The sequence below is a fragment of the Burkholderia sp. BC1 genome, assembly GCF_052683555.1.
This window is the reverse complement of the sequence record NZ_JBQYLP010000046.1, coordinates 1-48,141: the sequence shown is the minus strand read 5'-3', so window position 1 is coordinate 48,141 and position 48,141 is coordinate 1. Positions and strand designations below refer to the sequence as shown.

Sequence of the window (48,141 nt, the reverse complement as noted above, 5' to 3'; positions counted from 1 at the left end):
CTTCCGTGTAATTACTCAACCCGCCTTGAACACGGAAATCCTGACACCCCCGCGCGCATCGGCACGCTCAATGGGGAACTCGGCCAACGGCGGCAATCGACCCGGAGCAGTCACGCCGCGTTCCCGATAACGGTCACTCAACGCTGTGTTCGCCGGCCGAGGCAGCGGGTATATCGTCGACGCGGTAATAGACAGGCAGCCGGAGTTTGCGGGCCACGTTCACGTCCGCGTCCGCTCCCTTGGACTCGCCGTCGATGCGCAGGATTGAATCGCATTGCTGAATCATCCGATGTGCAACCGGATAAAGGAATGCCTCGCTGATCGCGTCGCCTGTCTGTATCGATCCCGCCATCCGGGCTAGCGGTAGTGACACCCACTCTCCGATCATAGGCATATGGCCCCGCTGATAAACCGCCAATGCGGCCCGTTCCAGTCTAACCAGGTTGTCGGCAATGCGAGCCGGATCGCCGTTGGTTCCACTGCGATACGGGCCCGCAATCAGGATCAGTTGCGGCCTCATGCTTGGCGTCCCTCCATGATTTCGCTTAATGCCAGGTGCTGTAACAGCATGATCGTCTTGCCGTCGACGATCTCGCCGCTTCTAACCAACCGCAAAGCGGTCCGCAGCGGCATTTCGAGCACCTCGAGATCTTCTCCCTCGTCTTCGATACCGCCGCCATCATTTACGCGCATGGACGCGTCGTAGTCCCCCAGATAGAAATAGAGCTTCTCGGTCACTGATCCTGGACTCATGTAAGCCTCAAAGACCTTGCGGATATTGTTCACGCGGTACCCAGTCTCCTCTTCCGCCTCCTGGCGTATGCGCTCTTCCGGCGTGGCGTTGTCAAGCAAACCCGCGGCCGCCTCGATCAACATGCCGTCGTGTCCGTTGACGAACACGGGCATCCGAAACTGGCGCGTCAGCACGACATTTCCTGTGTGCCGGCAATACAACAGAATCGTGGCACCGTTGCCGCGATCGTAGGTTTCCCTGCTTTGACGCTGCCACGTGCCGTCTCGGCGCAGGAAATCGAACGTCACCTTCGTCAGCGTGTACCAATTGTCGGATAGTACGGTGGACTCGACGATACGAACCCGGTCTCTCGTTGCACGCATGGCGTCTCCCGTCCACAGTAAAGAGCGTTCATGGTATCGTGCAGCTTCGTGCAATATCAAGATATTTCGTGCAGATCCATGCTAACGACCCAACGTAAGAAACTCATCCTGGACAGGCTCGCTCGCGACGGCCAGGTGCATGCCGGTGAATTGAGCGTGGAGTTCGGCATATCGGAAGACACGGTTCGTCGGGACTTGCGTGAACTAGCTTCAGAGGGCTTATTGCAACGCGTTCACGGCGGTGCGTTGCCCGTTTCTCCCGCACTCGCACCGTTCGAACTGCGCCGGGACATTGAATCGGACGCCAAGCAGAGGATTGCACGGCAAGCGGCCTCAATGATCGCCCCGGGGCAGACAGCAATCATTGATGGCGGCACCACGTCCGCATGGCTTGCCAAGGCACTTCCCGCTGATCTGTGCGCGACGATCGTCACTCATAGTCCAACCGTCGCCACGGCACTCGCTGGGCATCCTTCTGTCGAAGTCATCCTGATAGGTGGACGGCTGTACAAGCATTCGATCGTCGCCGTCGGCGCCGCCGCGATGGAGGGCATCTCGCGCATCCACGCGGATTGGTATTTCATGGGCGTGACCGGTGTTCACCCCACAGCGGGTCTAAGTACAGGAGATTTCGAGGAAGCCGCGATCAAGCGCGCGCTCGCTGCGCGTGCGGCGGAGACGGTCGTGCTGGCGTCGTCGTCGAAACTCAATGCGGCGTCGCCGTTCGTCATCGGTGAAATCACACTCGCACAAACCATCGTCGTCGAGAAGTCCGCCGACCGAGAATTGTTGAAACAGATCGAAACAGCGGGAGTGACGGTCGTGCGTGCGTAGTGCTGCCAATCAAAGCCCGCAACCAAGGTTGCTGCAACCCGCACTGCATCAGTATGCCGGCACAGCCCTGTGCCCGAACGCCCGAATGCCTATTGAGCTACATGCCGGCAAGGCCGTCCGCCGAGTGATTGTCAACGATCTAGCAGGTCATAGCGACTGTCTCAAACTGGCCGGTAGCTGTCTCTCGCCATCGCCGGTGACAACTGGCCGGATGGCGAACTTCGGGCGGTCCCGTTCGGCCCATCGGCAAACTCGGGCGGCCGAAGCAACTTTCCCCTGGTCACATGAGCACGCATCCCCCGCAGCACCTACACCCGTCCATCCAGTGATGCAGCAGTACCTGCGCCTTGTCTGACAAGGCCTGGTTCACAAAGCTACGCTGAAAGACTGCGCCCGCACTTATGGGCGGGCCGCTACCGATCCGTTGCGGGCAGTGAGGATGTCCCCAAAGCGGTCGTTCGATGGCGCACAATCGTACCGCCCAAGGCAATTGACCGAGGCGAATCTCGCCGCCAACGTGCAAGTTTTATTAGACGGGATACGAAAACGTCGAGAGCTGAATAAACGGCTCGATCTGCAAGCGAAATCCGTAAGGCGGCGTATGTGTCTGGTCGAATCGCCCGCCGAACACCTTTGCGGCACAGAATTCGATATATGTCCGTTCATCGTCTCGTACGACACGCGCGCCGGGACAATCGAACAAGTTGAGCCGAACAAGCGGCTCTGCACCCCTTGCATTGCCAAGCAAAATCTCGACGTCGCACTTGAGCGGCCATATGGTTAGACTCAAGAAACCGGAGCCTCTCGAAACGTGGTAACGGTAGGAGGCCCCATACTCCTCCTCCACTGGAAGGACTTCAAGTGCTTCCAGAAAATCCAATGGTTCCCACGAGAACGTTGGCATAGAACTTCCTGTTGTGTTGCAGCCTGGCGCCTGCGGCAGACTCGGCGCTCGCGAATCTGGTCTTCATCGCTCCCGCTCGCCGTCGCCTACAACGGGCCGGATGGCGAACTCCACCCGATGCGGCCTCTAGATTCCCCTGAAAGCGGCCGTTGGGTGTAGCGCTAGACGAAACAGATTATAAAAGCGCACTCGTTTTCATTCTGTACGCCACGCGTCGATCAAATATCTGTCTCAAAACGTTCGCCACGCCTCATTCCCCGAGAATTCGTACCGCTGCTCCGTAGCGACTGCGTCCAAGACTACCGGGCATTCGATGCGCGGGTGGTATATGTAGCTGGGCAAGACGAAATACCGACTAAGCCTCACGTCGACAACTGCTGTCAATCGTTCGAATCGTCGCTCCGTCCAACTGAACGCCAGGAAGTTCGAGCAAGCCGACATCGAGAACATGCAGCCCCACGCAAAGCCTGGTAACCGTCGATCCCGCAGACTGAGCACATAGTACGAATCTCCATGCGGTGGCTCCCCTTCATACCACAGGACGATCTCATAACTACGATCCGGAGGGATCAAAACATAGTCTTCCATCCCGGCCCAGTGGCTCGGTTCGTCCTGCGTAAATTGAATTAAGTGCGCGGCCATACACGTTGCTCAACACTATCGACAGGTCGCTTTTAGAAATTGCCGAAGATTCTAATCTCAACCTCGAATGACCGGTTGTGGCCGAACTCCGTCCTCGAACGCAGCGCGACACCGCCCCGCACAGTCTGCCCGGATAGGCGCCCTGTCCGTTCATATTGCAGTAGTGCGGGCACGCTGGCGTTGGAGTGGTTGACGACGTATTGGAGGCGGTCGATTTCCTGAGGCAACGTGATCGAGCGGCCGTCATCGGAATCACGGCCGGCTGAGTCGGATGCTACCGCATCACACCTGCGATCGCCCCACCCCCGCCCCGCCCGGATACGACACGTCGAAACCCGGGCGTTCGAGAAAGAACGCGCTGCCCATCAACATCGACGGCGTCCGATAGCCCGCCGGCACCGGGTCGCTCAGGCAGCGGTTCGCAATCGCGAGCGAGGTATCCGCCGTCATCGCATAGACGTTCGGCGCCGACATCGTCATCGTGACGGTTTCGCCCCGGGCGTTGATCGCCTCGGCCCAGAACGCCGTTCGCTGTATATCGCGCGCGCCCGCGTCGGGACCGCCAGCAAAGAACCGCCGTGCAAGCCGGTCCAGCATCCGCGAAACGGCAGGAACGGCGAACAGCCCGCGCATGAAGTTGGTGAGCCGCATCGTCAGCCCGAGCGCGAGGGGCAACGCGCAATAGACGAGCCCGTCCGGTACGCCGGTCGATACGCCCGCGGTGAACACGTCGCCCCATGGAATCGACACGCCCCATCGCGCGCCGCCGGGAAACGGGATACGTCTGATGCGCCACGCATTCGGCACGGAAACGAGGCGATGATTGCGTCGGACCAGCCCGCCGCTTGCCGCGGACTCCAGGATTGTTTTCACCGTGCCGATGCTCGGTTTCGTTCCGAACGAAAACGCCAGATCGATCCGCGTTGCATCGGGCATCCGTTCCTTCAGCGCCGCGGCAAGGCTATCGGTTGGAACGATGTCGAACCCCGCGCCGGGGCAGAGCACGATGCCGGCGGCAGCGGCGCGTACGTGCTGCGCATGGCAGAACTGGAAGACCGGAATTTCACCCGTGATGTCCACGTAATGGACATGCGAATCGATGCAGGCTTCGACGAACGCTACGGCAGTCGTCGAGAACGGCCCGGCGCAATTCAGCACGACGGCGACGTCTTCGAGGTTCGCGTTCGCGTTCGCGACCTCGAACGCCCTCGCCTCCAGACCGAACGCATCCGCCAGCGGCTTGAGCTTCCTGCCGTCCCGCCCGGCAATGATCGGCCGCATCCCCCGACGCACTGCTTCACGTACGACGAGTTCACCCGTATAGCCGTATGCGCCGTAAATCATCAACGCTTTACTCACCGCTCGATCTCCTTGCACCGGCCGTGACCGCCATTCATTCCCGCACGCATCGTCATGCGAGAGGCGACGCCGGCACGCGCGGCACGCCGACCTCGGTCCGGACCGGCTCCCCAAGGCCGACGTGCCGGTCCAGAAAGCCGAGTTGCAGTTCGATACTCTGCATGCAAACCGCCTCGTCTTCCAGATGAAGCTCGAAATGGTTGCCATCCAGCAGATGAAATTCGCACTGCGGAATGCGCACCGCCGCGCGCCACGCCGCCGAAGCCGGCGTGACCGTATCGCGCCGACCGGCGACGATCAGCGTCGGCGCCGTGACGCGATGGGCCGAGCGGATCGGACTATAGAACGGCACTTCGAGGAAAACCCGCGCAAGCGTCTTGTTTTCCCAGTTCGCACCTGCGGGGAGCAGCCGCTCGTAGCCCTGCCGACATTCGGTGCTCGTCAGCGCTGCGACATCGCCCGGACGCCCGACGATCGGCCGGTAATAAGGACGGCCGAACAGCCTGCCGCCATGGTCGAGCAGCGCCGCCATGCTCAATCGCGCCAGCACATGCACGGGCACCTGCCGGACGCTGGCGATGCCGCTCACGTGCGGCACCTGGGCGATCACGGCGTGAATCCGCCGGTCGTTCGCGGCCGTCCGGATCACATGCCCGCCGGAAAACGAGGTGCCCCACAACACGATGCGCTCCCGGTCGATGCCGGGCAGCGTCCGGACATGCGCGACGGCCGCGGCCCAGTCGGCGAGGTGTCGGCGCGGGCTGACCCAGTGCCGCGGCATGCCGCCGCTGTCGCCGAAGTTGCGATAGTCGAACAGATACACCGCGTAGCCGTGCGCAACGAAGCGCCGCGCAAACGCATACAGGCCGGCCGCGCGAATCGCGCCGAAGCCGTGCGCCATGACGATGACGGGCGGTCTGCCGTTGCCGTCCGGCAGCATGAGCGTCCCGGCGCAATCCTCGCCCTCGCTCGGAAATCTGGAATCGAAGCTGAGCATGGTCGACTCCCGGTCACGCGGATGCGGGCTGCCCGCCGGCCAAACCGGCGACAGCGGACGCATCGGCACCGGACGCCGCACGGCGGAATACCAGTGCGGAATCGACGATGCCGTCCTTCAGCAGCATGTCGCGATCGGCCTCGAAGCTGTGCAGGACGCGCCACGGCAACGCGCGTCCCTGGCGCGGCAGCACGTCCTGGCCGCGCTGCACGTAGCCCGACTGCAGCGAACCGAGGATCGATTCGTCGAGCATCTCGCCGCCGGGCGCATGAGCGGTCACCGTCTGGAACCCTTCGGCATCCATATGCTTCAACAGACGACACACATAGTTTGCCGCCATGTCGATCTTGAGCGTCCACGGTGCGTTGGTATAGCCGAACAGGTAGGCGAAATTCGGCACGTCCTGCATCAGCACGCCCTTGTACGTCATCGTCTTGCCGACCTCGACCTGTCGCCCGTCGACATGCAGGCTCATGCCGCCAAGCGACTGAAGTTGCAGTCCGGTCGCGGTGACGATGATGTCCGCCTCGAGCGTCTTGCCCGATTTCAGCAGGATGCCGCTTTCGGTGAACGTCTCGATATGGTCGGTTACGACCGACGCTTTACCCTCGCGCAGCACCTTGAACAGGTCGCCGTCCGGAACGGCACACAGCCGCTCGTCCCACGGGTTGTACTTCGGCGTGAAGTGACGCATGTCGACGCCGCCGCCGACCCGTTTCTCGACGTGCGACAGCAGCCAGGAGCGGACCGGGCGCGGCCAGCGTTTGGCCGCCTTGTAGATCAGACGCTGCAGGCGGATATTGCGCCAGCGCGCCAGCCCGTATACCCACCGCGTCGGCAGCACGCGATCGAGCGCCGCGGAGATCTTGTCGTAGGCCGGAACCGAAAAGATGTAGCTCGGCGAGCGCTGCAACATCGTGACGTGGGCAGCGCGGCCGGCCATGGCGGGCACGAGCGTCACGGCCGTTGCCCCGCTGCCGATCACGACGACGCGCTTGCCGCGATAGTCGAGCTCCTCGGGCCAGTGCTGCGGGTGAATGCGCAGCCCCTTGAATCGCTCTTGTCCGGGGAAGTCCGGCAAGTAGCCCTGATCGTGGTTGTAATAGCCGGTACAGGGAATCAGGTACGCGCACGTGAAAGTCAGCGCTTCCCCCGTGTCTTCCTGACGCGCACTGACCGTCCAGCGACACCGCTCGGTCGACCACGATGCGCCGTCGATCCGGACACCGAACCGGATGAGCCGGTCGACACCATGCTCGCGCGCGGTATCGGCAACGTATTGCCGGATCGACGGGCCGTCGGCGAGAACCTTGTATTCATGCCACGGCCGGAATTGGTAGCCGAAACTGAACATGTCCGAATCGGACCGAATACCGGGATAACGGAACAAATCCCACGTCCCGCCGATCGCGCGACGGCGCTCGAGAATGCCAACGCGCTTGTCCGGACATTCCCTCGCCAGATGGCATGCCATCCCGATTCCGGAAATGCCGGCTCCAATGATCAGGACGTCGAAGTCGGTCTTCATCGGATGTCTCCTCGTTGTTGGTGATCGACACCCGCACTCTAGCAATCGCGCACGCGCGTTATTTGACGTCACGAGACTATTGTTTTACATTTTGAGACATGGATCCCTTGCTCAGAGCGAGCGGCCTTCGCGGCTACCCTGCCCTCATGCGCGACATGGGCTGCGATCCCGTGCCGTTGCTGCGCCGGTATCACATCACGGAAGCGGCACTGGAACGCGACGACACGCTGATATCGCTGCGCTCCGCCACGCATCTGCTGGAAGCCAGCGCCGAGGTGACCGGATGCGGCGATTTCGGCCTGCGCCTGTCGTCGTATCAAAGCATCGACGTGCTCGGTCCGTTGAGCGTCGTGCTGCGCAACGCGCCCACCATCCGCGATGCGCTGAACGATGTGATGCGCTACCTGTTCGTGCACAGCCCGGGCATCGTCGTATCGGTCAACGAGCGTAGTCGTCTGGTCGAGAACACCGTCGCGGTGTCCGTCGAACTTCACCTGTCCGGTCCGGTCGTCACCCGGCAAAACAGCGACCTGTGCCTCGCGGACGCACACAACTTCCTGCGGCTCTTTGCCGGAGACCGCTACGCGCTGCAAGCGGTATCGATACCGCACGAACCGGTCGTCGGCCGCGCGGTGTATGAGCGCTTCTTCGGCGCGAGACTGCTGGAGGAACCGGTCGGCGCCACGCTGTATCTGGCGCGCGATACGTTCGCGGCCAATGTGCAAGGCGCGAACGCATCGTTTCACCAGATCGCGGAAGACTACATCTTCCGGAATTTCGGGGCCGCCCAAGGGAGCACGTCGGATCGCGTCCGTCAGGTGTTGCGGCAAACGCTCGGCACGTCGAGCGCCGACAAGGCCGGCGTCGCCGCCGTGCTTGCGCTGCATCCGAGAACGCTGCAGCGTCGCCTCTGCGCGGAGGGGACGAGCTTCGAAATTCTCCGGGACGACGTCCGCAAGCAGCTCGCCGTGCACTATCTTCGCAACACCCGGCTGAGCATCGGCCAGATATCGTTGATGCTCGGCTTTCCTGCGCAATCGGCGTTATCGCGCGCTTGCCGACAGTGGTTCGATCTCACGCCCTCGGAAATCCGCGTCGGCAATCGGCCAACGTGAGTGCCGCCGCGCGGCAAAGTTGACCATCGCGTAGGATGCACGACACGCCGTGCGCCTACGCTGGACGGTCGATACACTTTGCCGGTACAAATAGCGCTATCCGAATCCGCAGCCCTGGGAGATCCTCCGTGACGCATCCGGGAAACGCATCCGACACCGCATCCGCAACCGGCAACGCCTCCGCCCAGCACGAAGCATCGCCGCTGCCGGCCATCACGCCCGCGCGCACCGCGCTGCTCGTCATGCATTACCAGACCGACATCCTCGGGCTCTTTCCGTCGGTCGCGCCCACCCTGCTCGCCAACACGCGCGCGCTATGCGACGCGGCCCGCGCCAGCGGCGTCGCGGTCTATTTCGCGAACCTGCGATTCAGCCCGGGCTACCCGGAAGTCAGCCCGCTGAACAAGAACGGACAAGGCATCAAGCAACTGGGCCTGTTCATCGACGACGCGCCGTCGCCCGAGCTCGCGCGGCGCGACGACGAGCCGCTGATCGTCGCGCATCGCGCCAGCGTCTTCTTCGGCACCGATCTGCAGGCGCGTCTGGCCGCACAACACATCGACACGCTGATCATGGTCGGCATCGCGTCGACCGGCGTCGTGCTGTCGTCGGTCGCCTATGCGAGCGACGCGGACTTCCGCCTGTACACGGTCAAGGACTGCTGCTACGACCCGGATCCGGTGGTTCACGAACACCTGTTCGCCACAGCGTTCGAAACGCGCACGACGGTGCTGTCGCTCGACGATGCGTTGCGCATGCTCGCATAGCGTCGCGATCGTCACGACATCGCCGACACCGCGCGGTAACGCGGCATCGGCCAGGCGGTCAAGGCCAGGCCTCCGCCGAACGGGCGCCGATTCGAACGGCGGCGCCCGACGGCCTGTTTTGCTTACGACGCGGCCAGCGCGGCGCGCACATCGGAACGCCGCCGCGCGTCCGCATCATTTCGCGATATACACGCCCGACGTCGGACACGTGCCTTGCGTATTGCCGTCCGTCACGAGCGACGCGGCGCTCGGGAACTGCGCGGTCGCATTCGTCTTCACCGCGATCCACGCTTCGGTGAAGTAGCTGACGCCGTTGACCTTCGTGCACTTCAGCGACACCGCGCTGCGCGTATTGCTGCCGAACGCGCCTTCGAACGCGGACAGCAACTGGTTGCGCGTCACCGTCTTGCCTGCGTTCGCCTGCAGGTACGTGTTGAACGACGTGTTGCCGAGCCGGCTGATCATGCCGGTCGCCTGATTCCAGTACGCATCCGGCGAGGCCGAATTCGAACAGGTGCCGTGCTTGAACCATTCGTGCTTGTCGAGGCACGATGCGACACCGGGCATATACGTCGACAGCGTGTTACGCGTCGTCGCGCTGATCGGGTACGCGTCCATGCTGCACCACTGGTGCGCGTTGTCGAGATCGACGTCGCTCTGCGGTACGCCGCAGTAGAACGGCTGGTTGCCGTCGTAGTTGTTCGGCCACAAGCCGTGCAGCGACAGGCTCGTCGCCGCATACGAGCCGGCGAGGTTCGCGCACTCGGGCGTGTCGTGCGATGCGCAGAAGCCGGGCTCCCACGATGCCGCGAGCAGCAGGTAGTCGTAGCTGGTCTGCGCGGCGGCGTGCAGCGAAGCGGAAGCAACGGCGAATGCGACAGCGGCGCGGGCGAGCGTCTTGAGCATGGCGTTTCCTCGGAAAAGGCTTGCGGTCGCGGGATGCGCCGCAAGGTTGTCGAATGTTCTGCTCGCGATTTTGGCCGGCGCTGCGTGGCACAAATATGAAGGCTACGAAATATGTTTGATCGCGACCGCGAAACATCGACACGCCTCGCATGATCGGCATGACATCGACGGGCGTGGTGTGGTGCAGTCGTCTCGCGTATGCCGGCGATGCGGACTTCCTGCCGTATAGGGTCAAGGACTGCTGCTACGCCCCCGCTCGCGTCGTCCACGAGCATCCCGAATCCCGCACCAACATGCCGTCGCTACCCGAAGCGTTGATACTGCTCGCACGGCGCGCGCTCTCACTTCACCGAAGCCGTCCCCGACCGGCCACCCGCGAGCGCCTCGTTGTCCTGCTCGCGCCACCCGCGGCGCAGCGCGATGATCGCCGTCACTGTCGAGCGCGCGACCTTCCACCACGCGAACGGCCGCGGGTCGGCCAGCACGCTCAGCGCACGTGCGTAGTCGAGCGTGAGGCCCGGCGTCCACGCCATCGTCACCGCGCGTTTGCGGATCTGCGCGGCGACCCACAGCTCGGGCGTCAGCAGCAAGCGGACGAACGCACCCCAGCCGGCGCGCGCGCCCTTCAGCCGCCACACCGCGCCGTCGAGCGCCGCTTCGAGCGCGTTCGACACGCTGCTCGAGCAGTTCCGGTGCGTCAGGTTGTACGTCGTGTTCTGCCGATACGTCGACCAGAACGCCGCAAGTTTTGCCGGATCGTAGTTGCGGATGCGCACGCGCACGGTCGACGGACACCACGCTTTCGACTCGGTCGCATAGTCGGGCTGGAACAGCCCCGGCACGTCGTTCTCGCGCGTGGCGCGCAGGAGGCGCGTGAACTCGTCCGGCGAGCGGTCGATTTCGACTGCGGGATACAGGCTGATGTAGATGCCCTCCGGCGATTCGAGCGCGGCGTGCCCGGTCGAGATCACGCCGTTGACGTCGACCGCCGCGATGTAGCGGTCGATCACCGGATACCGATGCGCCTCCGCCTTCGACGAACCGGTCGGCGTCCACACGTGTACGGTCAGCGCGCGCTCGTCGTCGGCAGGCGGGCCGTCCCATTCGGTCTGCGTGAACGACGGCACCGCACGCGTGTCGTCGAGATCGGGTGCGACCGACGGCGCGGGCGACGTCGCGAACGCCGGATTGCGCGTCAGGCGCCGTACGCGCGCGGCGAGGCTCAGCAGGTGCATGCCGCCGAACATCAGCAGCAGCCCGAGACAGTACGGAACGGTGCCGACGTAGTGCGTCGGGTACGGCTGATAGAAGAAGACAGCGAGCAGGATTTCGACGGCGCCCCACGCGAACGCAACATGCCAGCGCCGGTAGCGCACCATCCACGCGGCCGTGCATTGCAGCAGCCCGTCGACGAGAAACAGCGTGCCGAAGATCATCGACAACAGGAAGTGCCCGTGGCGATGCCCGGCGAACACGAGCGTCGCGGCCGTTACCGCGGCAATGCCCTTCACGTAGCGCAGGATGCGCTGGCCGCCGACGCCGCTGCCGGCGACGGCGAGCGTCGCGAGCCCTTCGATCAGGAACAGCCACGCGAAGAACTCGATCGGAAAGTGCAATGCGCCGTCGAGCGCGTCGACGAAGATGCCGACGCCGGCGACGACCCACAGCCAGCCCAGCGCCCTCAGTCCGCGCCAGCGCGTACGCAGATATTCGATGCTCAGCAGCAGCAAGACCAGTCGTACCATCGCGTCCTCGAATGTCCTTTTTTGAGAAACGCGGCCATCATGCGTTTCGTGTTGTATGTCTAGCACGCACTGCGCTGCACGTGCCGCAGCGCCGCAAGCGGTGGTGGCCTGTCGCGCGGCAGCGGCGCGTGTCGTTCTCGGCATGCATCGCACCGCGTCGAATAATAAGATATGACGCGGCGGGTTGAAAGCGTGTCGAAATGGTCGGCCCACGTGCGGCGCTTCGCACAAAGGTGCGGTCGTATTCGGCGGTTCAAATGCGATCTGCCCAGAATGGCGGCTCCGCGTGCATGTGACGTCCACCGGCCGCCGCACCGCGCGCACCGATAACGGCATCCGCCCTCGATCGCACGCCAATGCGCGACGCCCGCCCTGTCGCCCTCGGCGGCAGCGTGCTCGCGCCGTTTGTCCGAATCGCGATGAAATCGAAAAGCACGTCCCCTGATCTAACGCGACGCCAACGCGCACCGCGCCGCGTTAAACGCAACGACTGTACCGACGGAGCACCGACATGCCCGATTCACCGCTTCACACGCCGCCGCTCGGTCCGCAGCTGAAACGCTGGCGCCTGCTGCATCGCGTCAAGCAAAGCCATGCCGCCGAGCTGTTTGGCGTCGCGCAATCGACGATCTCGCGCTGGGAAGCCGGCGTCCAGCAGATGTCGCCCGACGAGCGCGCGACGGCGGAACGCCTGCTCGCCGCGCGCCTCGACTCCGCGGGCGACCATGCGCTCGCGCGGCTGGTCGCAGGGAGCGCGGGCCGCATGCATCTCGTCTGCGATCTGACGCACCGGCTGCTCGCATGCTCGCCGTCTCGCGCAGCCGAGTTCTCGCAGCCGCTGCCGATGTTGCTCGGCACGTCGCTGTGGCGCTATGCGACAGAAGAAATCGTCCGGATGGAAACCGCACTGGACACACTCGGCTGGCACGATTGCGCAGGACCGCCGAGCGTCGAATTCGACACCGGCACGAACGCGTCGCGCGTCGTGCCGATCCACCGCAGCCGATGCCGCTGGACGCGGATCATGCTGTCGGACGGGTCGGCGGCACGGCTCGTCGAAACGCTCTAGCACGCGCCTACGGTTTGCTCGTTACAGCGACAGCGGCGCCCGCCGGATCCGATGTCCACGCATATTTCATGCGTGGACATCCCGCGCGCACGCAACGTACGCTGGACGACCCTGCACACCAACCAGAACCATGAACCCCGACACGATCCGCGCACGGCTCGATTTCCTGCGCGAAGCCGAACGCCTGAAGGACGTGCTGCGCAGCGGTCGCACGTCGTCCGGCCGCCGCGAAAGCACCGCCGAGCACAGCTGGCGGCTGTGCCTGATGGCGCTCGTGTTCGCCGACGCACTGCCCGGCATCGACACGCTGAAGCTGCTCAAGCTGTGCGTCGTCCACGATCTCGGCGAGGCGCTGCACGGCGACATACCGGCGACCGAGCAAGCCGCGCATCCGGACAAGAACCTGCACGAACGCGACGACCTGCTCACGCTGACGGCCGCACTCGATCCCGTGCTACGTAACGAGCTCGTCGCACTGTGGGACGAATACGATGCGGCCGCGTCGCCCGAAGCGCGCGCCGCGAAGGCGCTCGACAAGCTCGAGACGATTCTGCAGCACACGCAGGGCGCCAACCCGCCCGACTTCGACTACGCGTTCAATCTCGCCTACGGCCGGCGCTATACCGATGCGGCACCGCTATTCAGCGCGATCCGCACGATCGTCGATGCGGACACCCAGCGCAGGATCGACGCGCAAGCACAAACGTAATCGCAAACGCACACGCACCGCGAACAACCCGCATCGAAGCCCGCCCACAACGCGGGCCACACGGCAGCACAGCCAACCGCTCGCGCGCTCACTCGCACACGGCCGCGCTGCGCCGCGCCGGCGCGAACGCGACGGCACTCGCGGTCGCCAGCACGGCCACGCCCACCGCACCGTACACCATCACCCAGCCGAACCCGTGCACGAGCGCCGCATGCAGCGCGGCGCCGGTCGGGTCGGCCTGCACGAGTGCCGGCGCGATCGCACGCAAATCTTCCGTGCGGCCCGCCGCGATTTCCTGCGCGAGCGCGCGCAGCGATGCATCGCCGATTGCCGCTGCAACGCCGCCCTTCAGGCTCGCGACGATTCCCGCCACGAGCACGAAGCCCATCATCGCGATGTTCAGCGCGAGCGAAATCATCCGCGCGCTCATGTCGATACCCGACGCCATCCCGGCCCGCGCGCTCGGCACCGCACCGGTCGTCGTGTTCGTGACCGGCGTGTTGGCGAGCCCGAGCCCGATGCCGGCGATCACGCAGCCGGGCAGCATCGTGAGCCAGCTTGCGTGTTCGGCCGCGCTGCCGATCCGCATCAGCGCAAACCCGGCCGCGATCGTGAAGAGGCCGCCCGGAATCACGACGCCCGGCCCGTAGCGCAACGCGAGCCGCTCGCCGAACGGCGGCGCGACGAGCGTCGGCAGCGTATAGGCGAGCAGCGCGAGGCCGGCCGTCACGCTGTCGTAGCCGAGCGCGACCTGAAACCAGATCGGCAGATAGATCATGAACGGCCAGAAGCTGAAGTTCATCCCCATCGAGCCGAAGATCGCGCCGGTGAACGCGCGAATGCGGAATACCGAGAAGTCGAACATCGGCCGCGCACTCCTGCGCTCCGCGACGACGAACGCGCCGACCGCGAGCACGGTCGCGCCGAGCACGCCGAGGCCGGCCGCGCTCGTGAGCCCGAGCGCCGCACTCTGCGTGATATAGAACGCGAGGCCGAGCACAGCGAGCGACAGCGTGACGATGCCCGCGACGTCGAGCGTGCCCGCATGCGGGTCGCGCGACTCCTGCACGGCGCCGCCGATCAGCGCGAGCGCGACGGCCGCGAGCGGCGCATGCACGAGAAACACCCACGGCCAGCTCGCGACCGCGACGATCGCGCCGCCGACGATCGGCCCGAAGCCGAGACCGATCCCGAACACGATCCCCCAGATGCCGAATGCGCGGCCGCGCTCGCGCCCTTCGCGAAACTGATGCGACAGCACGGCGATCTGGCAGATCAGCATCGCGCCGCCGCTCGCGCCCTGCAGCAGCCGGCCCGCAACGAGCACCGGCACGTTCGGCGCGAGTCCGCACAGCAGCGACGTCGCGCCGAACAGCGCAGTGCCGATCACGTACACGCGCTTGCGGCCGAAGCGGTCCGCGAGCGTACCGGCCGCCATCAGCACGGTCGTACACGCGATCGTGTACGCATTCATGATCCACTGCATGCCGTTGAAGTCGCCACGCAGCACGTGTTCGAGCGTCGGCAGGATCACCGGCACGCTCGAGATTTCGAGGCCGAACATCAGCGATGTGAGACAGACGGCCGCCAGCGCGACCGCATTCCTGCGGGATTCGGATAGCGTCATGCGTATTGCGCGCGGCCGTCGCCGAGTCGCGCGCCTCCAGGTCAAAAGGATTCGCCGCGTGCGCGCCGGCGTCGCACGCTGAACGGGAATCGGTACTATAGTGAGAATTTCGCTCCCCATTGACGCGTCCACTTCCCCGAACTGCGGAACACGAGGACGCAATCCGGCACACATCCCATGACGGACAAACTCGACGGCGTGACGACCTTCGTGCAGGTCGTGGAATCGGGCAGCTTCGCGCTGGCCGCGGAGCGGCTCGGCATGACGCGCTCGGCGGTCGGCAAGGCGATCGCGCGGCTCGAGAAGCGGCTCGGCGCGCGGCTACTGCAGCGCACGACGCGCAGCCAGAGCCTGACCGACGACGGCCAGGCGTACTACGACCGCTGCGTGCGCGCGCTGGCCGAACTGGAGGCGGCGGAAGCCGATCTCGACTGCGGCCGCAACGAGCCGCGCGGCAAACTGCGGCTCAGCGTGCCGCTCGCGTTCGGCCATCATTGCGTGACGCCGATCGTGCTGGATCTCGCGCGCACCTATCCGCACCTGCGGATCGACGTATCGATCACCGATCGGTTCGTCGACCTGATCGAGGAAGGGATCGATCTCGCGGTGCGGATCGGCCCGCTCGAGGACAGCACGAGCCTCGCGGTGCGGCGGCTCGGTACGCAATACGGCAGCCTCGGCGCGGCGCCGTCGTATCTCGCGCGCTACGGGATGCCGCAGTCGCTCGACGATCTGAAAAACCATCGGACGGTCGCGTATTCGCGCTCGGGCGTCGTTCAGCCCTGGTACCTGCGTGCGCCGGACGGCTCCACGGTACACATCGACATGCCGCACCAGCTCAGCTTCGACGACGTGCAGGCGATCGCCGCGGCCGGCGCATCGGGCTTCGGGATCGCATGGCTGCCGAGCTGGCTGCTCGATCAATACGTGAAGCGCGGCGAGATGGTGGTGGTGCTCGACCGCTGCTTCGTCTGCGAAGGCGACATTCACGCGATCTGGCCGAAAACGCGCTACCTGCCACGCAAGACGCGCTGCGTGATCGATGCGCTGGTGGAGGCCGTGCCGCCGATGATCGAGCGTGCGCCGGCGAACGCATGACGCAGACGACACCCGACGCACAACGCGGCACGTCGGGCGCGCGCGATCACGCGGCGCCGAGATCGGCGAGCGGATGCGCGAACAGCTTCCACGGCGACGTCAAGAAATGCCGCACGCGCTCCGCACGCAGTTCGACGAGCGTCGCGGGTGCCCAGCGCGGCTTGCGATCCTTGTCGATCAGATGCGCGCGCACGCCTTCGCAGAAGTCGCCTTCCTCGATCGCGCGCGCGACGATGCCGAGCTCCATCCGGAACGATTCCGCAAGCGTCATCTGCCGGCCGCGCAGCAGCGCTTCGCGCGTGACGGCCAGCATCGTCGGCGAATGGCCCGTCAGCGCGTCGAGCGTCGACTGCAGCCACTGACGCTGTTCGCGCGACAGCTCGTCGCGCAGGAGGTCCTGCTTCAGCGTCGCGACGATCCGCTCGACCGGCGAACGCTTGTCGAAGTGCCGGACGATCCACGGCAGTTGCGTGTCGAGCGCCGCGTGCGGGACGACATTGCACGGCGGCTCGAACACCTTGCGCAGCGCGGGCAGCGCATCGCCGTCCCAGTTGACGCGCTCGATGCGCGTCTCGAACGTGTCGAGCCACGACGACGGCACACAGAGGTCGGCGAGCTTCGCGCTCAGCGCATCGGCACCCGACAGCGTCGCACCGGTGAGGCCGACGTACAGCTCGAGTTCGACGGGCATCCGCCCGAGAAAATGCGTCGCGCCCACATCCGGCACGAGGCCGATGCGCGTTTCCGGCATCGCGATCTTGCTGCGCTCGGTCGCGACGCGCAGCGCGGCACCCTGCGCGAGGCCCATGCCGCCGCCCATCGTCACGCCGTCCATCAGCGCGACGACCGGCTTCGGAAACGTATGGATCGCATGGTCGAGCCGGTATTCGTCGACGAAGAACGGCAGCCACGTCTCACGCTGCGCGACCATCCGGTGCAGCTGCCGCACGTCGCCGCCCGCGCAGAAACCCTTGTCGCCGGCACCGCGCAGCACGACCGCGACGATGCGGTCGTCGTTGCGACAGCGTTCGAATAGCACGGCAAGCGCGCGCACCATCTCGTACGACAGCGCGTTCAGCGCGGACGGACGATTGAGCGTGATCAACGCGACGCGGTTCACCACGCGAAACAGCACGTCGTGCGCGGGATCGGTGAAGGCATCCTGGTTCGTGGCCGGCGTGCTCATCGTGACTGCTCTCCTTCAGGTTGCCATTGCGGTGCGCGCTTGCCGAGAAACGCGGCCACGCCTTCGCGCGGATCGTTCGTGTCGAACAGGTCGACGAAGCGCTCGCGTTCGACCGCGAGCGCCGCGCTGCGCGGCACGCCGCGGCGCGCGAGGCCGATCAGTTCCTTGCTCGATGCGACCGCATGCGGGCTCTGCCGCGCGACGTTGCGTGCGAGCGCGAGCGCCGCGTCGCGCGACGTGCCCGTATCGACCACGTCCTCGACGAGGCCGATGCGCAGCGCGGTCGGCGCATCGACGCGCGTGCCGGCCAGGATGATCTTCTTCGCCCAGCCTTCGCCGACGAGCCAGGGCAGCGTCTGCGTGCCGAGCCCGCACGGCAGCAGCCCGACCGACGGCTCCGGCAGCGCCATCTGCGCATGCGCCTCGGCGATCCGCAGGTCGCACGCGAGCGCGCATTCGAGCCCGCCGCCCATCGCATAGCCGTTGATCGCCGCGATCGTCACGAAGCGCGCATCGTGCAGCGCCTCGAACGCCGCGCCGAAGCGCGCGGCCATCTCGCGCGCGACCGCGCGATCGCCGTCGGCGAACGTGTTCAGATCGGCGCCGGCGCTGAAGAACTTCGGGCCGTCGCCGGTGATGACGAGCGCGCGCACGCGCGCATTCGCGTTCAGCTCGGCGACGTACGCCTGCAGTTGCCGCAGCCCGTCGGCGGTAAACGCGTTCGCGGGCGGACGCTTCAGCGTCGCGCACGCGATCGCGCCGTCGTCGACATAGTCGAGTTCGATCATCACGCGTCCTTCTTCATTGCCGGTTGATACAGGCGGATCACCGCCGAGAAATCGAGCTGGCCGTCGCCGCGGCTGCTCATCGTCTGGTACAGCTGCTGCGCGAGCGCGCCGAGATAGACGGGCTGACGCGCCTGCTTCGCGGCATCGTTCGCGAGACCGAGATCCTTCAGCATGAGGTCCGTGCCGAACCCGCCCGTATAGCCGCGCGACGACGGCGCGGTCTCGATCACGCCCGGATACGGGTTGTACGTGTCGGAGCTCCAGCAGCGGCCGGTCGACGTGTTCATGATGCCGGCGAGCACCTTCGGATCGATGCCGAGCGCGACGCCGAGCGCCATCGCCTCCGACACGGCCGCCATCGAAATGCCGAGCACGAGGTTGTTGCAGACTTTCGCGACCTGCCCCATGCCGGTCGCGCCGCAATGGACGATGTTCTTGCCCATGCCCGCGAGCACGGGTTTCACGCGCTCGAAATCGGCGTCGCTGCCGCCGACCATGAACGTCAGCGTGCCGGCCGCCGCGCCGCCCGTGCCGCCCGACACCGGCGCATCGACGAACGCGCCGCCGTGCTCGCGCACCAGCGCGCCGAACGCCTGCGCGCTCGCCGGATCGATCGTGCTCGAATCGATCACGGTCGCGCCGGACTCGAGGCCGGCCAGCACGCCGTGCTCGCCGGTCAACACCGAACGCACGTGCGGCGCGGCGGGCAGCATCGTGATCACGAATGCGGCGCCGCCGGCCGCGTCGCGCGGCGACGTCGCCACTTGCGCGCCGGCGTCCTGCAGCGCGCGCAGCGCATCGGCGCTCAGGTCGAACGCGCGCACGTCGTGGCCGGCCTTCAGCAGGTTCAGCGCCATCGGCGCGCCCATGTGGCCGAGGCCGATAAAACCGATCTTCATCGTTTGTCTCCCATCGTCGGGCGCCGCCGCTCGCGCAACGGCGCCCGCCTATCGTTTCGTCGCGTGTGCGCGCTCAATGCAGCCGGATCGTCGTGTTGACGGGGCCGGCCGTCGTGTCGTCGTCGAACCAGCGCGCGGTGACGGTCTTCGTCTGCGTGTAGAACTGCACGACCTGTTTGCCGTACGGGCCGAGATCGCCGAGCTTCGAGCCGCGCGAACCGGTGAAGCTGAAGAACGGCACCGGCACCGGAATCGGAATGTTGATGCCGACCTGCCCGATGTCGATCTCGCTCTGGAACTTGCGTGCGGCCGCACCGCTCTGCGTGAACAACCCGACGCCGTTGCCGAACGGGTTCGCGTTGACGAGCGCGATCGCGTCGTCGAGCGTGTCGGCCTCCATCACGACGAGCACGGGCCCGAAGATTTCGTGCGTATAGATCGACATGTCGGGCGTCACGCCCGAGAAGATCGTCGGCCCGATGAAGTTGCCGTTCTCGTAGCCGGGCACCTTCACGTCGCGGCCGTCGAGCACGAGCTTCGCGCCCTCCTTCACGCCCGCCTCGATCAGCGACAGGATGCGCGCCTTCGCGCCGCGCGAGACCACAGGGCCGACGTCGGTGCCGGGCTCATGGCCTGCGTTGACCTTCAGCGCCTTCGCCTTCTCGACGATGTCGGGCAGCCAGTCGCGCGCGGCGCCGACGAGCACCGCGACCGACGTCGCCATGCAGCGCTGCCCGGCCGCGCCGAATGCCGCGCCGACGAGCGCATTGACCGCCTGTTCGCGGTTCGCGTCGGGCAGCACGACCGCGTGGTTCTTCGCGCCCATCATCGATTGCACACGCTTGCCGTGCTGGCTGCCGAGCTGGTAGACGTGCGTGCCGACCGCGGTCGAGCCGACGAACGAGATCGCCTTCACGAGCGGATGCGAGCAGATCGCGTCGACGACCTCCTTGCCGCCATGCACGACGTTCAGCACGCCCTTCGGAATGCCGGCCTCGAGTGCGAGCTCGACGAGTTCCATCGTCGTCATCGGGTCCTGTTCCGACGGCTTCAGCACGAACGTATTGCCGCAGACGATCGCCATCGGGAACATCCAGAGCGGAATCATCGCGGGGAAGTTGAACGGCGTGATGCCCGCGCAGACGCCGAGCGGCTGGCGCAGCGTGTACGTATCGACGCCGCCGGCGACGTTCTCCGCGAATTCGCCGAGCTGCAGCGTGCCGATCGAGCACGCGTGCTCGACGACTTCGAGCCCGCGGAAGATGTCGCCTTCCGCATCGGGCAGCGTCTTGCCCTGCTCGGCGGTCAGCGTCTTCGCGATGCGCTGCTGGTTCGCGCGCACGAGGTCCTGGAACTTCAGCATGATCCGCATGCGCGCGGCGATCGGCGTGTTCTTCCACGTCGCATAGGCGGCATGCGCGGCCTGCACGGCCGCGTCGACTTCGGCGACGGTCGCGAACGGCACGCGCGCGAGCACCTGCTGCGTGGCCGGGTTGACGATGTCGCGCCACTCGTTCGTGGCGGACTCGACGAAAGCGCCGTCGATCAGCAGCTTGACCGTCGGCACGTCTTGCCCCGTACGGGGCGTCGGATTCGCGTTCATCGATCCTCTCTCCTTCAGCGCGCCGCCGCGCGACGTGCGCGGACGGCAGGTTCAGGCCGGCCGCGCTGCGCGCACGCGGCGCACAGCGCGCGGCACGGTCATTTCAGTTCGGCGGAAAAATCCTCTTCCCAGTATTCGCCGGGCATGCGCGCGGTCGCGTCGTCGCCGCGCTCGATCTCGCGGCGGCGCAGCTCGACGCGGCGAATCTTCCCGGAGATCGTCTTCGGCAGTTCGGCGAACTGCAGCCGGCGGATGCGCTTGTACGGCGCGAGCTTGTCGCGCGAGAACCGGAAAATCTCGAGCGCGAGCGCCGCGCTTTCCTCGTAGCCCTGCCGCAGCGTGATGTACGTCTTCGGCACCGAGAGCCGCACCGGGTCCGGGCTCGGCACGACGGCCGCTTCGGCGATCGCCGGATGCTCGATCAGCACGCTTTCGAGCTCGAACGGGCTCAGCCGGTAGTCGGACGACTTGAACACGTCGTCCGCGCGGCCGATATAGACGTAGTAGCCGTCGTCGCGGCGCATCGCGATGTCCGACGTGCGGTAGTGACCGTCGCGCATCGCGTGCGCGGTCGCGTCGCGATTGTTCGCATAGCTGGTCATCAGCCCGACCGGGCGCGCGCCGTCCGCGTCGAGCGGCAGCGCGACCTCGCCCTCGCTCACCGGTGCGCCGTCGGGATCGAGCAGCGCGATCCGATAGCCGGGCAGCGGCCGGCCCATCGAGCCGGCGACGACCGGCTGGCCCGGCGAGTTGCCGATCAGGCAGGTCGTCTCGGTCTGGCCGTAGCCGTCGCGGATCGTGATGCCCCACGCCTTCTTCACGCGCTCGATGATTTCCGGATTCAGCGGCTCGCCCGCGCCGACGATCTCGCGCAGCGCCACGTCGAACGACGCGAGCGGCTGCTGCACGAGCATCCGCCATACCGTCGGCGGCGCACACAGCGTCGTCACGCGGTACTTGACGAGCGCATCGAGCACGGCCTTCGCCTCGAAGCGCGCATAGTTGAACGCGAACACGCAGGCCTGCGCGTTCCACGGCGCGTAGAAGCAGCTCCACGCGTGCTTGGCCCAACCGGGCGAGCTGATGTTCCAGTGGATGTCGCCCGGCTGCAGCCCGATCCAGTACATCGTCGACAGATGACCGACCGGATAGGTACGGTGCGTATGCTCGACGAGCTTCGGCTTCGACGTCGTGCCCGACGTGAAATACAGCAGCATCGGATCGTTCGCATGCGTGACGGCGTCGGGCTCCAAGGCGGCGCTCGCCGCGTAGCCGTCGTTCATCGCGAGCCAGCCGTCGCGCGGCGCGCCCGCGACGATCCGCTGCGCGAGGCCGAGCCCCGGCTGCTCGAACTTCGCGGTTTCGTTCTCGTCGACGATCGCGTATTTCGCGCCGCCGATCTGCACGCGGTCGCGCACGTCGTCGGCCGACAGCTGCGTCGTCGCGGGCAGCACGATCGCGCCGAGCTTCATCGCGGCGAGCATCGCGTCCCAGAGCTCGACGCGGTTCGGCAGCATCAGCAGGATCCGGTCGCCGCGCCCGACGCCGATGCCGCGCAGCCAGTTCGCGATCCGCGACGAGCGCTCGGACATCTGCGCGAACGAATACGGCTCGCCGGTGCCGGTCGCGCCGTCGACGATCCAGAGCGCGGGCCGGTCGTTGCCGCGCGCCATCGGATCGAAGTAGTCGAGCGCCCAGTTGAACGTGTCGAGCACCGGCCATGCGAAATCGCGATAGGCGGTTTCGTAGTCGGTGCGGTGGCGCAGCAGAAAATCGCGTGCGTCCAGGAATGCCTGTACCGTCATCGTGTCGTCTCCTGTCCCATGCCGGGCATGTCTCCATGCATCGCGCGACCGTCCGGCGCACGGCCGCGCACCGGACGGTTGCTTGTCGGACGGCGCACGGTCACGTCGTTGCGTGCCGCGTTCACCGCGCTTCCCTCGTGCTCTTCAGGCCATCGTGACGGCGACCGGCGCGGCTCAAAGCTGCCGCGCGATCACCATCCGCTGCACTTCGCTGGTGCCTTCGTAAATCTGCGTGATGCGCGCGTCGCGATAGTGACGCTCGACTTCGTAATCGACGAGATAACCGTAGCCGCCGTGGATCTGGATCGCATCCGAGCACACGCGCTCGGCCATTTCCGACGCGTAGAGCTTCGCCTGCGACGCTTCGGACAGGCACGGCAGCCCAGCCGTGCGCAGCTTCGCCGCGTGGTGCACGAGCAGGCGCGCGGCGTTGATCTGCACGGCCATGTCGGCGAGCTTCTGCTGGATCGCCTGATGCTCGGCGAGCGGCTTGCCGAACTGCACGCGCTCGCCCGCATAGCGGCGCGCCTTGTCGAATGCCGCGCGCGCGATGCCGAGCGCCTGCGCGGCGATGCCGATCCGCCCGCCTTCGAGGTTCGACAGCGCGATCTTCAGCCCTTCGCCGCGGTTGCCGAGCAGGTTTTCTTCGGGAATCGCGCAGTTCTCGAGCGTGATCGGACACGTGTCCGACGCGCGGATCCCCATCTTCTTTTCCGGCTTGCCGACGATGAAGCCCGGCGTGTCGGTCGGCACCAGGAAGGCCGAAATGCCGCGCTTGCCGGCATCGGGATCGGTCATGGCAAAAACGATCGCGACGCCCGCGCGCTGGCCGTTCGTCACGAACTGCTTCGCGCCGTTCAGCACCCATTTGCCGTCGCGCAGCTCGGCGCGCGTGCGCAGGTTGTTCGCCTCGGAGCCGGCCTGCGGCTCGGTCAGGCAGAATGCGCCGATCACGCGCCCGGCGGCCATGTCGCCGAGCCAGCGCGCCTTCTGCTCGGGCGTACCGAAGCCGAGGATCGGCCCGCAGCCGACCGAGTTGTGCACGCTCATCATCGTCGCGCAGGCGGCGTCGCCGGCCGCGATCTCCTCCATCGCGAGCGCATAGGCGACGTAATCGGTGTACGAGCCGCCGAGCTCCTGCGGCACGATCATCCCGAGCAGCCCGAGTTCGCCGAGCTGCGCGACGACCGCGTCGGGCAATTGCGCGTCGCGATCCCACTGCGCGGCGTTCGGCGCCAGCACCTCGGTGGCAAAAGCGCGCGCGGCATCGCGAATCATCCGCTGGTCTTCGGTATAAAGCGCATCCATGGTGCGGCTGTCTCCTGCGGCCGCAGGGTGCGGCCGTCGTTCTGTTTCGATGCAATCAGTGTAGGCAAGCGTGCGCATCTGTTCGATGCTCGCGCCGCTCATTTACACTGAGCGTTTTTGCCATACCGGCACCGGGATGAAGCAGGAAGACAAGGGAACCGTCGCGATCGGTCTCGTCGCGTACAGCGTCGCGCTCGCCGTGCGCCGCGGCGTGGCGGCCGCGCCGCTGCTCGCGCAGGCCGGCATCGCGCCCGCGCTGCTCGAGCAGCCGCGCGCGCGCGTGTCCGCGCAGCAGTACGGCGCGCTGTGGAACGCGATCGCGCGTGCGCTCGACGACGAATTCTTCGGGCAGGACAGCCACCCGATGCGCAGCGGCAGCTTCGTCGCGATGAGCCAGGCCGCGCTGTCGGCGGCCGACGGGCTGCACGCGATGGCGCGCGCGGTGAACTTCATGCACTGCGTGCTCGACGATCTGCACGCGGAACTCGACGCGAACCCGCAGCGCGTGCGGCTGCGTTTCGTGCATCGCAACAACGGTGCGACGCCCGCGATGTTCACGTACGCGACCTATTTCATCATCGTGTACGGGCTGACCTGCTGGCTGATCGGCCGGCGCATCCCGCTGCTGCACGCGAGCTTCCGCTGCGATACGCCGCCCGCCGATCACGAATATCCGTCGATGTTCTGCGACGACATGCGCTTCAACCAGCCCGATTCGTATGTGGATTTCGATCCGGAATTCGCGACGCTGCCGGTCGTGCAGAACGCGAAAACGCTGAAGACGTTCCTGCGCAACGCGCCGGCCAGTTTCATCGTCAAGTACCGCAACCCGAATGCGCTCGCGCCGCGCGTGCGCGCCGTGCTGCGCGGGATGCCGCCCGCCGCGTGGCCCGGCGCGGCGGGAATGGCCGCGCGGCTGTACGTCGCCGAAGCGACGCTGCGGCGCAAGCTGCATCAGGAAGGTCACGCGTATCAGTCGATCAAGGACACGCTGCGGCGCGATCTCGCGTTCGAAGCGCTCGCCGATCCGACGCGCACGATCGCGGACGTCGCGGCGGCCGCGGGCTTCGCGGAGCCGAGCGCGTTCTATCGCGCGTTCCGCAAGTGGAGCGGGCGCAGTCCGGCCGAATACCGCGACGAAGTGCTCGCGCGGGCGGGCAACGCGCGGCCCTGAGTCGCGCGGCGACCGTCTTCCCGCTCTGCGCGGAAACCGCCTAATCTTTAAGCGTCGGGCCCAGCCCATTCCGCGAACCGGACGGCATGCGGCCGCGCGCCGCCCGGACGTCCCGATGCACGCTCCACGTCACGGACCGCCGCACGCCGCGCGCGGCGGCCGCCCTCGTCACCCGCTGTCCGCGCGGGTCGCGCGCGCCGCGCTGTTCGCGGTGCTGCTCGTCGTATGCGCGGCCGTCGCCGCGCCGCCGCCTGCGCCCACGCCCTCGCTTGCGCCTGCGGGCCCGGCGCCCGTGATCGTGATTCCGCTCAACGGCGCGATCGGGCCGGCCAGCGCCGACTTCGTCGTCCGTTCGCTCAAGCGCGCCGCGCGCGAGCATGCGCCGCTCGCGATCCTGCAGCTCGATACGCCCGGCGGCCTCGACACGTCGATGCGGCAGATCATCAAGGCGATCCTCGGCTCGCCGGTAGCGGTCGCGGCCTTCGTCGCGCCGGGCGGCGCGCGTGCCGCGAGCGCGGGCACCTACATCGTCTATGCGAGCCATATCGCGGCGATGGCGCCCGGTACCAATCTCGGCGCGGCGTCGCCGGTGCAGCTCGGCGTCGGCGGCGGTACGCCGGCCGCGCCGCCGCAGGCGCCGACGTCGCGCGGCGCGAGCCCGTCTTCGGCATCGGGCACGCCGACTGCGCTGCCGGCCGACACGCAATCGACCGAGATCCGCAAGGCGACGCAGGACGCGGCCGCCTATCTGCGCGGCCTCGCGCAACTGCGCGGACGCAATGCCGAGTGGGCGGAGCGCGCGGTGCGCGAGGCGGTCAGCCTGTCGGCGAACGAAGCGCGCGCGCAGCACGTCGCCGACCTGATCGCACAGGACCCGGCCGATCTCGCGCGGCAGCTCGACGGCCGCAGCGTCACGACGGCCGCCGGCACGCTGCGGCTTGCGACCGCGCACGCGCCGCTCGTCGTCGTCGAGCCCGACTGGCGCAGCCGCTTCCTGTCGATCGTCGCCGATCCGAACGTCGCGCTGATCCTGCTGACGATCGGCATCTACGGGCTGTTCTTCGAATTCGCGAACCCCGGCTTCGTGCTGCCGGGTGTCGCCGGGACGATCTGCCTGCTGGTCGGGCTGTTCGCGATGCAGCTGCTGCCCGTCAGCTATGCGGGCCTCGCGCTCGTGCTGCTCGGTCTCGGCTGCCTCGTCGCCGAAGCGTTTCTGCCGACCTTCGGCGTGCTCGGCTTCGGCGGCATCGTCGCGTTCGTGATCGGCGCGCTGATGCTGATCGACACCGACGTGCCCGGCTACGGCATTCCGTGGCCCGTCATCGCGAGCCTCGCGCTCGGCGGCGCGCTGCTCGTCGCCCTCGTGTCGAGCGTTGCGCTGCGCGCGCGGCGGCGGCCGGTCGTCACGGGCGGCGAGGCGATCGTCGGCAGCATCGGCGAAGTGCTCGACGACGGCCTGCACGCCGACCAGCCGCACGAGCCGAACGGCGCGGCGCCGCCGTCGGCGGCCGGCTGGGCGCGCGTACACGGCGAGCGCTGGCGCGTCGCATGCAGCGCGCCGCTCGCGGCCGGCTGCCGCGTGCGCGTGACCGGACGGCAGGGGCTGACGCTCACCGTCGCGCCGCTGTACGACGCGGCGCCGGCGCCGCGCGCGCCGCTTGCATCGCCACCACAGGGAGACGCTCGATGATCGGTTATACGTTCGGCTTCGGCAGCGTTTTGATCGTGTTCGTCGCGGTGCTGATCGCGTCGTCGATCCGCATCTTTCGCGAGTACGAGCGCGGCGTCGTGTTCATGCTCGGCCGGTTCTGGAAGGTCAAGGGACCGGGGCTCGTGCTGATCATTCCGATCGTCCAGCAGGTCGTGCGGATCGATCTGCGCACGGTCGTGTTCGACGTGCCGGCGCAGGACGTGATCACGCGCGACAACGTGTCGGTGAAGGTGAACGCGGTCGTGTATTTCCGCGTCGTCGATCCGGAAAAGGCCGTGATCCAGGTCGCGCGCTTTTTCGAGGCGACGAGCCAGCTCGCGCAGACGACGCTACGCGCGGTGCTCGGCAAGCACGAACTCGATGCGCTGCTGGCGGAGCGCGAACAGCTGAACGCCGACATCCAGAAGACGCTCGACGCGCAGACCGATGCGTGGGGCATTAAGGTATCGACGGTCGAGATCAAGCACGTCGACCTGAACGAGACGATGGTGCGCGCGATCGCGCGGCAGGCCGAGGCCGAGCGCGAACGGCGCGCGAAGGTGATTCATGCGGAAGGCGAACTGCAGGCGTCGGAGAAGCTGCTGCAGGCCGCGCAACGGCTCGCGCAGCAGCCGCAGGCGATGCAGCTGCGCTATCTGCAGACGCTGACGACGATCGCGGCAGACAAGAATTCGACGATCGTGTTTCCGTTGCCGGTCGATCTGCTGGGGGTGTTGCTCGAGCGGTGGGGAGGGAGGCGGGAGGAGTAACGCGGGTTCGGAGCGTGACCGTAAGTATTGGCCGACGCGGGCGGCCGTGCCGCATCGGCCGAACGGTATGAAAGGTGCCGCTGGCAGCGAGTTGGACGTATATATCGAGATCCATGCATGGCGGTACGGATCGACGATGGGCAAGAATCGAATCAGGAAGACAGCACCGGCGACGCCAACCAGAACGTACGGCAAAGTGGCGCTCAGCGCCGAGAAAACACTGCATCGCCTGTGGCAACGCGGCCTGCGCATCGACGATCGCCCCACGAATTTGCGCGTACTCCGGTCGATCGGCCATTTCCGGCTGCTGGTCTACATGCGTCGGTTTCAGAACCCCGCTACGAAGCAGTTCTGGCCCAGAACGCGCTTCTCCGACATCGCTGAGCTGTACGCATTCGATCGGCGCCTGCGCTCGATCACAATGGACGCGGTCGAACGCATCGAGGTTGCGCTGCGTGCCGCCCTCAGCAATCCTCTCGCGATCGACTACGGCAGCCACTGGTATATCGAGAGGGAGCGCTTCGTCGACCTGCGCCAGTATGCGCGCGTACTGGACCAGATTGCGAGCGAATGCGAAACCCGGAAAGCAGCGGCGCTCGCTCATTACTACCGGACCTACGCCAGACCCGACTTGCCGCCGATCTGGCTAGTCTGCGAGCGGCTCAGCCTGGGCGCGTTGTCGCGGCTCTTCAATGCGCTGTCGATACGTGACCGCAAGACCGCCGGGCGCCACATGTGGCCCGACATCCCGGACACGGTGCTCACCAGCTGGCTGCAATCGCTCACGGACCTGCGCAACGCATGTGCGCATCACGCCCGGCTCTGGGGAATGAAACTGACGGTATCGCCTCCGGCGAAGCCGGCCGCGCGCAATCTCGCCCGGTATGCAGCGGAAATGACACGGCCGGAGACGTTTTACGCGCGCGCGACGATGGTCAAGGCCTTGCTCGATCCGCTCGGCCACGGAGACGAATGGCGCGAAACGTTGCGAACTGTTTTGGCGGGTTGCGAGCACGTGGCCCCATCGACGCATCTCGGTTTCACGACCGATTGGCATTTGACGCCGGCATGGCAACAGGCGCCGGCCCGACCCGATGGGGAATGCAATACGATGCACTTTGACATCCCGACGAAAGTTCGTTAGCATCTTCGATGACAACGCTGGGGACGCCTCTCGACGATGCGCAACACCTCAGACGGCAAAAGGACGCGCAAGCGTCCTTTTTTTATTCCCGGCCGTTTTGTCCGCGTCCGTGTCCGTCTCGCAGCGCTACCTCCCTGACGCCACGATGGAGTCGATCAATTCGACTCCGCCTTCAATGTCCTCGTTACCCACGAATCGGGACACCTCCATGTGTCCGTCGTCGAACACGTCGATCTCGACACGTTGTCCGACGACCGCCACGGAAACGAGAATGGAATCGGGTCGACCGTTAGCAAGCGTCATCGGCTGAACGTGCGCTTCACCCGGTCGGCCAGCGTCCCGCCGCCCTCGCCTCTAGAGCCTTCCCTCCATTTCCCGCCTCCATTAGGACAAATCCTCACCCCGCGGGACTGGCGCGCCGCACGGAACCGCCTATGATGATTACATCAAACAATGGCACATTAAATGCTGACTGAATAACCGGCAGCGACGCACGCCACCAGTCCGTATTCCGGATCCGCATTCCCTGGAGACACCCATGTCCGCTCATCCGCTGCCGGAGGTCCATCTCGACGAGCTGCCGCAATTCCGCGCCGTCCAGCAGCTTGCGTATCGCTGCGTCGAAACGGTCGGCGGCATGCTCTATCCCGGCATCACCGAGAAGGAAGCGGCGCGCCTGCTGACCGAATGGCTGCAGGACCACGGCGTGCACGACTGGCTGCACAAGCCGTTCGCGTGGTTCGGCGACCGCACTGCGTTCGAAGGTTTCTCCGGTCTCAAACACATGGGCGGCTTCAATTTCGCGTTCTTCCCGAGCAACCGGCAGCTCGAAACCGACATGCCGGTGATCCTCGACGTCGCGCCCGTGCTCGACGGCATCGTCGCCGACGTCGGCTACGCGCACTGCCTCGGCAAGAACCCGATCCTCGAGCAGCTGCAGGACGACCTGATGGACCATCGCGACATGATCGTGCGGCTCGTGAAGGCGCGGCGTTCGATGGCCGAAGTCGCGCAGGAAGTCGACGCGCTGTGCCGCCGCCAGGGCGTCGAGCCGCGCCACAAGGCGTATCCGTTCAAAGTGCTCGCGCATCGCGTCGCGAAGATCCACAAGCTGTCGAAGCCGCGCTTTGTCGCGCGCTTCGGACTGAACGCGACGCGCAATCTGTTGATCGACCAGGGCCGCGCGGCGAAGCAGCAAGGCTGGTCGCCGCTGTGGTCGATCGATCGCCGCTCCGAGCATGCGCCCGTGCCGGGCCTGTGGGCCGTCGAGCCGCATCTCGGCTTCGCGGGCGTCGGCGCGAAATTCGAGGAACTGCTCGTGATCACCGAAGAGGACGCGTACTGGCTCGACGACGATCTGCCGCACGTGCGCCGCTGGCAGCGCCGGCTGGCCGAACGCGCGCAGGCCATCGCGACCGTGTCGGCCGCGGCCTGACACGCGCCGCGCCCCCGATCGATTTCCCGACGACGGACTCACGATGCAGCCTCTTGCCGACGAAGCGCCGCTGGCCCTGTTCGAATCGCTTCACAACGAAACCGCCGTCGCCTCCGGCGACCTGACGCTCGCGGTCAGGACCTGGGGTGATCCGGCGCGCTCGCCGGTCGTGCTCGTGCACGGCTACCCCGACGACAGCAGCGTCTGGCGGCAGGTCGCGCCGCTGCTTGCGCTCAAGCATTACGTGATCGCCTACGACGTGCGCGGCGCCGGCCTCTCGAGCGCGCCGAAGCGCACGGCCGACTACCGGCTCGCGAAGCTGACCGACGATTTCGTCGCGGTGATCGACGCGCTCTGCCCCGGCCGCGCCGTGCATCTTGTCGCGCACGACTGGGGCTCGACTCAGGGATGGGAATTCGTCACCGAGCCGCGGCTCGCCGGCCGCATCGCGTCGTACACGTCGTGCTCGGGGCCGTGCTTCGATCACGTCGGCTTCTGGCTGCGCGAGCGCCTGCTGCATCCGACGCCCGCATCGCTCGGCAAGCTCGGCGGCCAGCTCGTACGCTCGTGGTACATCTATCTGTTTCACCTGCCGCTCATTCCCGAACTCGGCTGGCGGCTCTGGCTCGGTCGCGCATGGCCGCGCCTGCTGCGCCGGATCGAGAAGACGCCCGTCGCGCCGCGCGCGACGCAGGCCGACGACGGCGCACGCGGCGTGCGCCTCTATCGCGCGAACTTCATCCGCTGCCTGTTCACGCCGCGCCAACGCTACGCGCATGCGCCGGTGCAGGCGGTCGTGCCGCTCGGCGACAAATACGTGAGCCCCGCGCTGTCCGAGCATCTGTCGCGCTGGGTGCCGCAGTACTACCGGCGCGAAGTCGCGGCCGGCCACTGGCTGCCGCTCGCCGATCCCGCGCGCTTTGCCGGTCTCGCCGAACAACTGATCGACGCGGTCGAATCGGGCGACGAGCCGCCCGCGCTCGCGAACGCGCGCCGCCGCGCGACGAGCGGCCGCTTCAGCGGCAAGGTCGCGGTCGTCACCGGCGCCGGCAGCGGCATTGGCCGCTGCGCAGCGCTCGCGTTCGCGCGCGAAGGCGCGACCGTCGTCGTCGTGGATATCGATCTCGCGAGTGCCGAACGCACCGCGCTGCTGATCGGACTGATCGGCGCGCAGGCGCATGCGAAGCGCGTCGACGTCGGCTCGGCCGACGAGATGGAAGCACTCGCGGCGTGGGTCGGCAGCGCACTCGGCGGCGCCGACGTCGTGATCAACAACGCGGGCATCGGCATGGCCGGCGGCATCCTCGATACGAGCACGCAGCACTGGCAGCGCATCCTGCACGTGAACCTGTGGGGCGTGATCCACGGCTCGCGGCTGTTCGCGCAGCAGATGGCCGCGCGCGGCACCGGCGGCCACATCGTCAACACCGCGTCGGCCGCCGCGTTCGGTCCGTCGCGCGACCTGCCCGCGTATGCGACGACGAAAGCCGCCGTACTGATGCTCAGCGAATGCATGCGTGCCGAACTCGCGGAGCAAGGCATCGGCGTGACGGCCGTGTGCCCGGGTTTTGCGGAGACCGGCATCATGGCGTCGACGCAATACGCGGGCGCCAACGCGCAAGACGAAGCACGCCTGCGCAAGCGCGCGACGAAGCTCTACCAGATGCGCGGCCTGAAGCCCGAAACCGTCGCGCAGGCGATGGTCGACGGCGTCCTGCGCAATCGCCCCGTCGTCGCGGTCGGCGGCGAAGCGCACGCGCTGCGCTTCGTCGGCCGCTTCATGCCGTGGCTCGGACGCATGATCGCCCGCGTCAGCATGGCATCGCATTGACGGCGCCGCACGCCGAACAGGGAGACACCGATGACCGATACCGCCGACTATCACAAGATCAAAGCCCGGCACGTGAAGTTCGACTTCAGCAACACGCCGATCACGTGGGTGCCGGGCGACCCCGGCAGTACGCACATCATCAACACGCTGAACCTGTTGTTCCCGGAAGGCGAACTCTGGTTCTGCCGCGTGTACAACAAGGCGTTGCCGCTGATCACCGATGCACGTCTGCGCGACGAAGCCGAAGGCTTCCTGCGCCAGGAAGCCGTGCATTCGCGCTCGCACGGCGGCGTGCTGAAGCACTACTACGAGCGGCACGGTATCGACACGAAGCCGTTCACGCAGAAGCTCAACCGGCTGTTCACGCGCGTGCTCGGCGAACAGCCGCTCGGACTGAAGATCGGCCATACGCGTTTCTGGCTGCGGCAGCAGCTTGCGGTGATCGCGTCGCTCGAGCATTTCTTCGGCTATCTCGGCAACTGGGTGCTCAATGCGCACGGCCTCGACGCAGGCAAGGCCGACCCGACGATGGTCGATCTGCTGCGCTGGCACGGCGCGGAGGAAGTCGAGCACCGCACCGTGGCGTTCGACATCTACCGGCACATGGGCGGCTCGTATCCGGAGCGCTGCATGCACATGGCGTTCGTGATCGTGCTGCTGCTCTACTACATCACGACGGGCGCGAAATTCATGTATCGACGCGACCCCGACGCGGGCCGCTATCCGGGCTTCGTGCTGTCGTGGTGGCAAGGTTCGCGGCGCGGCCACTTGCCGTCGTTCTGGAAAGTGATCGGCGCGGCGCTGCGCTATTTCCGGCCCGGCTATACGCCGCACGCCGAAGGCTCGACCGAACAGGCGCTCGAGTATCTGGCGCGCTCGCCTGCCGCGCAGGCAGCCGCGCATGGCGGCAACTGGCAAGCGCCCACGCGCGGCTGAGACGGCGCGCCGCGGCGGCCCCCGCCGAAATGCGTACAATCGCGGCTTCATTTCCCGGAGGTGCCGCGATGGCCATGAAGAAAACCGATCTCGAAAAGAACAAGGCGCTGAAGCTCACGCATGCGATGAAGCAGTCGAGCTCCGCGCGCTTCGGCAAGGGCGCCGAGGAAGCGGCCAAGCTCGATCGCCGCGCGCAGCGCAAGCTCGATCAGGAACTCGGCCTCGTGCCGTTCGCCTGCAAGCTGAACGCCGAACTCGTCGAACAGCTGAAGGCACGCGCCGCGACGCATCCGAACGGGATGACGGGCCTGCTCTCCGAACTGCTCGTCAACGCGCTCGCGCAACGCGACGCATAACGCACGACGCGCGTCACGTCATCTCAAAATAGTCGTTGACAACGCCGCGCGAGCGCGACACACTCGTTCGCATGCCTACGTTCAAGCTCATCGCCATCGCGATTAATTGCCCGGTGAACGCCCATCATATGGGTGCGTCACGGGAGGCGCTTGCGCGTTAGCATTCAGGCAGTAACCGCATGTCACGCAAGGCCTCGCCGGAAACGGATGAGGCCTTTTTGTTGTGGTGCACGTCATCCGTCCGGCTCAACGAATGGAGAAGACGATGGACCAGGCAAGCTCGCTGTTTGTTCGTCCCGATCGCCGTCGCCCGGACGCGATCGCATTACCGACGGTCGTGATTCGTTTCGCCGTGGCGCCGCGTACGACGCTGAGCTGGCGCGCGCCGCGCGATGCGGAGGTGCGCGCGCACGGCGCACCACTGTGGATCACGCGGCCACCGAGCGTCGACGATTACTGGGTGCAGCCCGGCGACGTGCTGCGCGTGGCGCGCGGCGAGCGCATCTGGCTCAGCGCCGACGACGATCGGCCGGCCGAAGCGTCGATCACGACCGCGTACGTGCCGGGCGGCGATCGGCTTCGGCGCGCGCTAGCGCTGACGCGGCGCCTGCTCGTCGGCCGATGGCGAACGCGTGAAGCGCGAGAATGAACGGGAATGCGGCAGGCGCGCGCTCACGCGCGCGAGACGCGGCCAGGCCGCGCAGGACAATGCGCGCACCTGCGGCGTGTCGCGTCGCAGGTGCGTGTCGAAGGACGCGGCACGCCGGTGCGTGCCGCGCGCGATTGCACGCGGGGTGCGGCCAGCACGAACATCAGGTGCTGGCGGCGAGACGCGGGCCCGTGCTTCGGGGAGTCGAATCGAGCTCGGGCTTTTGCATCGCCGACTGCGAGGTGACCCAGGGATCGATGCCCTGCTTTTGTACTTCCTCGAGAAAGGACACACGCGTGCGCCAGTAGTCCGCCTGCAGCTTCGCGTCGATCACGCGCTGTTCGGCTGCGAACAGTTCCATGCGCGCCGTCACGAGCATCGACGCAGCGGTTTTTTCCGGCGTGGGGGCGTGTCGCATAGCCCAACGGCTGATCCAGTTCAACATGCTGACCTCCGTGATAACGGACGAACCCGCATCGGGCAATCGCAATCGGCCGTGTCTGCCCGAACGCACAACGGCCGCCACCGCGCTTCACCGCCTTCGCCCATACGTACTGCAGCTCCCCCGCGCCGACAGCAACCGGCTCGGCGTATGTGCGCGGTGTATCTATCCTAGAAAGAGTTGCCGGTTTACGCGATGGCCTCTTGCATTCTTTTACATAGAAAACCACAGTCGCGTCTGCGCGTCAGATGACAGTTGCGAACGCGACGGCTTCGGCGCACGATAACGCGATGCCTGCCGAGGCCTGGACTGACGAATGGGCGCATGCACGCCGATGCGCGTGCATCGGGTGCGGCAGCGTGCGGGCGCGTGGCGTCGCACGCCCGCCTTCGTCGAGCATGCGGCGCGGGCGTTTCAGTCGCATGTCATGCGCGGAATCCGGCAGACGGCCGTTGCATGCGCATCGGCCGGCAAGGTTTCGCGGGCGCGCCGGCGCGCATCGGGTGGCTTCGCCGCTTTCTGGTGCATTTCGGCCGATCGGCGCGCTTCTCGCTCACTTCTCGCCCGCTTCTTTCGCGCTTCTCGCTTTCTTCCTTCACGCTTGTTCGCCGCTGCTCGCCTGTTTCGCGCTCCGTTCAGCCGCGATTCGTCGCCGTTCGCGTGCGCTTCGTCGCGGTTCCGGCGTCCGTTATCGCCGAACCGGTAAAATGCGCGCCTTCTTCGCGCGGCACCGCGGCTACCCGATTGCCGGGCCGCTGTCGCGAAGATGCCGATCGTGCCCCGCGACTATATCGTCGGAGCTATCCGCGCTATTACAATCCGCCGATAGCCGAACAATAGTGGCTGGTTACAGTTAGCCGCCGCACGCAGCCTTACAACAATTCGGCACGACAAGCAATACGACAACCCGACCGGAGAAACGCCTTCATGGAATCCATCAAGCGGTATTTCGGCTTCGCTGAAGCCGGCACCGACTTCCGCACCGAAATACTCGCGGGCGTCACCACGTTCCTGACGATGGCCTACATCATCTTCGTCAACCCGGCGATCCTCGGCGACGCCGGCATGCCGAAGGAATCCGTGTTCGTCGCGACCTGCCTCGTCGCGGCGCTGGCATCGCTGATCATGGGGCTGTACGCGAACTATCCGATCGCGTGCGCACCGGGCATGGGGCTGAACGCGTATTTCGCGTACACGGTCGTCAAGGGGATGGGCTTCACGTGGCAGGCCGCACTCGGCGCAGTGTTCATCTCGGGCTGCCTGTTCCTGCTCGTCACGCTGTTCCGCGTGCGCGAGGCGATCGTCAACGGCATTCCGAAATCGCTGCGCATCTCGATCACCGCGGGCATCGGCCTGTTCCTCGGCATCATCTCGCTGAAGACGTCCGGCGTGATCGTCGGCAACCCGGCTACGCTGGTGACGCTCGGCGATCTGCACAAGCACGACACGATCCTCGCGATCATCGGCTTCTTCACGATCGTCACGCTCGATCATCTGCGCGTGCGCGGCGCGATCCTGATCGGCATTCTCGGCGTGACCGTGCTGTCGTTCTTCTTCGGCGACAACCAGTTCCACGGCGTGTTTTCCGCGCCGCCGTCGATCGACGCGACGCTGTTCAAGCTCGACATCGGCGCCGCGCTGTCGACCGGCATCATCAACGTGATCCTCGTGTTCTTCCTCGTCGAACTGTTCGATGCGACCGGCACGCTGATGGGCGTCGCGAACCGCGCGGGGCTGCTCGTCGAAGGCAAGATGCACCGTCTGAACAAGGCGCTGCTCGCGGACAGCACCGCGATCGTCGCGGGCTCGGTGCTCGGCACGTCGTCGACCACCGCCTATATCGAAAGCGCATCGGGCGTGCAGGCCGGCGGCCGCACCGGCGTGACCGCGATCACGGTCGCAGTGCTGTTCCTCGCATGTCTGTTCATCGCGCCGCTCGCCGGCGTCGTGCCGGCCTATGCGACCGCACCCGCACTGCTGTACGTGTCGTGCCTGATGCTGCGCGAAATGGTCGACGTGCCGTGGGACGATGCGACCGAAGCCGTGCCGGCCGCGCTGACGGCGCTGCTGATGCCGTTCACGTATTCGATCGCGAACGGCGTGGCGTTCGGCTTCATCGCGTACGGCGGCCTCAAGCTGCTGACGGGCCAGGCGCGCACGGTCAAGCCGATCGTCTGGATCATCGCCGCCGTGTTCCTGTTCCGCTTCTTCTATCTCGGCAGCGAGTAACGGACGCCGACCGGCACGCGCCGGAGATGGAAAACGAAACGCCACCCCTCGGGTGGCGTTGTCGCTTTGGCGTGCGCAACGATGGCCGTGCCGCCTTGGGCACCGGCTACGGGCGCCGGCATACGGCGCCCGCTGCGCTCACTGCCCGGCCGGCCGATTCAGCGCGCCGTTCGCCTCGTAAAAACGCACGTAGCCGCTGCGCAGCGTCACGCATTGCGCGCGCGTTTCCGACAGCAGGCGTCGCGCCGCCGCCTCGATGCGCTCGCGATGCTGGTCGAACGCGCCGACCATATCCTCGAAGCGCGGCGACGCCGCCCCGAAGTGATCCTCCATCGCCTCGGCCGTGATCTGACATTGGACACGCTCGCCATTGACCAGCGCCGTAAACGCAAGCATCAGGTCGCGCCCCGAGTATTCGGGCGCCTCGTTCGTGAAATGGATCTGCATGGGAGCCGCCTCAGTCGTCCGGTAGAAAACGAATGACCGCGTCCGTCGTCCGCCACCGGTCGGACGAAATGGACACGGGCTCTCCGGCAGCGGCACTGCCCGCGGGGGTATGGCGCGGACAACGCATGCCGGTTGCATTCCACTTTAGACGGTTTCGCGCAGGAGGCAAAATTTACGGCGCGCGTCGCTTCGACGCGGATGTCGGGCGACCCGCGCGGGATCCGGCACTGTTTCGTTGCGCGCGTCAGTGGGGGTCGGTCGGCCACACGTTGAGCGCGATCGCGGCGGTCGTGACGCCGATCGTAATCGCGGCGGCGCCGTATCGTACGGCGTCCGCGACATCGAACAGCAGCCCGTGGATCGCGACGGCAATGCCGCCCAACATGATGAAAGTGGCGATGGCCGCCAGCACGACTCTCAGTTCCGTCCGAACCATGATGGCTCTCCCGAACGGATGCATGTCGCGTCGCATGCATGTTGCAATGCGGAACACGGCGCGTGCGTGTTCCATTTCCATCATTGCAGGTAGACGCTTAAAAGCAAGGGGAATTTGTACGCGGTCGCATGTCGCGCGGGGCGCTTGTATGATGGCGAATACCCGTGCGCGTGCGTCGATGTGTCAGGTGTGTGCCACGTGCGGGAAATCATGAAGCGCCGGTATGGGTGGAAGCGCTGGGTGGTGGCGCGCGGTGCGTGGGGCGTCGGTAAGTGGTGAAGTGCTAATCGGGGCCGACTCGCGGTGCGTGGGTCCCCAGCAAGCGCTAAAGCGCTAACCGGGGCCGACTCGCGGTGCGTGGGGCCCCTGTAAGCGCTAAAGCGCTAACTGGGGCCGACAGGAGACAAGCGATGCCTCAATCTTCCATGCTGCCCGCCACCGCGGGCCGCGTCGACCTGCTCGCGCAGGCGCACGCCCGATCGGCCGCGGTCGGCTTGCGCGCGCACGAGCGCCCCGATTTCTCGCCGCTGTCGCAGATCGCGCTGCGCGAACTGCTCGACACGAATCACGCGCTGTTCGCCCATGCACGGCCCGTGATGGAAAACCTCCACGCACAGATCGCCGATACGCAAAGCCTCGTGCTCCTCACCGACGCCGCCGGCGTCATCCTGCACAGCATCGGCGACGACGACTTCATCGAAAAAGCCAACCGCGTCGCGCTGTGCACCGGCGTTTCATGGGCCGAACGCGCGCGCGGCACCAATGCGATCGGCACCGCCCTCGCATCGGGACAGGCGATCGCCGTGCACGGCGCCGAACATTTCCTGCGCGCCAATCACATCCTGACGTGCTCGTGCGCGCCGATCGTCGACCCGTTCGGCCGCACGCTCGGCGCGCTCGACGTGAGCGGCGATCCGCGCGGCTTCAGCCCGCATACGCTCGCGCTCGTGCGCATGTCCGCGCAGCTGATCGAGAACCATCTGTTTGCGAACCAATGCGCGGAAGCGCTGCGCGTACGCTTTCATGCACACGAGGATTGCGTCGACTCGCTGTTCGCCGGACTCGTCGCGTTCGGTGCCGACGGCGGCCTGATTGCCGCGAACCGCAGCGCACAGTTTCAGCTCGGCGCACCGTTCGATGCGCTGCAGCATCAGGGGTGCGACGCGCTGTTCGGCATGCGATTCGGCGAACTCGCGCAGCAGGCCGCGCGCGCGCCCGGCGCGATGCTGCGGCTCACGCTGTCGAGCGGCGTGCGCGTGCTTGCGCGCTGCGAATTCGCCGACGCGCAAAAAACCGCCGTGGCCGTCACGCCGCCGGCGCCCGCCACACACGTGCGCGCGCCGGACCCGGAGGCGATCACGTTCGCGACGCTCGATACCGGCGATGCGCGAATGGCCGCCGTGCTCGAACGTGTCGCCAAAATTCGCGGCCGCGACCTGCCGCTGCTGATCCTCGGCCAGACCGGCACCGGCAAGGAGTGGCTCGCCCGCGCGCTGCACCACGCGTCGCCGCGCGCGGACGGCCCGTTCGTCGCGGTCAATTGCGCGGCGCTGCCCGATACGCTGATCGAGGCCGAATTGTTCGGCTACGAAGACGGCGCATTCACGGGCGCGCGCAAACGCGGCAGTCCCGGCAAGATCGTGCAGGCCGACGGCGGCACGCTGTTTCTCGACGAAATCGGCGACATGCCGCTCGCGCAGCAGGTGCGGCTCATGCGCGTGCTGCAGGAACGCGCGGTGATGCCGCTCGGCGGCGCGCGCGCAGTGCCGGTCGACGTGCGCATCGTCTGCGCGACGCACCGCGACCTGCGCGCGATGATCGCGGCCGGCACGTTCCGCGAGGATCTGTTCTACCGCATCAACGGCCTCGCCGTCACGCTGCCGCCGCTCGCCGCGCGCACCGACCTGCCGGTGCTCGTCGAGCGGATTCTCGCGCGGCTCGCACGCAGCGAACCCATGCCGCATCGCATCGCGCCCGACGTGCTCGATGCGTTCACGCGTCATCGCTGGCCCGGCAATCTGCGTCAGCTGACGAACGTGCTGCGCACGGCCGGCATGCTCGCCGAGGACGAAGACGAAATCGCACTCGCGCATCTGCCCGACGATTTCTGGCTCGACTGCGACGGCGCGCCGGCCGCCGCATCGGCTGCATCGATGGCAGCGGCTCCGTCGACGATACCGCCCGCCCCGCGCGGCACGACAACGCTGCAGGACCATCAGGCCGCCGTGATCGATGCGGCCGTTGCGCGGCACGGCGGCAACGTGTCGGCGGCCGCGCGCGAACTGGGGCTCGCCCGCAACACGGTGTACCGCTACCTGCGCCGCCACTGACCGCCGCGGCGGTGCAGGCGGCGCACGGCTTCGGGTATGCTTGGCGCGTTTCCGCCGAACCGATGCCCGCTTTACCGATGACCGATTCCGATCGCCCTCCGCTCGTGCGTGTCGAGCCGCTTGGCGCGAGCTTCGATGCACCCGATTCGCTGACGCTGCTCGAAGCCGCCGCGTTCGCGCACGTGTCGCTGCCGCGCTCGTGCCGCAACGGCACGTGCCGCAGCTGTCTTTGCCGAATCGTCAGCGGGAGCGTACGCTACACGATCGAATGGCCCGGACTGAGCCGCGAGGAAAAGGCCGACGGCTATACGCTGCCGTGTGTCGCCGTCGCGACGTCCGACCTCGTGCTCGACGTACCCGACGCCGCCCTCATCGGCTGACGCCGCTTCGTTCGCGCCACGGTCCCGGCTCGCAGCGCAGCGCCGCGACGCGCGGCATGCCGTCGATGATCGATACCCGGAGGGAGAAAGCGATGACCCAGTCACCCGATCGCATCGAAAAACAGGTCCAGCTCGCCGCGCCGCTCGAGCGCGTGTGGGAAGCCGTCAGCAACGCCGGCGAATTCGGCACGTGGTTCGGCGTCGCGTTCGACGGGCCGTTCGTCGCGGGCCAGACGCTGTTCGGCCGCATCTCACCGACGCGCGTCGACGACGACGTTGCAAAGGCACAGGAGCCTTATGCGGGGTCGGTATTCGAATTCGTCGTCGACCGCATCGAGCCGAAGCGGCTGTTCTCATTCCGCTGGCATCCGTTCGCGGTCGATCCGGCATTCGACTACGCGTCGGAGCCGATGACGCTCGTCACGTTCACGCTCGCCGAACAAGCGGGCGGCACGCTGCTGACGGTCGTCGAATCCGGGTTCGACGCGATCGCGGCGGCGCGTCGGGAAAAAGCATACGAAATGAACGACGAAGGCTGGGCCATGCAGATGAAGCTGATCGAGAAGTATCTCGCGCGATCGGCCTAGCGCGACGAGCGGGATGGCAACACGCAGTACGCAGCACGCGCGCGATCGCGGCCGCTACAGCTACCGCTACGCGGCGTACACCGTCAGCGCGTCGACAATCTCGGCGAACGACGGCCGCGCGTCGACATCCTCGTTCAAGCACGCAGCCGCCAGCGCGTCGAGCGCGGGCGCACCGGCCCACCCGCGCGGCTCGCACCGTTCGAGCAATTCGCCGAGCAGGTAGCCGAACGCGCGCACTTCCAGCCGCTCGAACAGCGCCGCACGCTGCGCATCGCGCACGTCGTAGAGCGACGCCGCGCCGAAATCGCCGAGCAATGCAGGTTGGTCGTCGCCATGCAGGATGTTGTGCGCATACAGATCGCCGTGCATGATCCCGCGCGCATGCAGATGGCGCGCCACCGACGCGATGCCGCGCGCGATGCGCAACGCGGCCGCCGGCTCGAAGCGCACATCGTCCGCATAAACGTCGCGCGTGCAGGTGGCGAAGTTCGGCGGCCCCGCGAGGTTCGTCAGCGCGGGATCGACGAGCTCCATCACGAGGCCGTGCACGCCGTCCGGATGGCCGCGCACGCGGCCGATCACCGGAATCATGTTCGGGTGGCGTCCCGCGTGCAGGCAAGCGGCCATCTCGCAGTCCGGCAGGCCGTCGCTCGTCACCGCGCCCTTGAACAGTTTCACGGCGACCGGGCGCTCGTTCATGTCGGCCCGCCACCGCGCGCGGTAGATGACGCCCGACGCGCCTTCGCCGAGCTTCCGTTCGCAGGCGAGTGACGCCCAGTCGATGTCCGTCATGCTCGCATCGGCCGATGCGGCTGCTTCCGACGCGGCACCCAACGGATTGCCGGCCACGGCCAGCCAAGCAAGGCGCGGCAAACGCAGCAGCCAGTCCGGCAGCGCGTCGAGACGGTTCGCGGCCAGACGCACGAGTTCGAGCGCCCGGCACGCGGCCATCTCGTCGGGCAGCGATTGCAGCCGGTTGCCGGCGAGCATCAGCTTCTGCAGCCGCGAGCAGTCGCCGATTTCGGGCGGCAGCGCGTCGATGGCGTTGTCGGTCAGGATCAGCCAGCGCAGCACACGCGGCAGCGCGGTGCCGGGCACGGTGCGGATCCGGTTCGCCTTGAAGCCGATCATCGCCAGTTGCGGGCATGCGCCGAGCGCGTCGGGCAACGCGGTGAAGCGGTTGTCGGACGCGAACAGGATGCGCAGCCGATGCAGCCGCGACAGATCGTCGGGCAGCGACGACAGCGCATTGCCCGACAGATCGAGCACCTCGAGCGTATCGGCAAGCTCGAAGATCTCGCGCGGGAATTCGGTCAGCCCGCATGCGAGCTTCAGTTGCCGGGCGCCCGCGAGGCGGCCGGCGCGCAGTTGTTCGAGGGTGGCGATCACGATGAAAAACGCTAAGCGGTTGCGGGGCTCGGACGAGCGATCGCGTGCATTCTACCGGCACCGCTTTCGCGTCGATGCCGCGACTGTCGCGCCCTCTTCACAAATGCGCGAGGGGGCGCTAGAATGGCGCCCCTTGCCCAGGTGGCGGAATTGGTAGACGCACTATCTTGAGGGGGTAGCGCCGAGAGGCGTTCGGGTTCGAGTCCCGACCTGGGCACCAGATACCGCACCGCGTGTTCCGAACACGCGGAAAAACCCGCGACAGCATCATGCTGCGCGGGTTTTTTGTTTCACGATGACTCCAGCCCGGTAGTTCGCTGGACTGCGCCGTAGCTCGATACAGCAGGTTTATCAATAGCTTACGCGCGTCCATCATATGCCGGTGCTTTCTGAAACTTGACCCGGTTTTCCCTCGTGCCGCTCCTATCTGGCTCTTGGAATCCGGGTCGTTCCAAGGAGTCATCATGGCAAAGATCAAGCTCACCAAGACCGCCGTGGAGGCGGCCCAGCCCCAGGCCAAGGATGTTGAACTGCGGGATACCGTGGTGCCCGGCTTCCTGTGCAAGATTACCCCGACGGGCCGCCGGGTGTTCATGCTCCAGTACCGCACGAACTCCGGCCAGCCCCGCAAGCCCTCGCTGGGGCTATACGGGGAGCTGACCGTCGAACAGGCACGAGTCAAGGCACAGGACTGGCTGGCCGAGGTTCGCCGGGGCGGCGACCCCGGCGGCGCCAAGGCCGAGGCGCGCAAGGCGCCCACGATGGCCGAGTTGTGCAAGAAGTTCATGGAGGACTACTCCAAGAAGCGCAACAAGCCCAGCACGCAGGACGGCTATCAGGGCGTCATCGACCGCAACATCATCCCGCTGCTGGGCCGCAAGAAGGTGCATGACGTGAAGCGGCCCGACATTGCCGGGCTGATGGAGAAGCTGGCCTACAAGCCGACCGAGGCGAACAAGACCTTCGGCGTGCTGCGCAAGATGTTCAACCTGGCCGAAGTGTGGGGCTACCGCCCGGACGGCACGAATCCGTGCCGCCACGTCCCGATGTACCCGCCGGGCAAGGAAACCCGGCTCATCGTGGACGAGGAAATGGTGCGGATCTTCCGTCATCTGGAGAAGCTGGAGGCGGAAGGGCTGGAGAACTACGTCATCCCGCTGGCGATCCGGCTGCAATTCGAGTTTGCCGCCCGGCGCTCCGAAATCTGCCCGCTCGAATGGAGCTGGCTGGACTTCGAGAACCGGCGCGTGGTGTGGCCCGACAGCAAGGTCGGCGGCATTTCCAAGCCCATGAGCGAGGAAGCCTATCGGCTGCTTTCGACGGCGCCGCGCCGGGAGGGCTGCCCCTATGTCCTGCCATCGCCCAACGACTCGACCAAGCACCTGACCTTTGGCGAGCACTATGGCGGCTGGTGCCGGGTGCTCAAGGCCGCCGGCGTCCCGCACGTCGGCACGCACGGCATCCGCCATCGCTCGACCACCGACATAGCCAATTCCGGCGTGCCGACCAAAGTGGGCATGAAGTTAACGGGCCACAAGACTGTGGCGATGTTCATGCACTACGTCCACACCGAGGACAAGCCGGTGCGCGATGCGGCCGAGCTGGTGGCCAGCCGGCGCCAGGCCATCACGGGCGCGCGCCAGCTTGCGGAGGCGGCAGCATGAACACGCGCCGGTCATCCGCAGCGTCGTCCGCAGCGTCGTCCGCAGCGCCTTCGGCGCTGCTGGGCGACATTCGGGCACTGATCGAGGCGGCGCGCAAGCGCGCCGCCTCGACGGTGAATAGCGAGCTGACGATGCTCTACTGGCGCATCGGCCAGCGCATCCGCACGCAGGTCTTGGACGGGCGCCGGGGCGCTTATGGCAAGGAAGTCCTGCCTACCCTGGCGGCGCAGTTGGTGAAGGAGTACGGCAACAGCTTTGCCGAGCAGAACCTGCGCCGCATGGTGCAGTTCGCAGCCACCTTTCCCGACGAGCAGATTCTCGTATCACTGATACGAGAATTGAGCTGGACGCACTTCATCGCCCTGATCCCGCTGAAAGACCCGCTCCAGCGGGACTATTACGCGCAGATGGCGAGCGCCGAACGCTGGAGCGTGCGGACGCTGCGTGAGCGCATCGACTCGATGCTGTACGAATGCACGGCGCTGTCCCAAAAGCCGGGCGAGACGATCGCACAGGAGTTGGCGAAGATGCGCGATGCGCAGCGCATGTCGCCCGCCCTAGTCATGCGCGACCCGTACATCCTCGACTTCCTGGGGCTGCGGGACACTTGGCAGGAAGGCGACTTGGAGGCGGCGATCATCCGCGAAATGGAGTCGTTCTTGTTGGAGCTGGGCGCGGGTTTCAGCTTCGTGGCCCGGCAGAAGCGCATCCAAATTGACGGCGAGGATTTTCACCTCGACCTGCTGTTTTACAACCGCAAGCTGCGGCGGCTGGTGGCAGTGGAGTTGAAGGTCGACGAGTTCAAGGCGGCTTTCAAGGGACAGATGGAGCTTTACCTTCGCTGGCTGGACAAGCACGAACGGGAGCCGGAGGAGGCCTCGCCGCTGGGGATCATCCTTTGCACCGGCAAAAAGCGCGAGCAGATCGAATTGCTGGAGCTGGACAAGTCGGGCATCCACGTCGCCGAGTATCTGACTGCCTTGCCGCCGAGGGGTGTGCTGGTGGAGCGGCTGCAACAGGCAACGCAACGGGCGCAGTTGCAGATCGAGCAGCGCAAGACCGACAACCAGTAGTCCTGTCCGAAGAAGTCGGGCGTCCCGGCGTGCCGCCGTCGCGCTGTCGTGCTGCGCATCGAGCCTCGCTGCGCGAGTCTCTCCCCATGCGGGCTTCCATCACTGACGCCTCCGGCCCGGCTCGCTGATCCGGGCCTGCGCGCTCCGCTTGCCAAAAGCCGACTGTGTGCAGTGGGCGGGTGTGGGCGGTCTTGCTGTTCCCTTCACCGTATCACGGCGTTCTCGCCGTCAAGGGCGGCGCGCGCCATGCGCGCTTGCGACCTGGCGGCCGTCTGCGACCCCTGACTGCTTGCGCTGCGCCGTGCTGGCGCCGGTTCCGGGCAATTCCGCCCGAGCAACCGGAGCACGATCATGTCGCAACTTTCCCTCTCTCTCGATACTCCGCTGATGGTGCGCGATGGCCGTGGGCGCTATCGGCCGGCGGACGCCGACCAGATTCTGGAGGCCGCGCGCCAGGTCATCGAACAGAAGATGCAGCGCGGCGAGGCGTTCACTTCGCCGGAGGCGGTGAAGGACTACCTGCGCGCCAAGCTGGCCGGCTTCGAGCACGAAGTCTTCGCGGTGTTGTTCCTCGACACGCGCCATCGGTTGATCGACTACGTGGAGATGTTCCACGGCACGATCGACGCCGCCGAGGTGCATCCGCGCGAGGTGGTGAAGCAGGCGCTGCGGCTCAATGCAGCGGCGGTCATCGTTTCGCACAACCATCCGAGCGGAAGCCCCGAGCCGAGCGCGGCCGACAAGGCGATGACCTCGCAGCTTCGGCAGGCGCTGGCGCTGGTGGACGTTCGCACGCTGGATCACATCATTATCGCTGGAAGCCGTACCACGTCATTCGCCGAACGCGGCCTGCTTTGACCTTTGGGGGCTTCGGCCCCCTTTTTGCTGCGCCCGGCGGCGCAACTCCGGCCCTCGCGGGCCTGCGCGTGCTACGCACTTGCCAAAAACAGGTGTGGTGGTGTCGGGTTGGGGGCGGTCTTGCTGTGTCCCTTCACCGTATCACGGCGTGCTCGCCGTCAAGGGCGGCGCGTGCCAGCACGCTTGCGGCCCGTGGCCGTCTTCGACCCCTGACTGCTGCGCTGCGCCGTGCTGGCGACGGTTCCGGGCAATTCCGCCCGTGCAACCGGAGAACAGTCATGCACGACAAATCACACGTTTCCCTCGAACAGCACGTTTGCTTGGTCTGCGGCACAGCGTTCGATACCGGCGCCATCCTGTTGGACAAGCGCCTGCGCGCGAGCATGGAGCGCCATACGGCAACCGGCTGGGGCCTGTGCCCCGAGCATCAGAAGCTGTCCGACGATGGCTTTGTCGCACTGGTCGAATGCGATCCGCAGCGCAGCGGCTCGCAGGCCGGCGGGCGCATGAAGCCCGAGCAGGCGTACCGGACGGGCCGGCTGGCTCATCTGCGGCGCACGTTGTTCGCTCAGGTGTTCAACGTGCCGATCGCGGCCGAGCAGGCTTGCGTGTTCGTTGAGCCCGGCGTGATCGACCAGTTGCAGTCGATGACGGCGCCGGCGGCGAACTGATCGCGCCGTACAGCCTTCGGTGCGTCGTCCCTGCGGGGGCGGCGCACCTTTTTTTCTGCTGCGCCCGTTGCCGATACCTTCGCGCCTGGTGCGCTGCGCGCTTCGCTTGCCTCCAGGGGAAAGCCCTGCGGGCTATCCCCGCCGCGCGATGCTTGGCGCCCCTCAAAGACCGCCGAACCGGCTGCGCCGGATCGGCCAGACCACGGCAATCGCTGTCGAACCTGTTTCCCAATGACTGGCGCATGAGCTTGTGCATCGAGCCGCCTGCGGCGTCTCGCCCCTGCGGGCTTCCATCGTTCCCTCGCTCCGCTCGGCTGACGCCTCCGGCCCGGATTCCTAGATCCGGGCCTGCGCGCTTCGCTTGCCGTGCGGTCGGCGTGTTGAGGGGCCGTTGCCATGTCCAGCCGTCTCCCCTGACTTCATCACCTTCACCGCGACTGTAGCCCGCGGCCGGGGGCCGTCAAGGCGCGCAGGGCCGTGTCCTCGGCTGCGCCTGCGGGCCGCACCAACCCTGCGCTTGACTCCTTGACGGCCCCCGTCCGCGCGCTCCTGACCGTCGCGGGCGATGAACTCAGGAAAGACGGTGGCAACAGGGCCAACCGGGTTCCTCGTGCCGACCGCACCGAACAGCCAAAAGGCTGGGCTTCCGAATCTAGGAATCCGGTGTGCGGTGTGAACAGCAAACCTCTTTTTGTCAGGAGAAAGACCATGCAACTCGCATCCCGTTTCGCTTCCCGCTCCCCGGCACTGCGCAGCGATTACCCACTGTCCGATGACCAAATCCGCAGGGTGGCCCCGTCCATCTTCGCCGACGCCCCGCACGAAAGCCGTTCCGAGCGATACAGCTACATCCCCACCGCGACCGTCCTGCAAGAACTGCGCGGAGAAGGTTTCGAGCCTTTCATGGTGACGCAAACCCGCGTGCGCCACGACGACCGCCGCGACTACACCAAGCACATGATCCGGCTGCGCCACGCCAGCCAGATCAACGGCCGCGAGGCCAACGAAATCATCCTGCTGAACTCCCATGACGGCACCAGCAGCTATCAGATGCTGGCCGGGATGTTCCGCTTCGTTTGCAGCAATGGCCTTGTCTGCGGCGACACCGTGGCCGACGTGCGCGTGCCGCACAAGGGCGACGTAGCCGGGCACGTCATCGAAGGCGCTTACGAAGTCCTGCACGGCTTCGACCGGGTGCAGGAATCGCGCGATGCCATGCGCGCCATCACGCTCGACGCCGGGGAATCGGAAGTGTTCGCCCGCGCTGCGCTGGCGTTGAAGTACGACGAGGACAAGCCAGCGCCCATCACGGAATCGCAAATCCTGATGCCGCGCCGCCATGACGACGACCGCCGCGACCTGTGGAGCGTGTTCAACCGCACGCAGGAGAACTTGACCAAAGGCGGCCTGTCCGCCCGCGCCGCGAATGGCCGCCGCCAGACCACCCGGCCCGTGCAGGGCATCGACCAAAGCGTGCGCCTGAATCGCGCCCTGTGGCTGCTGGCCGATGGCCTGCGCCAGTTGAAAGCCTGAATCCCCACGCGGCAGGGGCAGGCAGCAGCCCTTGCCGCTTATCTCGCTGCTGCATCCCAACCGCTAGGGAAACGCTGATCAATGGACCAACTTCCGAAGTTGCAGGCGAGAT

At 66.5% G+C, this 48,141-nt stretch carries 42 protein-coding genes and 1 tRNA gene; 25 read left to right on the top strand and 18 right to left on the bottom strand.

The window, feature by feature from the left end; all coding sequences use genetic code 11:
- Positions 1-133: 133 nt before the first annotated feature.
- Together ACSHSS_RS20945 and ACSHSS_RS20940 are read right to left on the bottom strand one after the other, a co-directional pair.
- Positions 134-520 (bottom strand): DUF4406 domain-containing protein, encoded by a 387-nt coding sequence (locus ACSHSS_RS20945; RefSeq protein WP_006412494.1) that lies wholly within the window; start codon positions 518-520, stop codon positions 134-136.
- Positions 517-1,116 (bottom strand): NUDIX domain-containing protein, encoded by a 600-nt coding sequence (locus ACSHSS_RS20940; protein WP_006396498.1) that lies wholly within the window; start codon positions 1,114-1,116, stop codon positions 517-519. The genes ACSHSS_RS20945 and ACSHSS_RS20940 overlap by 4 nt, the downstream gene beginning before the upstream one ends.
- A 30-nt stretch (positions 1,117-1,146) precedes the next feature.
- On the opposite strand from ACSHSS_RS20940, the gene ACSHSS_RS20935 reads away from it, so the two are divergent.
- Positions 1,147-1,950, top strand: a complete 804-nt coding sequence (locus ACSHSS_RS20935; protein ID WP_006412447.1) for a DeoR/GlpR family DNA-binding transcription regulator — start codon at positions 1,147-1,149, stop codon at positions 1,948-1,950.
- A gap of 1,828 nt (positions 1,951-3,778) precedes the next feature.
- Here the strand turns inward: ACSHSS_RS20935 and ACSHSS_RS20930 are convergent.
- From ACSHSS_RS20930 to ACSHSS_RS20920, 3 genes are all read right to left on the bottom strand, one after another.
- Positions 3,779-4,840, bottom strand: coding sequence for a saccharopine dehydrogenase family protein (locus ACSHSS_RS20930; RefSeq protein ID WP_233620235.1), 1,062 nt, complete (start codon positions 4,838-4,840; stop codon positions 3,779-3,781).
- Between the two features lie 67 nt (positions 4,841-4,907).
- Positions 4,908-5,852, bottom strand: coding sequence for an alpha/beta hydrolase (locus tag ACSHSS_RS20925; RefSeq protein WP_043280375.1), 945 nt, complete (start codon positions 5,850-5,852; stop codon positions 4,908-4,910).
- 13 nt (positions 5,853-5,865) lie between these two features.
- A complete protein-coding gene (locus tag ACSHSS_RS20920; protein WP_006412480.1) occupies positions 5,866-7,380 on the bottom strand; it encodes a flavin-containing monooxygenase in 1,515 nt (504 codons plus the stop codon).
- 98 nt (positions 7,381-7,478) lie between these two features.
- On the opposite strand from ACSHSS_RS20920, the gene ACSHSS_RS20915 reads away from it, so the two are divergent.
- Together ACSHSS_RS20915 and ACSHSS_RS20910 are read left to right on the top strand one after the other, a co-directional pair.
- Complete coding sequence (locus ACSHSS_RS20915; protein WP_006412465.1) at positions 7,479-8,495, top strand: AraC family transcriptional regulator; 1,017 nt, start codon at positions 7,479-7,481, stop codon at positions 8,493-8,495.
- 128 nt (positions 8,496-8,623) lie between these two features.
- Positions 8,624-9,262: an isochorismatase family cysteine hydrolase gene (locus ACSHSS_RS20910; RefSeq protein ID WP_006412473.1), complete on the top strand. Its 639-nt coding sequence runs from the start codon at positions 8,624-8,626 to the stop codon at positions 9,260-9,262.
- 174 nt (positions 9,263-9,436) lie between these two features.
- Here ACSHSS_RS20910 and ACSHSS_RS20905 read toward each other — a convergent pair whose 3' ends face one another.
- Entirely contained in the window at positions 9,437-10,168 is a 732-nt protein-coding gene (locus ACSHSS_RS20905; protein WP_006412484.1) for a ribonuclease T2, read from the bottom strand.
- 341 nt (positions 10,169-10,509) lie between these two features.
- Positions 10,510-11,913, bottom strand: a complete 1,404-nt coding sequence (locus ACSHSS_RS20900) for an HdeD family acid-resistance protein (RefSeq protein WP_445545471.1) — start codon at positions 11,911-11,913, stop codon at positions 10,510-10,512.
- Positions 11,914-12,424: 511 nt separating this feature from the next.
- On the opposite strand from ACSHSS_RS20900, the gene ACSHSS_RS20895 reads away from it, so the two are divergent.
- Entirely contained in the window at positions 12,425-12,982 is a 558-nt protein-coding gene (locus tag ACSHSS_RS20895) for a helix-turn-helix domain-containing protein (protein ID WP_006412495.1), read from the top strand.
- 130 nt (positions 12,983-13,112) lie between these two features.
- Entirely contained in the window at positions 13,113-13,691 is a 579-nt protein-coding gene (locus ACSHSS_RS20890; protein WP_006412506.1) for an HD domain-containing protein, read from the top strand.
- A gap of 88 nt (positions 13,692-13,779) precedes the next feature.
- On the opposite strand, the gene ACSHSS_RS20885 is transcribed toward ACSHSS_RS20890, so the two are convergent.
- Positions 13,780-15,318 carry an MFS transporter gene (locus ACSHSS_RS20885; RefSeq protein WP_006412493.1) on the bottom strand — a complete coding sequence of 513 codons (1,539 nt, stop codon included), beginning with the start codon at positions 15,316-15,318 and terminating at the stop codon, positions 13,780-13,782.
- 177 nt (positions 15,319-15,495) lie between these two features.
- Between ACSHSS_RS20885 and ACSHSS_RS20880 the strand changes: the two genes are divergently transcribed.
- Complete coding sequence (locus ACSHSS_RS20880) at positions 15,496-16,416, top strand: LysR family transcriptional regulator (protein WP_006412501.1); 921 nt, start codon at positions 15,496-15,498, stop codon at positions 16,414-16,416.
- Between the two features lie 46 nt (positions 16,417-16,462).
- Here ACSHSS_RS20880 and ACSHSS_RS20875 read toward each other — a convergent pair whose 3' ends face one another.
- From ACSHSS_RS20875 to ACSHSS_RS20850, 6 genes are all read right to left on the bottom strand, one after another.
- Complete coding sequence (locus ACSHSS_RS20875; protein ID WP_006412509.1) at positions 16,463-17,602, bottom strand: enoyl-CoA hydratase/isomerase family protein; 1,140 nt, start codon at positions 17,600-17,602, stop codon at positions 16,463-16,465.
- A complete protein-coding gene (locus tag ACSHSS_RS20870) occupies positions 17,599-18,390 on the bottom strand; it encodes an enoyl-CoA hydratase (RefSeq protein WP_035955458.1) in 792 nt (263 codons plus the stop codon). Before ACSHSS_RS20870 ends, ACSHSS_RS20875 begins: the two co-directional genes overlap by 4 nt.
- The gene (gene mmsB / locus ACSHSS_RS20865) at positions 18,390-19,289 is read right to left on the bottom strand and encodes a 3-hydroxyisobutyrate dehydrogenase (RefSeq protein WP_006412505.1); all 900 of its coding nucleotides are present in this window, start codon (positions 19,287-19,289) and stop codon (positions 18,390-18,392) included. The genes ACSHSS_RS20870 and mmsB overlap by 1 nt, the downstream gene beginning before the upstream one ends.
- A gap of 73 nt (positions 19,290-19,362) precedes the next feature.
- Positions 19,363-20,892, bottom strand: a complete 1,530-nt coding sequence (locus ACSHSS_RS20860) for a CoA-acylating methylmalonate-semialdehyde dehydrogenase (protein WP_006412453.1) — start codon at positions 20,890-20,892, stop codon at positions 19,363-19,365.
- 98 nt (positions 20,893-20,990) lie between these two features.
- A complete protein-coding gene (locus ACSHSS_RS20855) occupies positions 20,991-22,697 on the bottom strand; it encodes an AMP-binding protein (RefSeq protein WP_006412497.1) in 1,707 nt (568 codons plus the stop codon).
- Between the two features lie 174 nt (positions 22,698-22,871).
- Entirely contained in the window at positions 22,872-24,005 is a 1,134-nt protein-coding gene (locus ACSHSS_RS20850; protein ID WP_006410592.1) for an acyl-CoA dehydrogenase family protein, read from the bottom strand.
- 136 nt (positions 24,006-24,141) lie between these two features.
- Here ACSHSS_RS20850 and ACSHSS_RS20845 point away from each other — a divergent pair, with 136 nt between their 5' ends.
- From ACSHSS_RS20845 to ACSHSS_RS20805, 9 genes are all read left to right on the top strand, one after another.
- The gene (locus tag ACSHSS_RS20845) at positions 24,142-25,179 is read left to right on the top strand and encodes an AraC family transcriptional regulator (RefSeq protein WP_035956131.1); all 1,038 of its coding nucleotides are present in this window, start codon (positions 24,142-24,144) and stop codon (positions 25,177-25,179) included.
- Between the two features lie 115 nt (positions 25,180-25,294).
- Positions 25,295-26,869: an NfeD family protein gene (locus ACSHSS_RS20840; RefSeq protein WP_175794975.1), complete on the top strand. Its 1,575-nt coding sequence runs from the start codon at positions 25,295-25,297 to the stop codon at positions 26,867-26,869.
- Entirely contained in the window at positions 26,866-27,639 is a 774-nt protein-coding gene (locus ACSHSS_RS20835) for a slipin family protein (RefSeq protein WP_006396471.1), read from the top strand. Before ACSHSS_RS20840 ends, ACSHSS_RS20835 begins: the two co-directional genes overlap by 4 nt.
- Positions 27,640-27,685: 46 nt before the next feature.
- Positions 27,686-28,783, top strand: coding sequence for an Abi family protein (locus ACSHSS_RS20830; protein ID WP_175794977.1), 1,098 nt, complete (start codon positions 27,686-27,688; stop codon positions 28,781-28,783).
- Positions 28,784-29,321: 538 nt separating this feature from the next.
- Entirely contained in the window at positions 29,322-30,218 is an 897-nt protein-coding gene (locus ACSHSS_RS20825; RefSeq protein WP_175794979.1) for a M24 family metallopeptidase, read from the top strand.
- A 43-nt stretch (positions 30,219-30,261) separates the two neighbouring features.
- Positions 30,262-32,049 carry an SDR family oxidoreductase gene (locus ACSHSS_RS20820; protein WP_105854116.1) on the top strand — a complete coding sequence of 596 codons (1,788 nt, stop codon included), beginning with the start codon at positions 30,262-30,264 and terminating at the stop codon, positions 32,047-32,049.
- 30 nt (positions 32,050-32,079) lie between these two features.
- A complete protein-coding gene (locus ACSHSS_RS20815; protein ID WP_105854115.1) occupies positions 32,080-32,985 on the top strand; it encodes a metal-dependent hydrolase in 906 nt (301 codons plus the stop codon).
- A gap of 68 nt (positions 32,986-33,053) precedes the next feature.
- Positions 33,054-33,341 (top strand): hypothetical protein, encoded by a 288-nt coding sequence (locus ACSHSS_RS20810; RefSeq protein ID WP_006396466.1) that lies wholly within the window; start codon positions 33,054-33,056, stop codon positions 33,339-33,341.
- A 253-nt stretch (positions 33,342-33,594) separates the two neighbouring features.
- Positions 33,595-33,990, top strand: coding sequence for a DUF2917 domain-containing protein (locus tag ACSHSS_RS20805; RefSeq protein ID WP_006396465.1), 396 nt, complete (start codon positions 33,595-33,597; stop codon positions 33,988-33,990).
- 163 nt (positions 33,991-34,153) lie between these two features.
- Here the strand turns inward: ACSHSS_RS20805 and ACSHSS_RS20800 are convergent, their stop codons facing one another.
- Positions 34,154-34,435 (bottom strand): hypothetical protein, encoded by a 282-nt coding sequence (locus ACSHSS_RS20800; RefSeq protein WP_006406109.1) that lies wholly within the window; start codon positions 34,433-34,435, stop codon positions 34,154-34,156.
- Between the two features lie 924 nt (positions 34,436-35,359).
- Here ACSHSS_RS20800 and ACSHSS_RS20795 point away from each other — a divergent pair.
- The gene (locus ACSHSS_RS20795) at positions 35,360-36,661 is read left to right on the top strand and encodes an NCS2 family permease (RefSeq protein WP_006396461.1); all 1,302 of its coding nucleotides are present in this window, start codon (positions 35,360-35,362) and stop codon (positions 36,659-36,661) included.
- Positions 36,662-36,799: 138 nt separating this feature from the next.
- Here ACSHSS_RS20795 and ACSHSS_RS20790 read toward each other — a convergent pair whose 3' ends face one another.
- Positions 36,800-37,108 (bottom strand): DUF1488 family protein, encoded by a 309-nt coding sequence (locus tag ACSHSS_RS20790; protein WP_006396460.1) that lies wholly within the window; start codon positions 37,106-37,108, stop codon positions 36,800-36,802.
- A 244-nt stretch (positions 37,109-37,352) separates the two neighbouring features.
- Positions 37,353-37,628, bottom strand: a complete 276-nt coding sequence (locus ACSHSS_RS20785) for a DUF2964 family protein (RefSeq protein ID WP_006396459.1) — start codon at positions 37,626-37,628, stop codon at positions 37,353-37,355.
- A gap of 326 nt (positions 37,629-37,954) precedes the next feature.
- Here ACSHSS_RS20785 and ACSHSS_RS20780 point away from each other — a divergent pair, with 326 nt between their 5' ends.
- The 3 genes from ACSHSS_RS20780 (at position 37,955) to ACSHSS_RS20770 (ending at position 40,841) form a co-directional block, all read left to right on the top strand.
- The gene (locus tag ACSHSS_RS20780) at positions 37,955-39,874 is read left to right on the top strand and encodes a sigma-54-dependent Fis family transcriptional regulator (RefSeq protein ID WP_105854114.1); all 1,920 of its coding nucleotides are present in this window, start codon (positions 37,955-37,957) and stop codon (positions 39,872-39,874) included.
- 77 nt (positions 39,875-39,951) lie between these two features.
- A complete protein-coding gene (locus ACSHSS_RS20775; RefSeq protein WP_105765055.1) occupies positions 39,952-40,254 on the top strand; it encodes a 2Fe-2S iron-sulfur cluster-binding protein in 303 nt (100 codons plus the stop codon).
- Between the two features lie 92 nt (positions 40,255-40,346).
- Positions 40,347-40,841: an SRPBCC family protein gene (locus ACSHSS_RS20770; protein WP_039216928.1), complete on the top strand. Its 495-nt coding sequence runs from the start codon at positions 40,347-40,349 to the stop codon at positions 40,839-40,841.
- Positions 40,842-40,907: 66 nt separating this feature from the next.
- Here the strand turns inward: ACSHSS_RS20770 and ACSHSS_RS20765 are convergent, their stop codons facing one another.
- On the bottom strand, positions 40,908-42,230 hold the full coding sequence (locus ACSHSS_RS20765) for a leucine-rich repeat-containing protein kinase family protein (RefSeq protein WP_105854113.1): 1,323 nt from the start codon (positions 42,228-42,230) through the stop codon (positions 40,908-40,910).
- Positions 42,231-42,365: 135 nt separating this feature from the next.
- On the opposite strand from ACSHSS_RS20765, the gene ACSHSS_RS20760 reads away from it, so the two are divergent.
- The 6 genes from ACSHSS_RS20760 to ACSHSS_RS20735 all read left to right on the top strand — a co-directional run bounded on the left by ACSHSS_RS20760 (position 42,366) and on the right by ACSHSS_RS20735 (position 48,029).
- Positions 42,366-42,450, top strand: a tRNA-Leu gene (locus ACSHSS_RS20760).
- A 244-nt stretch (positions 42,451-42,694) separates the two neighbouring features.
- The gene (locus ACSHSS_RS20755; RefSeq protein WP_011516010.1) at positions 42,695-43,894 is read left to right on the top strand and encodes a tyrosine-type recombinase/integrase; all 1,200 of its coding nucleotides are present in this window, start codon (positions 42,695-42,697) and stop codon (positions 43,892-43,894) included.
- Positions 43,891-44,967, top strand: coding sequence for a PDDEXK nuclease domain-containing protein (locus ACSHSS_RS20750; protein WP_105855484.1), 1,077 nt, complete (start codon positions 43,891-43,893; stop codon positions 44,965-44,967). Before ACSHSS_RS20755 ends, ACSHSS_RS20750 begins: the two co-directional genes overlap by 4 nt.
- A gap of 351 nt (positions 44,968-45,318) precedes the next feature.
- Positions 45,319-45,825, top strand: a complete 507-nt coding sequence (gene radC, locus ACSHSS_RS20745; protein WP_021161703.1) for a RadC family protein — start codon at positions 45,319-45,321, stop codon at positions 45,823-45,825.
- A gap of 278 nt (positions 45,826-46,103) precedes the next feature.
- Complete coding sequence (locus tag ACSHSS_RS20740; protein ID WP_011516015.1) at positions 46,104-46,496, top strand: hypothetical protein; 393 nt, start codon at positions 46,104-46,106, stop codon at positions 46,494-46,496.
- 708 nt (positions 46,497-47,204) lie between these two features.
- Entirely contained in the window at positions 47,205-48,029 is an 825-nt protein-coding gene (locus tag ACSHSS_RS20735) for a DUF932 domain-containing protein (RefSeq protein ID WP_041240053.1), read from the top strand.
- Positions 48,030-48,141: the final 112 nt, after the last annotated feature.

Excerpts from the sequence above, each read along its gene's own strand:
- ACSHSS_RS20940 (WP_006396498.1), bottom strand. The coding sequence starts at position 1,116 with ATGCGTGCAACGAGAGACCGGGTTCGTATCGTCGAGTCCACCGTACTA.
- ACSHSS_RS20905 (WP_006412484.1), bottom strand. The coding sequence starts at position 10,168 with ATGCTCAAGACGCTCGCCCGCGCCGCTGTCGCATTCGCCGTTGCTTCC.
- ACSHSS_RS20915 (WP_006412465.1), top strand. The coding sequence starts at position 7,479 with ATGGATCCCTTGCTCAGAGCGAGCGGCCTTCGCGGCTACCCTGCCCTC.
- ACSHSS_RS20750 (WP_105855484.1), top strand. The coding sequence starts at position 43,891 with ATGAACACGCGCCGGTCATCCGCAGCGTCGTCCGCAGCGTCGTCCGCA.
- ACSHSS_RS20820 (WP_105854116.1), top strand. The coding sequence starts at position 30,262 with ATGCAGCCTCTTGCCGACGAAGCGCCGCTGGCCCTGTTCGAATCGCTT.
- radC (WP_021161703.1), top strand. The coding sequence starts at position 45,319 with ATGTCGCAACTTTCCCTCTCTCTCGATACTCCGCTGATGGTGCGCGAT.
- ACSHSS_RS20785 (WP_006396459.1), bottom strand. The coding sequence starts at position 37,628 with ATGATGGAAATGGAACACGCACGCGCCGTGTTCCGCATTGCAACATGC.
- ACSHSS_RS20770 (WP_039216928.1), top strand. The coding sequence starts at position 40,347 with ATGACCCAGTCACCCGATCGCATCGAAAAACAGGTCCAGCTCGCCGCG.
- ACSHSS_RS20860 (WP_006412453.1), bottom strand. The coding sequence starts at position 20,892 with ATGAACGCGAATCCGACGCCCCGTACGGGGCAAGACGTGCCGACGGTC.
- ACSHSS_RS20735 (WP_041240053.1), top strand. The coding sequence starts at position 47,205 with ATGCAACTCGCATCCCGTTTCGCTTCCCGCTCCCCGGCACTGCGCAGC.
- ACSHSS_RS20890 (WP_006412506.1), top strand. The coding sequence starts at position 13,113 with ATGAACCCCGACACGATCCGCGCACGGCTCGATTTCCTGCGCGAAGCC.
- ACSHSS_RS20945 (WP_006412494.1), bottom strand. The coding sequence starts at position 520 with ATGAGGCCGCAACTGATCCTGATTGCGGGCCCGTATCGCAGTGGAACC.
- ACSHSS_RS20835 (WP_006396471.1), top strand. The coding sequence starts at position 26,866 with ATGATCGGTTATACGTTCGGCTTCGGCAGCGTTTTGATCGTGTTCGTC.
- ACSHSS_RS20925 (WP_043280375.1), bottom strand. The coding sequence starts at position 5,852 with ATGCTCAGCTTCGATTCCAGATTTCCGAGCGAGGGCGAGGATTGCGCC.
- ACSHSS_RS20880 (WP_006412501.1), top strand. The coding sequence starts at position 15,496 with ATGACGGACAAACTCGACGGCGTGACGACCTTCGTGCAGGTCGTGGAA.
- ACSHSS_RS20845 (WP_035956131.1), top strand. The coding sequence starts at position 24,142 with ATGAAGCAGGAAGACAAGGGAACCGTCGCGATCGGTCTCGTCGCGTAC.
- ACSHSS_RS20850 (WP_006410592.1), bottom strand. The coding sequence starts at position 24,005 with ATGGATGCGCTTTATACCGAAGACCAGCGGATGATTCGCGATGCCGCG.
- ACSHSS_RS20855 (WP_006412497.1), bottom strand. The coding sequence starts at position 22,697 with ATGACGGTACAGGCATTCCTGGACGCACGCGATTTTCTGCTGCGCCAC.
- ACSHSS_RS20935 (WP_006412447.1), top strand. The coding sequence starts at position 1,147 with ATGGTATCGTGCAGCTTCGTGCAATATCAAGATATTTCGTGCAGATCC.
- ACSHSS_RS20795 (WP_006396461.1), top strand. The coding sequence starts at position 35,360 with ATGGAATCCATCAAGCGGTATTTCGGCTTCGCTGAAGCCGGCACCGAC.
- ACSHSS_RS20810 (WP_006396466.1), top strand. The coding sequence starts at position 33,054 with ATGGCCATGAAGAAAACCGATCTCGAAAAGAACAAGGCGCTGAAGCTC.
- ACSHSS_RS20800 (WP_006406109.1), bottom strand. The coding sequence starts at position 34,435 with ATGTTGAACTGGATCAGCCGTTGGGCTATGCGACACGCCCCCACGCCG.
- ACSHSS_RS20815 (WP_105854115.1), top strand. The coding sequence starts at position 32,080 with ATGACCGATACCGCCGACTATCACAAGATCAAAGCCCGGCACGTGAAG.
- ACSHSS_RS20740 (WP_011516015.1), top strand. The coding sequence starts at position 46,104 with ATGCACGACAAATCACACGTTTCCCTCGAACAGCACGTTTGCTTGGTC.
- ACSHSS_RS20875 (WP_006412509.1), bottom strand. The coding sequence starts at position 17,602 with ATGAGCACGCCGGCCACGAACCAGGATGCCTTCACCGATCCCGCGCAC.
- ACSHSS_RS20825 (WP_175794979.1), top strand. The coding sequence starts at position 29,322 with ATGTCCGCTCATCCGCTGCCGGAGGTCCATCTCGACGAGCTGCCGCAA.
- ACSHSS_RS20805 (WP_006396465.1), top strand. The coding sequence starts at position 33,595 with ATGGAGAAGACGATGGACCAGGCAAGCTCGCTGTTTGTTCGTCCCGAT.
- ACSHSS_RS20840 (WP_175794975.1), top strand. The coding sequence starts at position 25,295 with ATGCACGCTCCACGTCACGGACCGCCGCACGCCGCGCGCGGCGGCCGC.
- ACSHSS_RS20885 (WP_006412493.1), bottom strand. The coding sequence starts at position 15,318 with ATGACGCTATCCGAATCCCGCAGGAATGCGGTCGCGCTGGCGGCCGTC.
- ACSHSS_RS20780 (WP_105854114.1), top strand. The coding sequence starts at position 37,955 with ATGCCTCAATCTTCCATGCTGCCCGCCACCGCGGGCCGCGTCGACCTG.
- ACSHSS_RS20790 (WP_006396460.1), bottom strand. The coding sequence starts at position 37,108 with ATGCAGATCCATTTCACGAACGAGGCGCCCGAATACTCGGGGCGCGAC.
- mmsB (WP_006412505.1), bottom strand. The coding sequence starts at position 19,289 with ATGAAGATCGGTTTTATCGGCCTCGGCCACATGGGCGCGCCGATGGCG.
- ACSHSS_RS20775 (WP_105765055.1), top strand. The coding sequence starts at position 39,952 with ATGACCGATTCCGATCGCCCTCCGCTCGTGCGTGTCGAGCCGCTTGGC.
- ACSHSS_RS20920 (WP_006412480.1), bottom strand. The coding sequence starts at position 7,380 with ATGAAGACCGACTTCGACGTCCTGATCATTGGAGCCGGCATTTCCGGA.
- ACSHSS_RS20870 (WP_035955458.1), bottom strand. The coding sequence starts at position 18,390 with ATGATCGAACTCGACTATGTCGACGACGGCGCGATCGCGTGCGCGACG.
- ACSHSS_RS20895 (WP_006412495.1), top strand. The coding sequence starts at position 12,425 with ATGCCCGATTCACCGCTTCACACGCCGCCGCTCGGTCCGCAGCTGAAA.
- ACSHSS_RS20930 (WP_233620235.1), bottom strand. The coding sequence starts at position 4,840 with ATGATTTACGGCGCATACGGCTATACGGGTGAACTCGTCGTACGTGAA.
- ACSHSS_RS20900 (WP_445545471.1), bottom strand. The coding sequence starts at position 11,913 with ATGGTACGACTGGTCTTGCTGCTGCTGAGCATCGAATATCTGCGTACG.
- ACSHSS_RS20755 (WP_011516010.1), top strand. The coding sequence starts at position 42,695 with ATGGCAAAGATCAAGCTCACCAAGACCGCCGTGGAGGCGGCCCAGCCC.